At 57.8% G+C, this 56426-nt stretch carries 50 protein-coding genes and 2 tRNA genes (1 of these 52 running past the window's edge); 25 read left to right on the top strand and 27 right to left on the bottom strand.

The genetic code is table 11. The features are described from left to right. Positions 1–89 (top strand) — tRNA-Ser (locus BMX80_RS14125) (it extends 1 nt beyond the left edge of the window). A gap of 58 nt (positions 90–147) precedes the next feature. Here the strand turns inward: BMX80_RS14125 and BMX80_RS14120 are convergent. Further along, positions 148–327 (bottom strand): hypothetical protein, encoded by a 180-nt coding sequence (locus BMX80_RS14120; RefSeq protein ID WP_074869670.1) that lies wholly within the window; start codon positions 325–327, stop codon positions 148–150. Position 328: 1 nt separating this feature from the next. Beyond that, a complete protein-coding gene (locus tag BMX80_RS14115) occupies positions 329–1408 on the bottom strand; it encodes a GGDEF domain-containing protein (protein ID WP_074869667.1) in 1080 nt (359 codons plus the stop codon). Between the two features lie 252 nt (positions 1409–1660). Here BMX80_RS14115 and BMX80_RS14110 point away from each other — a divergent pair, with 252 nt between their 5' ends. From BMX80_RS14110 to BMX80_RS14100, 3 genes are all read left to right on the top strand, one after another. Next, positions 1661–2704, top strand: coding sequence for a methyl-accepting chemotaxis protein (locus BMX80_RS14110; protein WP_074869664.1), 1044 nt, complete (start codon positions 1661–1663; stop codon positions 2702–2704). Between the two features lie 10 nt (positions 2705–2714). Then, positions 2715–3533 (top strand): nitrate- and nitrite sensing domain-containing protein, encoded by an 819-nt coding sequence (locus tag BMX80_RS14105; protein ID WP_074869660.1) that lies wholly within the window; start codon positions 2715–2717, stop codon positions 3531–3533. A 93-nt stretch (positions 3534–3626) separates the two neighbouring features. Beyond that, positions 3627–4577, top strand: a complete 951-nt coding sequence (locus BMX80_RS14100) for a 1-phosphofructokinase family hexose kinase (RefSeq protein WP_074869657.1) — start codon at positions 3627–3629, stop codon at positions 4575–4577. Here the strand turns inward: BMX80_RS14100 and BMX80_RS14095 are convergent. The 5 genes from BMX80_RS14095 to BMX80_RS14075 form a co-directional block, all read right to left on the bottom strand. Further along, positions 4561–5487 (bottom strand): GGDEF domain-containing protein, encoded by a 927-nt coding sequence (locus tag BMX80_RS14095; RefSeq protein WP_071872378.1) that lies wholly within the window; start codon positions 5485–5487, stop codon positions 4561–4563. The two genes, BMX80_RS14100 and BMX80_RS14095, sit on opposite strands and share 17 nt — an antisense overlap. A gap of 202 nt (positions 5488–5689) precedes the next feature. Beyond that, positions 5690–6430 (bottom strand): YciK family oxidoreductase, encoded by a 741-nt coding sequence (locus BMX80_RS14090; protein WP_071872377.1) that lies wholly within the window; start codon positions 6428–6430, stop codon positions 5690–5692. A 47-nt stretch (positions 6431–6477) separates the two neighbouring features. Then, positions 6478–7149: an N-acetylmuramic acid 6-phosphate phosphatase MupP gene (gene mupP, locus BMX80_RS14085; protein WP_074869655.1), complete on the bottom strand. Its 672-nt coding sequence runs from the start codon at positions 7147–7149 to the stop codon at positions 6478–6480. Further along, complete coding sequence (ubiG, locus tag BMX80_RS14080; protein WP_071872375.1) at positions 7149–7847, bottom strand: bifunctional 2-polyprenyl-6-hydroxyphenol methylase/3-demethylubiquinol 3-O-methyltransferase UbiG; 699 nt, start codon at positions 7845–7847, stop codon at positions 7149–7151. Before ubiG ends, mupP begins: the two co-directional genes overlap by 1 nt. A gap of 9 nt (positions 7848–7856) precedes the next feature. Further along, positions 7857–9182 (bottom strand): TRZ/ATZ family hydrolase, encoded by a 1326-nt coding sequence (locus tag BMX80_RS14075; protein WP_074869652.1) that lies wholly within the window; start codon positions 9180–9182, stop codon positions 7857–7859. Between the two features lie 94 nt (positions 9183–9276). Here BMX80_RS14075 and mtnA point away from each other — a divergent pair, with 94 nt between their 5' ends. The 9 genes from mtnA to ihfB all read left to right on the top strand — a co-directional run bounded on the left by mtnA (position 9277) and on the right by ihfB (position 21840). After that, positions 9277–10350: an S-methyl-5-thioribose-1-phosphate isomerase gene (gene mtnA / locus BMX80_RS14070; protein ID WP_074869650.1), complete on the top strand. Its 1074-nt coding sequence runs from the start codon at positions 9277–9279 to the stop codon at positions 10348–10350. 205 nt (positions 10351–10555) lie between these two features. Then, positions 10556–13300: a DNA gyrase subunit A gene (gene gyrA, locus BMX80_RS14065; protein WP_074869645.1), complete on the top strand. Its 2745-nt coding sequence runs from the start codon at positions 10556–10558 to the stop codon at positions 13298–13300. A 76-nt stretch (positions 13301–13376) separates the two neighbouring features. After that, positions 13377–14453, top strand: coding sequence for a 3-phosphoserine/phosphohydroxythreonine transaminase (gene serC / locus BMX80_RS14060; RefSeq protein WP_074869642.1), 1077 nt, complete (start codon positions 13377–13379; stop codon positions 14451–14453). Then, complete coding sequence (gene pheA, locus BMX80_RS14055; RefSeq protein WP_071872370.1) at positions 14453–15556, top strand: prephenate dehydratase; 1104 nt, start codon at positions 14453–14455, stop codon at positions 15554–15556. The genes serC and pheA overlap by 1 nt, the downstream gene beginning before the upstream one ends. A 42-nt stretch (positions 15557–15598) precedes the next feature. Further along, positions 15599–16708 (top strand): histidinol-phosphate transaminase, encoded by a 1110-nt coding sequence (gene hisC, locus BMX80_RS14050; protein ID WP_074869641.1) that lies wholly within the window; start codon positions 15599–15601, stop codon positions 16706–16708. Then, on the top strand, positions 16705–18921 hold the full coding sequence (locus tag BMX80_RS14045; RefSeq protein WP_074869638.1) for a bifunctional prephenate dehydrogenase/3-phosphoshikimate 1-carboxyvinyltransferase: 2217 nt from the start codon (positions 16705–16707) through the stop codon (positions 18919–18921). Before hisC ends, BMX80_RS14045 begins: the two co-directional genes overlap by 4 nt. After that, complete coding sequence (gene cmk, locus BMX80_RS14040; RefSeq protein ID WP_074869635.1) at positions 18918–19601, top strand: (d)CMP kinase; 684 nt, start codon at positions 18918–18920, stop codon at positions 19599–19601. The genes BMX80_RS14045 and cmk overlap by 4 nt, the downstream gene beginning before the upstream one ends. Positions 19602–19728: 127 nt before the next feature. Then, positions 19729–21411: a 30S ribosomal protein S1 gene (gene rpsA, locus BMX80_RS14035; protein ID WP_074869634.1), complete on the top strand. Its 1683-nt coding sequence runs from the start codon at positions 19729–19731 to the stop codon at positions 21409–21411. 144 nt (positions 21412–21555) lie between these two features. Then, positions 21556–21840 carry an integration host factor subunit beta gene (gene ihfB, locus BMX80_RS14030; protein WP_071872365.1) on the top strand — a complete coding sequence of 95 codons (285 nt, stop codon included), beginning with the start codon at positions 21556–21558 and terminating at the stop codon, positions 21838–21840. On the opposite strand, the gene BMX80_RS14025 is transcribed toward ihfB, so the two are convergent. Further along, the gene (locus BMX80_RS14025; protein ID WP_071872364.1) at positions 21841–22446 is read right to left on the bottom strand and encodes a hypothetical protein; all 606 of its coding nucleotides are present in this window, start codon (positions 22444–22446) and stop codon (positions 21841–21843) included. 1 nt (position 22447) lies between these two features. Next, positions 22448–24082 (bottom strand): methyl-accepting chemotaxis protein, encoded by a 1635-nt coding sequence (locus BMX80_RS14020; protein ID WP_074869631.1) that lies wholly within the window; start codon positions 24080–24082, stop codon positions 22448–22450. Between the two features lie 146 nt (positions 24083–24228). On the opposite strand from BMX80_RS14020, the gene BMX80_RS14015 reads away from it, so the two are divergent. The 3 genes from BMX80_RS14015 (at position 24229) to BMX80_RS14005 (ending at position 26671) form a co-directional block, all read left to right on the top strand. Further along, entirely contained in the window at positions 24229–25068 is an 840-nt protein-coding gene (locus BMX80_RS14015) for an undecaprenyl-diphosphate phosphatase (RefSeq protein ID WP_074869628.1), read from the top strand. 83 nt (positions 25069–25151) lie between these two features. Further along, positions 25152–26294 carry a hypothetical protein gene (locus BMX80_RS14010; protein WP_074869626.1) on the top strand — a complete coding sequence of 381 codons (1143 nt, stop codon included), beginning with the start codon at positions 25152–25154 and terminating at the stop codon, positions 26292–26294. A 59-nt stretch (positions 26295–26353) separates the two neighbouring features. Continuing rightward, the gene (locus BMX80_RS14005) at positions 26354–26671 is read left to right on the top strand and encodes a hypothetical protein (RefSeq protein ID WP_074869623.1); all 318 of its coding nucleotides are present in this window, start codon (positions 26354–26356) and stop codon (positions 26669–26671) included. A 64-nt stretch (positions 26672–26735) separates the two neighbouring features. On the opposite strand, the gene aceK is transcribed toward BMX80_RS14005, so the two are convergent. From aceK to cysK, 3 genes are read right to left on the bottom strand one after another with little or no spacing between them, the layout of a single operon-like run. Then, positions 26736–28457, bottom strand: a complete 1722-nt coding sequence (gene aceK / locus BMX80_RS14000; RefSeq protein ID WP_071872359.1) for a bifunctional isocitrate dehydrogenase kinase/phosphatase — start codon at positions 28455–28457, stop codon at positions 26736–26738. Positions 28458–28496: 39 nt separating this feature from the next. Further along, the gene (locus BMX80_RS13995) at positions 28497–29096 is read right to left on the bottom strand and encodes a tetratricopeptide repeat protein (RefSeq protein WP_071872358.1); all 600 of its coding nucleotides are present in this window, start codon (positions 29094–29096) and stop codon (positions 28497–28499) included. Then, on the bottom strand, positions 29097–30071 hold the full coding sequence (cysK, locus tag BMX80_RS13990; RefSeq protein ID WP_074869620.1) for a cysteine synthase A: 975 nt from the start codon (positions 30069–30071) through the stop codon (positions 29097–29099). It abuts the gene before it with no gap. Between the two features lie 447 nt (positions 30072–30518). Here cysK and BMX80_RS13985 point away from each other — a divergent pair, with 447 nt between their 5' ends. After that, entirely contained in the window at positions 30519–31364 is an 846-nt protein-coding gene (locus BMX80_RS13985; RefSeq protein WP_071872356.1) for an AAA family ATPase, read from the top strand. A gap of 144 nt (positions 31365–31508) precedes the next feature. Continuing rightward, positions 31509–32687, top strand: coding sequence for a vWA domain-containing protein (locus BMX80_RS13980; RefSeq protein WP_071872355.1), 1179 nt, complete (start codon positions 31509–31511; stop codon positions 32685–32687). A gap of 61 nt (positions 32688–32748) precedes the next feature. On the opposite strand, the gene BMX80_RS13975 is transcribed toward BMX80_RS13980, so the two are convergent. After that, complete coding sequence (locus BMX80_RS13975) at positions 32749–33069, bottom strand: Mpo1-like protein (protein WP_071872354.1); 321 nt, start codon at positions 33067–33069, stop codon at positions 32749–32751. A gap of 117 nt (positions 33070–33186) precedes the next feature. Between BMX80_RS13975 and BMX80_RS13970 the strand changes: the two genes are divergently transcribed. Further along, positions 33187–34206, top strand: coding sequence for an AraC family transcriptional regulator (locus tag BMX80_RS13970; RefSeq protein WP_074869617.1), 1020 nt, complete (start codon positions 33187–33189; stop codon positions 34204–34206). Here BMX80_RS13970 and BMX80_RS13965 read toward each other — a convergent pair. From BMX80_RS13965 to BMX80_RS13955, 3 genes are all read right to left on the bottom strand, one after another. Further along, positions 34200–35654, bottom strand: a complete 1455-nt coding sequence (locus BMX80_RS13965) for a TrkH family potassium uptake protein (RefSeq protein ID WP_074869614.1) — start codon at positions 35652–35654, stop codon at positions 34200–34202. The genes BMX80_RS13970 and BMX80_RS13965 overlap by 7 nt on opposite strands. A 21-nt stretch (positions 35655–35675) precedes the next feature. After that, positions 35676–37127 (bottom strand): TrkH family potassium uptake protein, encoded by a 1452-nt coding sequence (locus tag BMX80_RS13960; protein ID WP_071872351.1) that lies wholly within the window; start codon positions 37125–37127, stop codon positions 35676–35678. Positions 37128–37292: 165 nt separating this feature from the next. Then, positions 37293–38069: an endo alpha-1,4 polygalactosaminidase gene (locus BMX80_RS13955; RefSeq protein WP_139214147.1), complete on the bottom strand. Its 777-nt coding sequence runs from the start codon at positions 38067–38069 to the stop codon at positions 37293–37295. A 217-nt stretch (positions 38070–38286) separates the two neighbouring features. Between BMX80_RS13955 and BMX80_RS13950 the strand changes: the two genes are divergently transcribed. Continuing rightward, positions 38287–38655 carry a YkgJ family cysteine cluster protein gene (locus BMX80_RS13950; protein ID WP_071872350.1) on the top strand — a complete coding sequence of 123 codons (369 nt, stop codon included), beginning with the start codon at positions 38287–38289 and terminating at the stop codon, positions 38653–38655. A gap of 208 nt (positions 38656–38863) precedes the next feature. Here BMX80_RS13950 and BMX80_RS13945 read toward each other — a convergent pair whose 3' ends face one another. The 8 genes from BMX80_RS13945 to BMX80_RS13910 form a co-directional block, all read right to left on the bottom strand. Continuing rightward, the gene (locus BMX80_RS13945; protein WP_074869612.1) at positions 38864–40708 is read right to left on the bottom strand and encodes a long-chain-acyl-CoA synthetase; all 1845 of its coding nucleotides are present in this window, start codon (positions 40706–40708) and stop codon (positions 38864–38866) included. A 127-nt stretch (positions 40709–40835) separates the two neighbouring features. Then, positions 40836–41654, bottom strand: coding sequence for an SDR family oxidoreductase (locus tag BMX80_RS13940; protein WP_074869609.1), 819 nt, complete (start codon positions 41652–41654; stop codon positions 40836–40838). 180 nt (positions 41655–41834) lie between these two features. Then, positions 41835–43820 carry an acetyl/propionyl/methylcrotonyl-CoA carboxylase subunit alpha gene (locus BMX80_RS13935; protein WP_074869605.1) on the bottom strand — a complete coding sequence of 662 codons (1986 nt, stop codon included), beginning with the start codon at positions 43818–43820 and terminating at the stop codon, positions 41835–41837. A 121-nt stretch (positions 43821–43941) separates the two neighbouring features. After that, complete coding sequence (locus BMX80_RS13930) at positions 43942–44730, bottom strand: enoyl-CoA hydratase/isomerase family protein (protein WP_074869602.1); 789 nt, start codon at positions 44728–44730, stop codon at positions 43942–43944. Between the two features lie 9 nt (positions 44731–44739). Beyond that, positions 44740–45897 carry a citronellyl-CoA dehydrogenase gene (gene atuD, locus BMX80_RS13925; protein WP_074869599.1) on the bottom strand — a complete coding sequence of 386 codons (1158 nt, stop codon included), beginning with the start codon at positions 45895–45897 and terminating at the stop codon, positions 44740–44742. 104 nt (positions 45898–46001) lie between these two features. After that, complete coding sequence (atuC, locus tag BMX80_RS13920; RefSeq protein ID WP_074869596.1) at positions 46002–47618, bottom strand: geranyl-CoA carboxylase subunit beta; 1617 nt, start codon at positions 47616–47618, stop codon at positions 46002–46004. Between the two features lie 2 nt (positions 47619–47620). Then, positions 47621–48487, bottom strand: coding sequence for an SDR family oxidoreductase (locus BMX80_RS13915; protein ID WP_074869591.1), 867 nt, complete (start codon positions 48485–48487; stop codon positions 47621–47623). 9 nt (positions 48488–48496) lie between these two features. Next, positions 48497–50284 carry an acyclic terpene utilization AtuA family protein gene (locus BMX80_RS13910; protein WP_074869587.1) on the bottom strand — a complete coding sequence of 596 codons (1788 nt, stop codon included), beginning with the start codon at positions 50282–50284 and terminating at the stop codon, positions 48497–48499. Positions 50285–50470: 186 nt separating this feature from the next. Here BMX80_RS13910 and BMX80_RS13905 point away from each other — a divergent pair, with 186 nt between their 5' ends. From BMX80_RS13905 to BMX80_RS13885, 5 genes are all read left to right on the top strand, one after another. Further along, complete coding sequence (locus tag BMX80_RS13905; RefSeq protein ID WP_071872341.1) at positions 50471–51097, top strand: TetR/AcrR family transcriptional regulator; 627 nt, start codon at positions 50471–50473, stop codon at positions 51095–51097. Positions 51098–51176: 79 nt separating this feature from the next. After that, complete coding sequence (locus BMX80_RS13900; protein ID WP_074869584.1) at positions 51177–51962, top strand: substrate-binding periplasmic protein; 786 nt, start codon at positions 51177–51179, stop codon at positions 51960–51962. Between the two features lie 64 nt (positions 51963–52026). Next, a tRNA-Val gene (locus BMX80_RS13895) sits at positions 52027–52103 on the top strand. Between the two features lie 159 nt (positions 52104–52262). Further along, the gene (locus BMX80_RS13890; RefSeq protein ID WP_074869582.1) at positions 52263–53099 is read left to right on the top strand and encodes a CAP domain-containing protein; all 837 of its coding nucleotides are present in this window, start codon (positions 52263–52265) and stop codon (positions 53097–53099) included. 127 nt (positions 53100–53226) lie between these two features. Next, positions 53227–54252 carry a sterol desaturase family protein gene (locus BMX80_RS13885; protein WP_074869579.1) on the top strand — a complete coding sequence of 342 codons (1026 nt, stop codon included), beginning with the start codon at positions 53227–53229 and terminating at the stop codon, positions 54250–54252. 253 nt (positions 54253–54505) lie between these two features. Here BMX80_RS13885 and BMX80_RS13880 read toward each other — a convergent pair whose 3' ends face one another. The 3 genes from BMX80_RS13880 to BMX80_RS13870 form a co-directional block, all read right to left on the bottom strand. Next, a complete protein-coding gene (locus tag BMX80_RS13880; protein WP_074869576.1) occupies positions 54506–55081 on the bottom strand; it encodes a hypothetical protein in 576 nt (191 codons plus the stop codon). A gap of 14 nt (positions 55082–55095) precedes the next feature. Continuing rightward, positions 55096–55701, bottom strand: a complete 606-nt coding sequence (locus BMX80_RS13875; RefSeq protein WP_074869573.1) for a hypothetical protein — start codon at positions 55699–55701, stop codon at positions 55096–55098. A 498-nt stretch (positions 55702–56199) separates the two neighbouring features. Further along, a partial coding sequence (locus BMX80_RS13870) for a transposase (RefSeq protein ID WP_139214106.1) occupies positions 56200–56426 on the bottom strand: 227 nt, incomplete at its 5' end.

Below are 56426 nucleotides of genomic sequence, written 5' to 3'. Positions count from 1 at the left end.
GAGGTGTGGCTGAGCGGTTGAAAGCAACGGTCTTGAAAACCGTCGAAGGGGAAACTCTTCCGTGAGTTCGAATCTCACCGCCTCCGCCAAAATCAAAAAGAAGCCCTGAGCAATCAGGGCTTCTTTTTTTGTGCCGCAAAAAAGCTTTTAGCCCTGCATCAGCGCCTGCAGGGCACGGCGAATGGCACGGGCATGTTGCTGTGATGGGCAGGCAAACAGCTGCGCTGCGACCCAATCGAGCCAAGCGGGGCCTAGTTCAGCGCGCTTGGCGAGGAGTTCGCGGGCCTGTTGTTGGGCTTGTGCTGGGGTTATGGGTGTAGCGCTCATCTTAGTCTTGCGAAGTGCTGGTGTGATTTGCCGACAGGCTGCTGTGATCGTCGCAAACCAAACGATTGCGGCCTCCTTGTTTGCCGCGATACAGGCGCATGTCCGCCTTGCGAAACAGCTCATTCATGCTGCGACCATCGGCTGGCCACTGCGCCAAGCCGAAGGTGGCCGACAGGGTTAAGGTGTCCTCGCCCAGTTGCAGGGGCGTGTTGGCGATTTGTTCGCGTAACGCCTGAATCATAGGTTCTGCGGCGTGTAGCTCGGTGTTGTGTAGCAGAATGGCGAATTCTTCGCCGCCGATTCGGCCAACGCTGTCGCTCAAGCGCACCCGCTCACGCAGGCACTTACTAACCTGCTGCAACGCTTGATCACCGGCTTGGTGGCCGTATTGGTCGTTGATGCGTTTGAAGTGGTCGATATCCATGATGACCAACACCTGCGGCAACCCTGAGCGTTCGGCAGCGGCGAGGCCGTGTTGCAGGGTTTGCTGAAAATGAGCGCGATTGGCTAAGCCGGTGAGCGAGTCAACCCGCGCTTGCAAGGCCAGCGCGGCATAGGCTTCTTGGCGGCGGCTCTCGTATAAATGCACAAACACCAAGATCGCCAAAGCGCAGAGCACGGCATTGCCGAGGTCAATCATTTGGTGGGCATTACTTGGCCAACCAAACTGGCTGAGGTAAGCGGCAAAGCCGAGCATTAAGAACGGCACGCTGATCAGCAAGCCGCGCATTTTGCCTAATAACAAGTAAGCCAGCGGCGGAATGCTGTAGAGCCAGACAAAGGCCGTTTTAGAGGCGTCGGGCATGACGATGATGTAGAGCAAAAAAGCGCTGGTGGGCAGCAAGTAGGCATAGATCAGCCATGTAATGCGCGACATACGGCGCACCCGCAGGGCAGAGAACGCCAGCAACAGGCTGCAGGCTACTTCTAGCCCGGCAAACAGCCAGTTGCCGTCCTGCCATTGCAGACCGGCGAATAGCAGCAGCACGGCGGCAGTCCAGAGCAGTAGGTACAGCATCATGCTGCGTTGCCCGGTTTCGAAAAGCCCTACGGTGGTGTCGAAGGCGTGCGGTTTGCTCATGGCGGCTCCTGCGCGGTGACTTGCAGGGTAACGCACCGCGTTACGGTAGGGTCAAGAATGCTTTGTCGATCGAATGCGCTGTTTTGGTGCGTTCAGGGGTGTGCCGTGTGGCGTTTTAGTGGCCATGCGGAGCAGGATGGCGAAGGTTAAAGCACATTTGACGCCCAAATTATGGCGCTGCGTAAAGCTGGAACGCCTCTTGCTCAGCGGAGGAGTCTTTATTGGTTTGGCGCAATGCCAGGGAGGCACGTCATGTTGCTGCAACCCGCAGGAGTGCTGTTACGTCGACTTGGGCCGCTGGCGACGGTTGCTTTGCTGCTGTCTATCTCGGTGAGCTTGTTATGGCAGTTGCGCCAACAGCCGGCCTTGGTGATTTTGACGGCGCTGCTGTTGGCTTATTTTGCCTTGGCGTTATTGCTGCAGCGGGTTCGCCAATTACCGCCGGGGCAGGCTTGGTTGCCCCTCGAAGAGCGGCGCTTGGGCGAGCGGCAGCGCCAAGTGCTGGCGCAAGTCGAGCATGCGGCCAGCGAACTCAACACGACCAGTGAACAGCTAGCCTGCGATATCTCTGAGCAAAGTCTGGCGACCAGCTCGATTGCCGCAGCGGTAGAGCAATTTGACGCCACGTTGCAGGCCGGCGCCGATCTTGGTCGGCATTGCCAGCACACTGGGCGCAAGATGCGTGAGCAATCCGCGCAGGCCACAGAGTTAGTGCAGCGCATGCACAGCCAAATGCAGAGCGTGGCACAGCAGGTTTGCCAAACCCGTGAGCAATTACAGATGTTGCAAGCTCACAGCGCGCAGATTGCCGATGTCAGCAAGATCATTGCGATGATCGCTCAGCAAACCAACCTGTTAGCCCTGAATGCGGCTATTGAGGCAGCGCGCGCCGGCAAATATGGCCGTGGTTTTGCGGTTGTCGCCGACGAGGTAAGGGCATTGTCGCAACGCAGCCAAGCCTCGGCCGGTGAAATTGCGCAAAGTATCGAAGCCATGCAGGCGCAAATTGATGCGCTGCAAGGCTGCGTACAAGGGGTCGATGATGCCGCGGAACAAACTCAGCAATGCGCCGAGCAAGCGCAAGCGGCGACGTTAAATATCGATCAGTGCAGCCAAGTGCTGAATGATCAAATGCACGAATTGGAACACGCGCGAATGGAACAAACCCAAGCCGTCACCACCATTAACAGCAGTTTGCAGCAGCTTGGCTTGCTGGCACAGCGTAATCGCGAACATGCACAACAAGGGGCACAAGTGGCCGAATACGTGTTAACGGTTTGTCAGGGCAACGTTTAAGGAGCGAACAATGCACGCATGGTTATGGGCTGGTGCAGCCTTTGTCGGTGTGGTGTTGTCGTTGGCATTGGTCAGCTGGCTGGTTCACCTGCAAACCGCGCGACGCTTACGCCGCACGCAGCAGCAAGGTCTGATGTGGTTGGGCCGCCTGCGCGAGATTTTGGCGCAAATGCAGCGTCATCGCGGGGTGAGTTACGCCTGGCATCACGGCAGCAAGTCCATGGCGCAAGAGCGTGAGCAGCTGCAGCGTCAGCTTGATCAGCGCTTAACTGTTTTGAGCGCCGAGCTGCCTTGGCTGGCCAGCAATGAGCGTTGGCTCGGCATCACCGATCACTGGCAGCGCTTGGGCAGTAGCAGCTTGCAGCTGCATGCCGAAGACTGCTTGGCGCAGCACAATAATCTGATTCAGAACGTGCTGTACCTGATTGAAGACTTGGCTTTGCAGTTTCGCTTATCGCGCCTGCGCTTAGCCAATGGCTTGCACGTGCGCATTCTGTGGCGTGAATTACTCGCAGTGGCTGAATGCGTGGGGCAAGTACGTGCGCTCGGCAGTGGTGCCTGTGCCGATGGCTATTGCGACAGCGTGACACGCATTCGCCTGAACTACCTGCGCGAACAAGTCGAGCACGCCAGTCAGGCGATCTGGCAGCAGCTGCCGCCCAGTCGTGAGCAGAAGAATGCCTTACAGGCCTTGCTGGGGTGCTTGGACAGGGTGCTGTTACGCGGCCAAGTCGACTTGGGCGCAACGGAATTCTTCCAGCTAGCCAGTCATTCGCTGGATGCTTTGCACGCGCAATACGACGACGCCATGCTGGCGTTGCAACGCTAACGGCTCGGCAAGAGGGGGCAGTGAGCTGTTTCGGTGCAGCTTGTATCAAAAGCACAACAAACCCTAGGCTTACCCTATGCCTAGGAGAGTGCCATGCCTGCCGTCGTAACCCTGACGCTAAACCCCTCGCTTGATAAAGCCAGCAGCCTAGAAGCGCTCAGGCCCGAGAGTAAATTACGCCTCAGCGCGCCGACGTTAAGTGCCGGAGGTGGCGGGCTCAACGTAGCGCGTGCATTGGTGAGCTTGGGCTGCCCAGCGCAGGCGGTGTATCCCGCTGGCGGCCCGGCAGCCGCGTTATTGCAGCAGGCGCTAGAAGAAGCTGGCGTAAGCGCGCATGCCGTGGCCGTGGCGGCGCCGCTGCGCGAATGTTTGAACGTGCACGAACGCAGCACAGGCCGAGAATATCGCTTGATCATGCCGGGGGCGACTTTGGCGCACAGCGAAATCGATACTGTTTTGCAAGCGCTCGCGGACTTGTCTGGCTATCGGTATCTGGTGATCAGCGGCAGCTTGCCGGCAGGATGTGATGCCGCAGTCGTGGTGCGTGCCATGCGTCTGGCCAAGCACGCTGGCGCGCGCTGCGTGCTGGATTTGCCGGGTAACGTCTTGGCCGCCGTGCTTGCTGAAGAATCGGCGTATTTGATCAAACCCAATGTGCATGAGCTGGCGGATTTGCTCGGCGTACCCAGCGTACCTATTGAGCAAGCGGGGCTGGCCGCGCAACAACTGGTGGCGCGTGGCTTGGCGCAGCTGGTGTTGGTGTCTTGTGGCGCGAGCGGCGCGGCGTGGGCAAGCCCTTGGGGCGTGGATAGCCAGCAGGCGCCAACGGTGGCGAGCATCAGCAGTGTGGGAGCGGGGGATAGTCTAGTGGCCGGCTTTATCGCCGCGGCATTAACCAAGCCGCCGAATGATGCCGTTAGTGTGCGTGCGGCCGTGCTGTATGGCATGGCTGCTGGAACAGCCGCCACCTTAACGCCGAGTGATCGGCTGTGTGAGGCGGCGACGGTCGAGCAGTTATTCCGCGAGCTTAAACAGCCAAGCTGACCTGATTGCGGCCATTACGTTTGGCTTGATAGAGCGCTTGGTCGGCGCGCTGGATCAAGTCGCTGCCGTTTTCGTCGCTGTGCAAACTGGCACAGCCAAGGCTGACTGACAGCGGAATGTTCTGGCTGTTGACGCGGAACTGCAGGCTGTCGATGTTTTGCCGAATGCGCTCGGCAATCATCAGCGCATCTTGGCGGCTGGTGTTGGTCAGCAGCACGAGAAACTCTTCGCCGCCGTAGCGAAACACCATGTCGATGTTGCGCAGCGAGCTTTTGATCGCATTAGCAACCGAGCGCAGGGCTTCGTCACCGGATTGATGGCCCCACTGATCATTGAGGTTTTTGAAGTGGTCGATGTCGATCAGCAAGGCCGACAGCGGCTGCTGATGACGCTTGGCCATGGCCACTTCGCGCTCCAAGGTTTTATCCATGGCGACGCGGTTGCCGGTGCCGGTCAGGCCGTCACGCAGCGCGCTGCGCAGGGCATCGCGGTACATCAGCGCATTGCGCATGGGGAACAACAGGGCGCCGATCAGGGTTTCGATACGCGCCAATTCAGCTTCTTCAAAACGCTGTTGGCGACGCAGAACCAGCTCGCCCAAGTATTGGCTTTCGTGGGTGAGGCGATAGCTGGCCGAGTGACTGCCACGCTGACCCAGCTCGATACGCAACTCAACCGGGGCGTTTTGATAGCTCAGGGCGTCAATCGGGCAGGCGTGTTGCAGTTCCTGAAAGAAAATTGCCAGCAGGCGCTCCATCTCCAAGCTGGTCTGCAGCATGCTCACCAACTGCTGGCGGATACTCTCCAAGCTGCGCGGGGTTTGGCTTTGCACGCGACGACGACGCGGCTGAGCGATTTGCAACCGGGCGGTGTCGAAGTCGATGGTGTTGCTTTGAACCGAGCCTGCCATGGAAACCTCTACTGGAGTAAACACTAATGGGCATGGTTGACAGGGTTAAAGCGCAAACTGTGCCAGAAGCGAAGCAGGCTAGCTGTGGAGCGGGTTTTGGCGTTTTTTGTGCTGCCGCTCAGTGGCGTAGTGCCAGCTAATTGGCAGGCTTTTGCCGTCTGCGGCAAGGTGCTTGCCGCAGACGTTGCCGTTTTATTGACGGTTATTGAGCGTCGAAACTTTGCCCGTTGATGCCTTGGCTATCGGCACCCATGAGGTACAGATACACCGGCATGATGTCTTCGGGGGCAGGGTTCTTGTCGGGGTTTTCCCCGGGGTAAGCCGCAGCGCGCATGCTGGTGCGGGTAGCGCCGGGGTTGATGCAGTTAGCGCGCACGTTGCCGGTGCCGTCCAACTCGTCGGCTAGCACTTGCATTAAGCCTTCGGTGGCAAACTTCGATACCGCATAGGCGCCCCAGAAAGCACGGCCCTTGCGGCCCACGCTGCTGGAGGTGAACACCACCGAGGCGTCGCTGGATAAACGCAGCAGCGGTAGCAGGGTGCGGGTCAGGTTGAACGCAGCGTTGACGTTCACCTGCATCACACGCTGCCAGTGGTCGGCAGCGTACTGATCAATCGGCGCCATCGGGCCGAGTTGCGCGGCGTTATGCAGCACGCCGTCGATATGGCCGAATTCGCGCTCTAAGGTGGCGGCTAGCTCGTCGTATTCGTGGGCTTGTGCGGTTTCTAAGTTCAGCGGGTAGATGGCTGGTTGTGGGTGGCCAGCGGCTTCAATCTGGTCGTAGATATGCTCCAGCGCTTCGATATTGCGGCCCAGCAAAATTACCGTGGCGCCGTGTGCGGCAAAGCTTCGCGCAGCAGCGGCACCGATGCCTTTGCCGGCACCAGTGACCAAAATCGTGCGACCTTTAAGCAGCTCGGCGGGGGCACTGTAGTCGAACATGAAGGGCTCCTTGGGTGGCGCGCTGCGCCAAATAAATCAGTCAGTTATTAGCAGCCGCACAGGGCTTGTTCGAGCACGCGGCGCAGGTCTAGCGGCTGGTCGATCACCACGTCGGCGCCCCAGTTGCCGGGGTTGTCCTCGGGGTGAATGTAGCCGTAGCGCACCGCGCAGGTGCGCATACCAGCGGCGCGGCCTGCTTCGATATCGCGCACGTGGTCGCCCACATACAGCACTTCGCTGGGCTCGATATTCAGTTGCGTGCAGGCTAAATGCAGTGGCTCTGGGTCAGGCTTGCTGCGGGCTACGTGGTCTGGGCAAATCAGCACCGCACTGCGTTCATGCAGGTTAAGCGCACGCATCAGTGGCTCGGCAAAACGCACCGGCTTATTGGTGACCACGCCCCAGTGCAGGCGGGCTTGCTCAAGGCTGGCGAGCAGTTCTTCGATGCCGGCATAGGGGCGCGAATACACAGCGCAGTGATCCAAATAACGCTCAAGAAAATCTTGTCTAAGCGGCTCAAACGCGTCGCTGTCGGGGTCGATGGCAAAGGCGGTGGCCACCATGGCGCGGGCGCCATCACTGACCACCGCACGCACGGCGTCTTCATCAGCCGGCGGCAAGCCGCGTGCGGCGCGCATGGCTTGGGTCACGGCGATAAAGTCGGGCGCGGTGTCCAGCAAGGTGCCATCGAGGTCGAACAGTACGGCTTTTAAGCGCATCAGGCGTCCTTATGGGTGTGGATCATGTAGTTCACGTCCACATCGGCTTCTAGCTTGTAGGTGCGGGTCAGCGGGTTGTAGGTCAGGCCGATGATTTCTTTCACGTCGAGGTCGGCGGCGCGGCACCAAGCGCCCAGCTCGGAGGGGCGAATAAACTTTTTAAAGTCGTGGGTGCCACGCGGCAGCATGCGCAGCACATATTCCGCACCGATGATGGCGAACAGATAGGCCTTGGGGTTGCGGTTGATGGTGGAGAAGAACACTTCGCCACCGGGCTTAACCAGCGTGTAGCAGGCGCGAATGACTGAGGCCGGGTCCGGCACGTGTTCGAGCATCTCTAGGCAGGTGACTACATCGAACTGGCCGGGCATTTCGGCAGCCAATTCTTCAGCGGTGCAGCGGCGGTAATTGACCTTGGCGCCGGACTCCAGCTGATGCAGCTGCGCCACTGCCAGCGGTGCTTCGCCCATGTCGATGCCGGTGACATCGGCGCCACGCAGCGCCATGGCTTCGCTCAAAATGCCGCCGCCACAACCGACGTCGAGCACAGTCTTGCCGGCAAGCCCGGCGCGCTGATCAATCCACTGCACGCGCAGCGGGTTGATGTCGTGCAGCGGTTTAAATTCGCTGTTGCGGTCCCACCAGCGGCTGGCGAGGGCTTCGAATTTGGCGACTTCACTACGGTCAACGTTGCTCATAAGCATTCCTTAACGAGGACGAATGCGCTCAGCCCACTGTTGAGCAGCAGCGCGCAGGGCGCTGCTATCGTGGCGTTGCAGTTGGCGGTTGCTCAGCAAAGGCTTGCCGGCTACCCAAACATGCTGCACGCAGTCACGTGAGCTGGCGTAAATCAGTTGTGATACCGGGTCGTACAGCGGTTGCTGGGTAAGCCCGGATAAATCAAAAGCGACCATGTCAGCCTGTTTGCCGACTTCCAGCGAGCCGATCTGTGCGTCTAGGCCTAAGGCGCGGGCGCCATTTAAGGTGGCCATGCGCAAGGCGCGGTGTGCATCTAAAGCAGTGGCATCACCGCTGACAGCTTTGGCTAACAGTGCGGCGGTGCGGGTTTCGCCGAGCAAATCCAAATCGTTATTGCTCGCCGCGCCGTCGGTGCCAATCGCCACATTCACCCCGGCTTGCCAGAGACGTTCGACGGGGCAAAAGCCGCTGGCGAGTTTCATGTTCGACTCTGGGCAGTGGATCACGCTGGTGTTGCTTTCTACCAAAAGGGCCAGATCGTCGTCGCTGATCTGCGTCATGTGCACCGCTTGCAGGCGCGGGCCGAGCAGGCCTAACTCAGCCAAGCGCGCCAAAGGGCGTTGGCCGGTATTGGCGAGCGCTTCTTGCACCTCGTGGGCGGTTTCATGAATGTGCATGTGAATGTTTAGGTCACATTCTTCAGCCAGCAGGCGCACTTGCTTAAGGTTGTCATCGTTAACCGTGTAGGGCGCGTGCGGGCCCAGCGCAACGCTAAGGCGCGGGTGGTTCTTCAGCTCGTCGTGCAAGCGCAAGCCTTGGCGCAGTGCGCTGGCGGTATCGCTGGCGCCGGGCACGGGGAAGTCGATCACTGGCACGCTGATCTGCGCACGTACGCCGGCAGCGTGATACACCTCGGCGGCAATGCCGGGGTAAAAGTACATATCGGCGCTGCTGGTGATGCCGCCGAGCACCTGCTCGGCAACCGCGAGTTCGGTGCCGCAGCGCACGAAGTCTTCATTCACCCATTGGCCTTCGGCGGGCCAGATGTGCTCTTGCAGCCAGGTCATCAGCGGCAGGTCATCGGCTAAACCGCGAAACAAACTCATCGCCGCATGGCCATGCGCATTGATCAGGCCGGGGGCCAGCAGCATGCCGGGTAACTCAAGGGTTTGTTTGGCGTTAAGCGTGCGTGCTTGCTCTGCGGGGCAGATAATAGTGATGACGCCGTCGCGAACGCCCAGTGCGTGATCACGCAGTACCACACCAGCAGGCTCAACCGGTACGAGGTAGCTGGGCAGGACGAGTAAATCGAGCGGGGCGGCGTGGTCTGGCATGGGGTGTCCGGCGATTTTAAGTCGCGCCAGTATACCCGAGCCAAGAAGCCACGGGGCGGCTATAATGCCGCGCTTTTTGAGGGTGGAGACTGTCATGCGCGAGCGTTTGCTAGCGGCCGAGAAGGTGGTACCGATTCGTTGGCACGATGGCAGCTTGTACCTGCTTGATCAACGTCAGCTGCCGCTTAAAGAGCATTGGCAGCGGTTTGAACGCAGCAGCGATGTGGCGACGGCGATTCGCGACATGCTGGTGCGCGGCGCACCGGCAATCGGCATTGCCGCGGCCTTTGCTGTGGTGTTGGCGGCACGTGCGCGTTACGCCGCCGGCGGTGATTGGCGTGGTGCGTTAGCCGCCGATTGCCAGCAGCTCGCTGAAGCTAGGCCCACAGCGGTCAACTTATTTTGGGCGCTGCGCCGAATGGCGGAATGTTTGGCGGCGCAAAGCGACGACACAGCCCTGCAAGCGTTGGAGCAAGAGGCGCTGGAGATTTACACCAGCGACCGCGAAGCTAACTTGGTGATGGCCCAGTTGGGCGCCGAAGTGATCGAGCGCGACAATCCGCATCCGCAACACATTTATACCCACTGCAATGCCGGCGCTTTGGCGACCGGTGGCTTTGGTACCGCGCTGGGTGTGGTGCGTGCGGCGCATTTGGCTGGGCTGGTGGAGCGCGTGTTCGTCAATGAAACCCGTCCATGGCTACAGGGCTCGCGTTTGACTGCGTGGGAGTTGCTGCAAGAGGGCGTGCCGATGCGCCTGAATGTGGATTCCGCCGCCGCGCATGTGATGCGTGAGCACGAAGTGCGCTGGGTGATTGTCGGCGCCGACCGAATTGCCGAAAACGGCGACGTGGCGAACAAGATTGGCACCTATCAGCTGGCGGTCACGGCCATGCACCACGGCGCCAAGCTGATGGTGGTGGCGCCTAGCTCCAGCATCGACATGGATTGCGAATGTGGCGACGACATTGAGATCGAAGAGCGCAATCCCGACGAGTTGCTGTCGGTGGCGGGGCAACGCATCACCGTGGATATGCCGGTGTTCAATCCCTCGTTCGATATCACCCCGGCGGATTTGATCGACGTGATCGTCACCGAAAAGGGCATTGTCGAGCGTCCCGATGAAGAAAAAATGCAGGCACTGATGTGTCGTAAGCGTCTGCATTAACCCGTCTCAAGATGGCCAGCGTGGTTTTTCGCCGGCCATCTTTAAGCTGCTGATTTAAATGGGTGATATTCGCGTGAGCGCACCGCGCGTGATGTGGTAGCATCAAGCGCATTTTTTCGCCTGCCGACCTACTTGGCAGGCCTTGGCCCAAGGCGCGCAAAGCGCGGCGGGCAGGACAGCTAGATAACAAGGAACCAGGCAGCATATGGGCGAACTGGCCAAAGAAATCCTCCCAGTCAATATCGAAGATGAGCTGAAGCAGTCCTACCTCGATTACGCCATGAGCGTGATCGTGGGGCGTGCACTCCCGGATGTGCGCGATGGCTTAAAGCCCGTGCACCGTCGCGTGCTCTACGCGATGAGCGAGCTGAAAAACGACTGGAACAAGCCCTACAAGAAGTCGGCGCGTGTGGTCGGTGACGTCATCGGTAAATACCACCCGCACGGCGACTCGGCGGTGTACGACACCATCGTGCGTATGGCGCAGCCTTTCTCGCTGCGTTACACCTTGGTCGATGGTCAAGGTAACTTCGGTTCCATCGACGGCGACTCTGCCGCGGCGATGCGTTACACCGAAGTGCGCATGGCCAAGCTGGCTCACGAAATTCTCGCTGACCTCGATAAAGAAACCGTCGACTGGGTGCCTAACTACGACGGCACCGAGCAAATTCCGGCGGTTATGCCTACTAAGGTGCCGAACCTGTTGGTCAATGGCTCCAGCGGTATTGCCGTGGGTATGGCGACCAATATTCCGCCGCATAACCTGCGCGAAGTGATCGACGGCTGCTTGGCGCTGATCCAAAACCCAGAGCTGGGTGTCGATGATCTGATGCAGTTCATCCCCGGCCCGGATTTCCCCACAGCCGCAATCATCAATGGCCGTGCTGGCATTATCGAGGCGTACCGCACCGGCCGTGGCCGTGTGTACATGCGTGCTCGCGCCGATTTCGAAGATATCGACAAGAGCGGCCGCCAGCAGATCGTGATTACCGAGCTGCCGTACCAGCTGAACAAAGCGCGCCTGATCGAAAAGATCGCTGAGCTGGTTAAAGAAAAGAAAATCGAAGGCATCAGCGAGCTGCGCGACGAGTCGGACAAAGACGGCTTGCGCGTGGTGATCGAGCTGCGCCGCGGCGAAGTGGCCGAGGTAGTGCTGAACAACCTCTACGCACAAACCCAGCTGCAGAGTGTGTTCGGTATCAACATGGTGGCGCTGGTCGATGGTCAGCCGCGCACCTTAAACCTCAAGGAAATGCTTGAGGCGTTTATCCGCCACCGCCGCGAAGTGGTCACCCGCCGTACTGTGTACGAGCTACGTAAAGCCCGTGAGCGTGGCCATATTCTGGAAGGCCAAGCGGTTGCCCTGTCGAATATCGACCCGGTGATTGAGCTGATCAAGAAGTCGCCAACCCCGGCCGAGGCCAAAGAAGCCTTGATCGCCACCGGTTGGGAAGCCGGTGCCGTGGTGCACATGGTCGAGCGTGCTGGCGCGGAAAGCTGCCGCCCGGAAGATCTGCCCGAGCATTACGGCATGCGCGACGGCAAGTACTACCTGTCGCCCGAGCAAGCGCAAGCCATTCTGGAGCTGCGTCTGCACCGTTTGACCGGCCTTGAGCACGAAAAACTGCTCGCCGAGTATCAAGAGATTCTGGTCCAGATCGGCGAGTTGCTGCGCATCCTCAACAGCGCTGAGCGCCTGATGGAAGTGATCACCGAAGAGCTGGAGCAAGTAAAAGCCGAGTTCGGCGACGATCGTCGCAGCGAAATCGTCGCTTCGCAGATGGACTTGTCCATGGCCGACCTGATTCCGCAGGAAGAGCGCGTGGTGACCATCTCCCACGGCGGCTATGCCAAGACCCAGCCGCTGTCGGTCTATCAAGCGCAGCGTCGCGGCGGTCGAGGTAAGTCGGCCACCGGCGTGAAGGATGAAGACTACATCGAGCACCTGCTAGTCGCTAACAGCCACGCCACGCTGCTGCTGTTCTCCAGCAAGGGCAAGGTGTACTGGCTGCGCACCTTTGAAATTCCTGAGGCTTCGCGTACCGCGCGTGGCCGCCCGCTGGTTAACTTGCTGCCGCTGGATGAAGGCGAGCGCATCACCGCGATGCTTGAGATCGATCTCGAAGCGCTGCAAGCCAAAGCCGCTAACGAAGAAGAGCTGGACGATAACGACAGCAACGTGATCGAGGGCGAACTGGTCGAAGCGGATGACGCCGACGACAACGCCGATGACAGCGACGACACCTTGGATGAGCCCACTGGCGAATACATCTTCATGGCCACCGCTTTCGGTACCGTGAAGAAAACCCCGTTGGTGCAGTTCAGCAAGCCACGCAGCTCGGGCCTGATTGCCCTGAAGCTGGAGGAGGGCGACACCCTGATCGCCGCCGCCATCACCGATGGCAGCAAAGAGGTCATGCTGTTCTCCGACGGCGGCAAAGTAATCCGCTTTAAAGAAAGCCACGTGCGTACCATGGGTCGTACCGCTCGCGGTGTGCGCGGTATGCGCTTGGCCGATGAGCAGCGGCTGATTTCTATGCTGATCCCCGAGGCTGGCGCGGAAATCCTCACCGCTTCGGTGCGTGGCTACGGTAAGCGTACTGAGCTGGCCGAGTTCCCGCGTCGCGGTCGTGGCGGTCAGGGCGTGATTGCCATGGTCAGCAACGAGCGTAATGGTCAGCTGGTCGGTGCCATTCAGGTGCAATGTGGCGAAGAGATCATGCTGATCTCTGACCAAGGCACCCTGGTGCGTACCCGTGTGGATGAGGTGTCGAGCTTGGGGCGTAATACCCAAGGGGTGACCCTGATCAAACTGGCCAGCGATGAGTCGTTGGTTGGCTTGGAGCGAGTTCAAGAGCCCTCTGTCGAGGATGACGAACTGCTCGAAGACGGTGAGGACGCCGTTGCCCAGGTAACAGAAGCCGCCAGCGCGGACTCTGTCGAAGAGTAAGTAAAACCAATGGAAAGCCACCAGCGCCTTACCTAAGGCGCTGGTTTGTTTAAGCGTTGAGATAGAAGAGTTCAGCATGCGCGCGTTTAATTTCTGTGCCGGTCCAGCTGCGTTACCCGAAGCTGTTTTGCAACAAGCTCAGGCCGAATTGGCCGATTGGCAGGGCAAAGGCCTGTCCGTGATGGAAATGAGCCATCGCAGTGAAGAGTTTGTTGGTATCGCCCAGAAAGCCGAACAAGACCTGCGCGACCTGCTGGCGATTCCCGCTAATTACAAAGTGCTGTTCTTGCAGGGCGGCGCGAGCAGCCAGTTTGCGATGATCCCGCTGAACCTGCTCGGTGCAGGCCAAGTGGCCGATTACATCGACACCGGCATCTGGTCGAAAAAAGCCATTGAAGAAGGCCAGCGTTACGGCCAACTGAACGTGGCGGCTAGCGCCAAAGCTGACAAGTATTTCGCCATCCCCGAGCAAGCTAGCTGGCAGTTGAGCAAAGACGCCGCCTACCTGCACTACACGCCGAACGAGACCATCGGCGGTCTGGAGTTTGGCTGGATTCCCGAAGTGGATGCGCCGCTGGTGGCGGATATGTCGTCGACCATTTTGTCGCGTCCGCTGGATGTTTCGCGTTTCGGCATGATCTACGCCGGTGCGCAGAAGAACATCGGCCCAGCCGGCCTGACCATCGTGATCATCCGTGAAGACTTGCTCGGCAAGGCGCAAGCCGCTTGCCCGACCATGTTCAACTACCAAGTCGCGGCCGATAACGAGTCGATGTTTAACACCCCGCCGACCTTCGCTTGGTATTTGTCGGGCCTAGTGTTCAGCTGGCTGAAAGCGCAGGGCGGCCTGACCGCTATCGAGCAGCTCAACCGCCGTAAGCAAGAAAAACTCTATGCCGCGATTGATAACAGCAGCCTGTATGCCAACCCGATTGCCGTGGCGGATCGTTCGTGGATGAACGTGCCGTTCACCTTGGCCGATGAGCGCTTAGAAAAGCCTTTCTTGGCCGGCGCCGAAGCGCGCGGTTTGCTGAACCTCAAGGGACACCGTTCGGTGGGCGGCATGCGCGCCAGCATCTATAACGCGGTGCCCGAGGCAGCCGTGGATGCCTTGGTGGCGTACATGCAGGAATTCGAAAAGGAGCAGGGCTAATGTCGAGCACCGAAGAAAGCCAGCTCAAGGCGCTGCGTAAGCGCATCGACAGCATCGACGAGAAAATCCTCGAGCTGATCAGTGACCGCGCGCGCTGCGCCCAAGAAGTGGCGCGGGTGAAGATGCAGTCGCTGCCCGAAGGCGAAAGCCCGGTGTATTACCGCCCCGAGCGGGAAGCGTGGGTGCTCAATCACATCATGGAACTGAACAAAGGCCCGCTCGATAACGAAGAGATGGCGCGTTTGTTCCGCGAAATTATGTCCACTTGCTTGGCACTCGAGCAGCCGCTGAAAGTGGCCTTCTTGGGCCCGGAAGGCACCTTCACGCAAGCCGCCGCGCTGAAACACTTCGGCAATGCGGTGATCAGCGTGCCGATGGCCGCGATCGACGAAGTGTTCCGCGAAGTCGCCGCCGGTGCGGTCAACTTTGGCGTGGTGCCAGTGGAGAACTCCACCGAGGGTGCGATCAATCACACCCTCGATAGCTTTATGGAGCACGACCTGCACATCTGTGGCGAGGTTGAGCTGCGCATTCACCACCACTTGCTGGTGGGTGAAAACACCAAGACTGACCGCATCACACGTATTTATTCGCACGCGCAGTCGCTGGCGCAGTGCCGCAAGTGGCTGGACTCGCACTACCCGAATGTCGAACGTGTGGCCGTATCGAGCAACGCCGATGCCGCCAAGCGCATTAAAGGCGAGTGGAACAGCGCGGCGATTGCCGGCGACATGGCCTCCGATCTGTATGGCTTGACCAAGCTGCACGAAAAAATCGAAGACCGCCCGGATAACTCCACGCGCTTCTTGATCATCGGTAACCAAGAAGTACCGCCGACCGGTGAGGACAAGACTTCGATCATCGTCTCGTGCCGCAATAAGCCCGGCGCGCTGCACGATTTGCTAGCGCCGTTCCACACCAATGGCATCGATCTGACCCGCATCGAAACCCGTCCTTCACGCAGCGGTGTGTGGAGCTACGTGTTCTTTATCGACTTCCGTGGTCATCGCCACGACCCGCTGATCAAAGATGTGCTTGAGCGCATCAATGACAGCCAAGTCGGCGTCAAGGTGCTGGGTTCCTACCCCAAAGCGGTTCTGTAATTGGCTTGGCGCGCAAAGTGTGCCAGCGCTGTGAGGTAACGCATGTCGTGTGATTTTCTCGCTCAAGCCGTAGCGGGCGTGCAAAAGCTGTCGCCCTATGTGCCCGGTAAGCCGGTGGATGAGCTGGCGCGTGAGCTGGGTTTGGCGGTGGATTCCATCGTTAAGCTGGCCAGCAACGAAAACCCGCTGGGGCCAAGTCAGAAGGCTTTGGCAGCAATTCAGGCTGAACTGCCAGAGCTAACCCGCTACCCCGATGGCAATGGTTTTGTGCTCAAGCAGGCGCTGGCCAATAAGTTTGCCCTCGCGCTGGAGCAAATCACCTTAGGCAATGGCTCTAACGACATTCTCGAGCTGGTCGCTCGGGCCTTTTTGGCGCCCGGCTTAAATGCTGTGTTTAGCCAGCATGCGTTTGCCGTGTATCCGCTAGCCACCCAAGCGGTGGGTGCCGAAGGCCGCAGCGTACCGGCTAAAGACTGGGGGCATGATCTGCCAGCGATGCTCGCCGCATGCGATGCCAATACCCGGGTCATTTTTATCGCCAACCCTAACAACCCGACCGGCACTTGGTTTGATCAGGCAGCGCTTGAGGCTTTCCTCGATCAAGTGCCTGAGCACATTCTGGTGGTGTTGGATGAGGCCTATACCGAATACAGCGCAGCGGGCGAGTTGCCTAATGGCTTGGATTATTTATCGCGTTACCCGAACTTGCTGGTCTCGCGCACTTTCTCTAAGGCTTACGGTTTAGCTGCGTTGCGTATTGGCTATGCGGCTTCAAGCCCCGTGGTGGCCGATGTGCTTAACCGCGTGCGCCAACCGTTTAACGCCAATAGCCTCGCGCTGGCTGCGGCTGCTGCGGCACTCACAGATGATGCCTACCTAGAGCGCAGCCGTGTGCTGAATGACCAAGGCATGCAGCAGCTAACAGCAGGCTTTGCCGAGCATGGCCTTAACTGGATTGCTTCGCGCGGCAACTTTATTGCCGTGGACGTACAGCGCGATGCCGGGCCGGTTTATCAAGCACTGCTGCGTGAAGGGGTGATCGTGCGTCCGGTGGCGGGTTACGGTATGCCACAGCATTTGCGCGTATCGATCGGTTTGCCGGAAGAAAATCAGCGCTTCCTTGAGGCCTTGCGTAAGGTGCTGGCGGCGTGAGCGTGCAGCTCAAACGACTGACAGTCGTTGGCTTAGGCCTGATTGGCGGCTCGTTTGCCAAAGGCCTGCGCGAAACCGGCCTGTTTGCTGAAGTGGTTGGGGTCGACAAAGACCCACGCAGTCGCGCCCGTGCCGTTGAGTTGGGCGTGGCTGATCGCTGTGAAGCAACCTTAGCCGCTGGCTGCGCAGGCGCCGATGTGATCATGCTCGCCGTGCCAATTCTGGCGATGGAGAAGGTACTGGCTGAGCTGGCCACGGTTGAGCTGGGGCAGGCAGTGATTACCGATGTCGGTAGTGCCAAAGGTAACGTGGTGCGCGCTGCTGAGCAGGCGTTTGGCGCATTCCCCGCTGCGTTTGTGCCGGGCCACCCGATTGCCGGCTCCGAGCAGAGCGGCGTTGAAGCCGCCAACGCTAGCTTGTTTCAGCGCCATAAAGTCATCCTCACCCCGCACGAGCGTACCGATCAGCAGGCGCTGCGTTTAGTGCGCAAGCTGTGGGTAGCACTGGGCGCGCAAGTCGAGTTTATGGACATAAGCCATCACGACGAAGTGTTGGCCGCCACCAGTCACTTGCCGCACTTGTTGGCGTTTGGTTTGGTCGACTCCTTGGCCAAACAAAGCGAAAATCTCGAGATTTTCCGTTATGCCGCGGGTGGTTTTCGCGACTTTACCCGTATCGCCGGCAGTGATCCGGTGATGTGGCATGACATCTTCCGCGCTAACCGTGAGGCGGTGCTGCGGATTTTAGACATTTATCGTGCCGATCTAGACAGCCTGCGCGCTGCCATCGACACCGGGGACGGCGTCAGCTTGCTGGGGATTTTTACCCGCGCCCAAGCGGCCCGTGAACACTTCACTAAGATGCTGGCCCGCAGGGCCTACATGGACACTATGCACAGTCAAGACGTCAGCTACCTGGCCAAGCCAGGCGGTCGCCTGAGTGGTCGCGTTCGCGTACCGGGTGACAAATCCATTTCACACCGTTCGATCATGCTCGGCTCGTTAGCCGAAGGCACCACCGAAGTGGAAGGTTTCCTTGAAGGTGAAGACGCGCTGGCGACCTTGCAGGCCTTCCGCGACATGGGCGTGGTGATTGAAGGCCCGCATAACGGTCGCGTGGTGGTGCATGGCGTAGGCTTGCATGGCCTCAAGCAGCCGCCGGGCCCGCTGTATTTGGGTAACTCGGGCACTTCAATGCGCTTGCTCTCAGGCCTGTTGGCGGGGCAGTCGTTTGACACGGTGCTGACCGGCGATGAGTCGCTGTCCAAGCGCCCGATGGGCCGTGTGGCTAAGCCGCTGCGTGAAATGGGTGCGTTGATTGAGACTGGTCCAGAAGGCCGTCCGCCGCTGACTATTCGTGGCGGTCAGCGCCTGTCTGGCATGCATTACGACATGCCTATGGCTAGTGCGCAGGTGAAGTCCTGTTTGTTGCTGGCTGGCCTGTACGCGGCTGGCGAAACCTCAGTGAGCGAGCCCGCGCCGACGCGTGACCATACCGAGCGTATGCTGCAAGGCTTTGGCTATGCGGTAGACGTGCAGGGCAATAAAGCCGCGGTTAAGAGTGGCGGCAAGCTGTCTGCTGGCAAAATTGAAGTACCGGCGGATATTTCATCGGCGGCTTTCTTCTTGGTGGCGGCGAGCATCGCTGAAGGTTCTGAATTGCTGTTGGAGCACGTGGGCATCAACCCAACCCGTACTGGCGTGATCGATATCCTGCGCTTGATGGGCGGCGATATTCAGGTTGAAAACCAGCGTGTGGTGGGTGGTGAGCCAGTAGCTGATCTGCGTGTGCGTGCTGCCAAGCTTAAGGGCATCGAAATTCCTGAAGAGCTGGTGCCGCTGGCGATTGACGAATTTCCTGTGCTGTTTGTGGCTGCCGCCTGTGCCGAAGGCACCACCATTCTGCGTGGTGCAGAAGAACTGCGCGTGAAAGAGTCCGACCGTATTCAAGTGATGGCCGATGGCTTGAAAGTGCTGGGCATTAAAGCCGAGCCGACGCCGGACGGTATCGTGATCGAAGGTGGGCAAATGCTCGGCGGCGAAATTGACAGCCACGGCGATCATCGTATTGCTATGGCCTTCTCGGTGGCCTCGCTGCGTGCGCATGATGACATCGTGATCCGTGACTGCGCCAACGTAGCCACCTCATTCCCCAACTTCTTAGGCATTGCGCAAGGCGCCGGTATTCAAGTGGCGATGGAGAGCAAGGCATGAGTGAGCAGCCGCTAGTCATCGCTATTGACGGCCCCAGCGGCTCCGGCAAAGGCACGGTGGCTGGGCGTTTGGCGCGCAAATTAGGCTTTCATCTGCTGGATTCCGGCGCCCTGTACCGCTTGCTGGCGTTTGCTGCGCGCAACCATGGCGTGGCGCTGGATAACGAAGAGGCCCTGAAAGTGCTGGCTGCGCACTTGGATGTGCAGTTCCTAGATGATGGCGCAGGGCAGAAGATTATTCTCGAAGGCGAAGAAGTCACTCAGCTGATCCGTACTGAAGAAGCTGGTGCTGGCGCATCGCAAGTGGCGGCTTTGCCTGCCGTGCGCGAGGCGCTGTTGCAGCGTCAGCGGGCGTTTTGTGAAGCGCCGGGGCTGATTGCCGATGGTCGTGACATGGGCACTGTGGTGTTTCCTGAGGCGCCATTGAAGATTTTCCTGACCGCTAGCGCCGAAGAACGTGCCCGCCGCCGTTACCTGCAGTTGAAGGGGCAGGGGCTGGATGTTAACCTTGAGAGTCTTTTGTTGGAGATTCAGGCTCGAGACGAGCGAGACATGAATCGTGCAGTGGCGCCATTACGGCCGGCCGCAGATGCGATCTTGATGGACTCCACGGAAATGAGCATCGATCAGGTGCTCGAAGCAATCGACGATGAGCTTGCAGCGCGAAGCCTCGGCGATTGAATTTTTGAGGCGGTAACAGGTACCAGTCGAGCATTTCTGCTGTCACCAAGACCTCATTAAAACTAACCGACCCACGTCAACTGGTGATGTGGTGTGTAGGGCATAAGCCCGTTAAACAGGAATAACCATGAGCGAAAGCTTTGCAGAACTATTTGAAGAAAGCCTGAAATCCCTAGACATGCAGCCGGGTTCGATCATCTCCGGCATCGTGGTCGACATCGATGGTGACTGGGTTACCGTCCATGCTGGCCTGAAGTCTGAGGGCGTTATCCCAGTCGAACAGTTCTTCGACGAGCAGGGTGAACTGACCATTAAGGTTGGTGACGAAGTTCAGGTGGCTCTGGACGCGGTTGAAGATGGCTTCGGTGAAACCAAGCTGTCCCGCGAAAAAGCCAAGCGCGCCGAATCCTGGATCGTTCTGGAAGCAGCTTTCGCTGCCGAGGAAGTCGTCAAGGGTGTTATCAATGGCAAGGTCAAGGGTGGCTTCACCGTTGACATCAATGGCATCCGCGCCTTCCTGCCGGGTTCTTTGGTTGACGTTCGTCCGGTGCGCGACACTGCCCACCTGGAAAACAAAGAACTCGAATTCAAGGTCATCAAGCTGGACCAGAAGCGCAACAACGTTGTCGTTTCCCGCCGCAGCGTACTGGAAGCCGAGAACAGCGCCGAGCGCGAAGCTCTGCTCGAGTCTCTGCAAGAAGGTCAGCAAGTTAAAGGTATCGTCAAGAACCTCACCGACTACGGTGCGTTCGTTGACTTGGGCGGCGTAGACGGCCTGCTGCACATCACTGACATGGCTTGGAAGCGCATCAAGCATCCGTCAGAGATCGTGAATGTTGGCGACGAAATCGACGTTAAAGTGCTGAAGTTCGATCGCGAGCGTAACCGTGTATCGCTGGGTCTGAAGCAACTGGGCGAAGATCCATGGGTAGCTATCACCGGTCGTTACCCGGAAGGCACCCGTGTTCAGGCTCGCGTTACCAACCTGACCGACTACGGCTGCTTCGCTGAGCTGGAAGAAGGCGTTGAAGGTCTGGTGCACGTGTCTGAAATGGACTGGACCAACAAGAACATCCACCCGTCGAAAGTCGTTAATGTTGGCGACGAAGTGGAAGTTATGGTTCTGGACATCGACGAAGAGCGTCGTCGTATCTCCCTGGGTATCAAGCAGTGCAAGAGCAACCCGTGGGAAGACTTCTCCAGCAACTTCAACAAGGGCGACAAGATCTCCGGCACCATCAAGTCGATCACCGATTTCGGTATCTTCATCGGCTTGGACGGCGGCATCGACGGTCTGGTTCACCTGTCCGATATTTCTTGGAACGAAGTGGGCGAAGAAGCCGTACGTCGCTTCAAGAAGGGCGACGAGCTGGAAACCGTCATCCTGTCTGTTGATCCAGAGCGTGAGCGCATCTCCCTGGGCATCAAGCAGCTGGAAGACGATCCGTTCAGCAACTTCGTATCTCTGAACGACAAAGGCGCCATCGTTAACGGTACCGTTAAGGAAGTTGACGCTAAAGGTGCTGTGATCGTTCTGGCTCCGGAAGTTGAAGGCGTGCTGAAGGCCTCTGAGCTGAGCCGTGACCGCGTTGAAGACGCGCGTAACGTGCTGAAAGAAGGCGAAGCTGTTGAAGCTAAGATCATCAGCGTTGACCGCAAGTCTCGCGCCATCATCCTGTCCATCAAGGCCAAGGATTTTGACGACGAGAAAGATGCTATGAAAGAACTGCGTAACAAGCAGGACGTCGAAGCATCGGGTCCGACCACCATTGGTGATCTGATCAAGGCTCAGATGGAAGGCAAGAACTAATACGTTCTTACATTCTGTCGAAAAAAGGGCGACTTAGGTCGCCCTTTTTTATTGACAGTGCGTTTTGCTTAGTTGTAAGTGATGTGCGGCGCGTGATAAAACAGTGCTGGAGTTACCTAGTCGCTTGAAAACTAAGGGAAAAGCATGACCAAGTCAGAGCTGATTGACCGCATTGTTCAGCATCAGGGGCAACTGTCTTCTAAAGACGTCGAGCTGGCCATTAAGACCATGCTGGAGCAAATGTCACAAGCGCTCGCCACCGGCGAACGGATTGAGATACGCGGCTTTGGGAGCTTTTCTTTGCACTACCGTGCACCTCGCTTAGGGCGTAATCCTAAGACCGGCGATTCAGTAACGCTGGATGGCAAGTACGTGCCGCACTTCAAGCCCGGCAAAGAACTGCGCGATCGGGTTAACGAAGACGAATAACTAACCGACCTTTAAGGTATCTGCCATGCGGTACAGCATGAGCAGTTTCTTGGTTAGCGTCTGCTGAATATCCTGCCGCTCGAAAACAGAGAGATGAGGCAGGTTTTCTAGTTGTAAGCGATGCATGTGCAGATAGGGCATCTGCTCATCGAATTCGCGTAAATCACCTTTCATAAGAATGGGCAAAAACGCATCGCCGATCTTGCGTTGATCGCTGATGATGCGCGCAATCGCCTGCTTAAACGGCATGAACTTAGGTGCCGGTTGCCCTTTGCCAAGGTGCGCAGCGAGCACTAAACCCTGCTTGCCGAGTAACTCACCGGGCATGATGCACAGGCCTGTTTTGCGAATTGCGGCAGTGCGAATGCTGTGTAGGGTGTCGTGAAAGGCATACGGATTAGGCAGCACAACCATCTTGCGGCCTTGCTCGGTAGGGAAGTGCAGGTTGTAGTTGGTATAAATCTGCTCTACCGATTCGGAGTAGACGCACAAACGGTTTTCAAACAGCCGAATAAAGCGCTCGGCAAAGTCCCTTTTGCTGATGTGATCCATGTCCCAAACAAGATCAGAGTTGTCCTGTTGTTTGAGCACTTCGCTGTTGGTCATATTACGCCTTGAACTGTTGAGCTAACGCACTGACCTGATCGGCAAGCTGCTTGAGGCTGTCGCCTGCACGGGTAGTCTTCTCTGCAGAGTTTAAACTCTGGTGTGAGTATTGTGCAGCTTCGGTGACATTGCGATTAATGTCCTCCACTACATGCGACTGCTGCAAAATGGCGCTGGCAATTGAGGCATTCAGCCCAGACAGATTGCGCAGCACTTGGGTGATCGTTTCTAGGCTATCGCCGGCCTTGCTGGCTTGCTCAACCGTGACGCTAGATACGCGGCTGCTTTCGGTAATCACATTCACCGCAGCATCGGAGTTGCTTTGCAGTTTTTCGATCATGCTTTGGATTTCTTGCGTCGATTGTTGCGTGCGCTGGGCTAAAAGGCGCACCTCGTCAGCAACCACAGCAAAGCCGCGGCCCATCTCGCCGGCGCGAGCTGCTTCAATCGCCGCGTTAAGCGCGAGTAGATTGGTTTGCTCGGCAATGGTGCGTATCACCTCAAGCACCTTGTTGATTTCGTTGCTCTCGCTGGCCAAGCGCTGAATAACATCCACCGCATTGCCGATGGTGTTGGAAAGCTCGTTGATTTGCGTGATGCCGCTTTGGATGCTGGTCTGCCCTTGTTCGGCGGCTTTTTCTGCTTGGCGAACCTCATTGGCGGCTTGCTCGGCATTTTTTGCCACGTCTTGTACGCCGTAAGACACTTCGTTAACTGCCGTGGCGACCATTTCCATGCGTTGCGCTTGCTCTTGGCTTTGTACTTGGCCGTCGCGGCTAATCTGCGCCAGATCGCCGGCAGATACTTCAAGATCGCCGGCATTACCTGCCAGTTTACGCACGATGGTTTGCAGTTTTTCGGCAAATTGATTGAAGTGCCCAGCCAAGGCGGAAATTTCATCGCGGCCCTCTTGATTCAAGCGCCGAGTCAGGTCGCCGCGGCCGCTGGCGATGTCTTGCAGGGCATCTACCACGGTATCCAGCGGACGGGTAATGCTGCGACTTATCAACACGATTAATCCGGCGATCACCAGCAGTAACAGGCCTGTGGCTAAGCCTAAGCTCACCGCTTGCTGGGCAAATTGCGTCTCGACATCATCCACATACACGCCAGTGCCAATAATCCACCCCCAAGGCTGGAAGTGCTGGATGTAAGACACCTTAGCCACGGGGGCGTCTGCACCGGGTTTTGGCCAGTAGTAATCCACCACGCCATCATCAGACTTTTTCGCCAGCGCAACCATTTCGTTGAAGAGGAACTTGCCGTTGGGGTCTTTCACGGCCGAGAGGTCTTTACCGACTAAGTCTGCCTTAAACGGATGCATGACCATTTTGGGGCTTAAGTCGTTAATCCAGAAATAATCGTTGTCGCCGTAGCGAATGCTGCCGACGGCGCTTTTGGCAAGGTTCTGCGCTTCATCCTCGCTGAGTTTGCCGGCTTTAACCTGTGCGTGGTAATGCGCCACCAAGGTTAACGCCGATTCGGCAATGTGCTTGGTTTTCTCTACCTTGCTTTCGTAGAGGGTGCTTTTCAGGTTGCTCAGGCTAAAGGCACTCAAGCCCAGTAAGCCGACGACCACTAAAAGCAAAATCGAGAGCAGACGGCGGCGGATGGGTAGTTGGCGCAGGTTGTTCATTATTGTTCTCCCGGCATAAAAAGAGCGGCACTTATTTGCAATCGTGATGTCACAGCGCCTAAGTAAAATGTCGGCGCCGCCCCGGTGAACTTAATGGCGGTGTTTCCTTTAGCGTAGTCGTCCTTTGGTCGTAAGGAGAGGGCACAGTGGATGTAGTGGGGTTGTTGCAGGCGTTACTGCTGGGTGTGGTGGAGGGGTTGACGGAATTTCTGCCGGTTTCCAGCACAGGTCATCAAATTATCGTCGCCGACCTGATTGGTTTTTCCGGCGAGAAAGCCAAAGCCTTCAATGTGATCATCCAGCTCGGCGCTATTTTGGCGGTTATTTGGGAATACCGCCGCAAGGTATGGGCAGTGACGACAGGCGTGACGCACCAACCGGCGGCGCAAAAATTCACCATCAACCTGCTGATAGCCTTCTTACCAGCCGTGGTGCTTGGTTTGTTGTTTGCCGATGTGATTAAGGAGTATCTGTTCAACCCGCTGACTGTGGCTGCGGCCTTGGTGGTGGGTGGGGTGGTGATGATCTGGGCAGAGCGCCGCGAGCATCAGATCCGTGTCGAGTCGGTTGATGAATTACGCTGGCAGGATGCGTTGAAGATTGGCTTCGCCCAATGCTTGGCGATGATTCCCGGTACTTCACGTTCGGGGGCAACTATTATCGGCGGTTTGCTATTTGGCTTGTCACGCAAAACGGCCACTGAGTTTTCGTTCTTTTTGGCCATGCCCACCATCGCCGGTGCAGCGGTATACGACTTGTATAAACACCATGCGCTCTTTGCCGGCGATGACTTGCCGTTGCTGCTAACGGGCTTTGTCGCGGCGTTTATCAGCGCCTTGCTGGCCGTCAAAGCGTTGCTGAAGTTTATCGCCCACCACAGCTACGTGGTCTTTGGCTGGTATCGCATCGTTTTTGGCGGGCTGATTTTATTGACCTGGCAGTTCGGCTGGGTGGCCTGGAACGGCGCAGCCGCGCACGGCCCTTAAGGCTTCGTCGACACGCTTGCAACGCTCGCCCAGCTTTGAGCTAGGCTGATACTGTTGAGGAAGCCTCACGGGAGGGCGTTAGCGTGTCTGGGATTGACCTATGGGATGACGACGTCGGTGATGCCGCAAGCAGCGAGCCGAGTGCGCTAAGCGTTTTATTGTTGGCCAGCCCGCAATTGGCCAGCACATGGAGCAAAGACTTAGATGCTTATGGTATCGAGCTAACCGACGATGCCAGCCAGCCTTACGAGTTGGTGCTGGTTGAAGAGGCCTGGCCGCACGCCATGGCGCAATTGGGTGAGACCTTTACGGTAGCCAACGAAGACCGCCCACCGTTTTTGTTCTTGCTCAATGAAGCCGATGAAGCGCAGTGCTTACGCGCGTTTGCCGCCGGGGCCGACGAGTATGTGCACTTGCCGATCTCCGCGGCTGCATTTGCCGCACGTTTACGTCGTTCGGCGCAAACACTGCGCGAGCAAAAAACGCTTAAGGTGCAGCTGGACGAATCCTCGCGTATCGCTTTTCAGGCCATGAGCCTGAATGCCGAGCTCGGGCGCATCTTGCAGTTCATGGAGTCCAGCTTTGCTTGCCAAACCTTTGAAACCGTGGCCCAGCTGGCACTAAGCGCGTTGGCTGAGTTTGGCTTGCATTGCAGCTTAGGGATTTTCCATCCCGGTGGGCTTGAGTATTTCTATGACGATGGCCTAGAACGCACCATTGAGCGTGAAGTGGTGGAGATCGCCCGTAACCAAGGCCGCATTGCCGACTTTGGCCCGCGCACTATCGTTAATTACCCGCATGTGGGTTTGTTGGTGCGCAACATGCCGTTGCACGACCCCATTCGTTATGGGGTCATCAAAGATCATATTTGCTTTGTCGCTAACGCATTAGATGCGCGCGTCGCCGCTATGCTCACCGAGCGCGCGGCAAAAGACCGCGCGGTGCGCATTCAGGCCACAGCGGCGGTGCTACAGCAGATGATTGCCGAGATGGAAGACGCCAAGCTGCAACTCACGCGGGTGAGTACCCAAGAGCTTGAAGGCATGCTGGATAACCTGCATGTTGAGTTTTCCCAGTTGTGCTTAACCGCGCCGGAGGAAGATCGCCTGATGCACTTACTGACAGAATCCAGCGAGAGGATTAACCACTTATTTAAATCCACCGCTGAGCAAGACAAGGCCTTTCAGACCCTGCTCAAGCAGGTGGCCAGCACACTGGAGCGCTAACTGCTTGAACTTTAACGGCTTGCGAGCCTCAAACCCTGAAAGCGCAAGGGGGAGACTGCATGCGACTCACACCGCTGTTGTGTTTACTGGGGCTACTATCGACGTCGGCTTATGCTGAATCTGTGGCTAGCCCAGGTGGTTTTGGCTTGGGGCAGCCTTTGTATCAAGGCGACTTAGACCTAACCCCGCCTAAGGCTGAGCGTCATAGTGCTGAAGTGATAGAGGATGGCGCGTTATTGCCGGATATGTTCGCGCCACAAAGCGGGCGTAGCGTTAAGGTGGATGGCAGTTTAACCACGGGCGACAGTGGCGGTAGCTTCTTGCTAGACCCTAAAAGTATCGAAGGCGCCGAGTTGCGTATCAGCATCCCTAATTGATCGCCCTTGCTTAGACGATAGCAAATAGCACTAAGGCCAGCATCTGCTGGCCTTAGTGTTTGCCTCAACCGTTAGGGTGGTTGCGGCGGTATGGGAACACATCAATCACAGTACCGGCGCGAATTTGCTCCTGCAGGCCTTGCCAGTAACTGGCCTCAAACAAATCAGCGTGCATCTTGCTGAATAGGCGGCGCAGCTTAATGTCAGCAAACAGGAAAACCGGGAACTCTTCCGGGAACACATCGTTAGGCCCGACGCTGTACCAAGGTTCGCTGGCCATCTCGTCTTCGGGGTAGCGTGGCGGTGGAATCTTGCGGAAGTTTACTTCGGTCAGGTAGCAGATCTCGTCGTAGTCATAGAACACCACGCGGCCATGCCGGGTTACGCCGAAGTTCTTCAGCAGCATATCGCCGGGGAAGATATTCGCCGCGGCGAGTTGTTTGATCGCCATGCCGTAGTCATCAATGGCGGCGAGTGTTTGGTTCTCGCTGGCGGTTTCTAAGTACATGTTCAGCGGAATCATCCGCCGTTCCACCCACATGTGCTCAATCACTACGTGGTCGCCATCGAGACGAATAATCTCGCTGGCTACCTCAAGCAGCTCATCCAAGCACTCTTTTTCAAACTTGGCTTTAGGCACACGCACGTGGCTGAACTGTTGGGTGTCGGCCATGCGGCCCACGCGGTCGTGGCGTTTTACCAGATCGTATTTTTCCTTAACGATCTGTTTGTTCACCTCTTTAGGCGGGGCGAATTTGTCTTTGATGATCTTGAAGACGGTGTTAAAGCCCGGCAGGGTGAACACGCTCATCACCATGCCGCGTACGCCGGGGGCCATGATGAACTTGTCATCGGTATTGGCCAGGTGATTGAGCATGGCGCGGTAGAACTCGGTTTTGCCGTGCTTATAAAAGCCCAGCGAGCTGTACAGCTCGGCGGCTTGTTTGCCGGGCAAAATCTGCTTTAAGAAAGCCACAAACTCAGCGGGTACCGGCACTTCAACGAGGAAGTAAGAGCGGGTGAAGGAGAAGATAATCGACACTTCGGCTTCATCGGTGATCACGGTATCCAGCGCGATGCCTTTGCCTTCGCGATGCACCAGCGGAATCACCAGTGGCCACTGCTCGTCGCAGCTTTTAATCCGGCCGACCAAGTAAGCGCCTTTGTTGCGGTAAAACACTGGGCGCAAGAACTCGATGATCAGCTCTGGGTCTTTCTGCACCCAATCGGGCAGGGCAGTTTGTAAGTGATCGAGCAGCAATTTGGCGTCGCGCGCAACATCGTCGTAGGGCACGGCGAAACGGTAGTCATGCAGAATGCGTGCGGCGACGTCTTCTAGCTCGCCTTTCACCTCGTAGCGCCACGTTTGCGGCAGGCGATTGCGGCTGTGCATGGACGGGCGTGTGGTGTGCACGAACATGCAGCCATCGCTGATGTGATCGTGATGGAACACGCTGCAGAAGATCGAGTTAAACCAAGTTTCCGACAACTCGTCGTCTAAGCGTGGCTCGATCAGCTGGATGTAGGCGTTTTTCACCATCGGCCATTCGTCGAGGCTGTGCATGGCTTGATCGCCATAGCGGGCGCTAAAGCGCTTAACCACTTCGTCGACTTTGGCCTCGTATAAATTGATGCGCTCGGCCGAGGCTTGTTGTGCCTCTTGCCAGCGGGCCTGCTCAAAACGCTCGGCCGCGCCTTGAGTGATCTCGCGAAAACGCGCGCGGTAAGAATCAAAACCATCAAGAATCAGCTGCGCAATATCGCTGGCCTGGTTGGGGGTGAGCATCAAGGTGTCCTTCTGCGAGGCTTAAAGTCGATAAGTGGTTTATTCGCCGCAGGGCGGCTGGCCGGCAATGCCTGTCATCGCTGCCGGCAACTCGCGAGAGCGACGTTGCGCAGCATGCAGCTGTTCGGTTGTTAAGCGGCTTTCCAGCCCGTCACGCAGGGTGACGACCTCTGGGTCGCCGGCGCTAGCGGCTAAATTGAGCCAAGCATAAGCCTGCTCAATGTCTTTCGGCAGGCCGTAACCCACCACTTGCAGCGCGCCGAGGCGAGCCTGTGCTTGGCTGTTGCCGGCTTTTGCCGCAAGCAGCCAGCACTGCGCCGCGCGGCGGTAAGCAGCGCGGGCATAGTAGTGATCGGCCAACAGGCTCGCGGCGGGTAACGAGCCCGCGCGCACTGCTTTACGCAGCCAGGGCTCGGCCTCGTTAGCGGGCAACTGGCGCGCTAGCTTGAGTTGGGCTTCCGGCAGGCCACCGCGTGCGGCCATTTCTAGCTCGTGCAGCGCGGCGGCTTTATCGCCATGGCGGGCGGCTTGCTCGGCATTTAAGTAATGCTCTGCAGTGCCGGGTTTGAGCTCAGCGGCCACGCCCACCGCGCTGGTGCAAGCACACAGCGCGAGTATGCCGAAATGCAGGGCGCGCATTTACTGGGTGAGCTCCTGTTCGGTGAACAGGCCGTCAAACAGCATGCTCGACAGGTAGCGCTCGCCAGAGTCCGGCAGAATCACCACGATGGTTTTGCCTTGCATGGCCGGCTCTTGCGCCACTTTAACGGCCGCTGCCATCGCCGCACCGCACGAGATACCGCAGAGAATGCCTTCTTCACGCATCAGGCGCAGGGCCATGGCTTTGGCGTCGTCATCATTAACTTGCTCGACGCGGTCGACCATATCCAGATCCAAGTTCTTCGGCACAAAACCTGCGCCAATGCCTTGGATTTTGTGCGGCGCCGGTTTGACCTCGGCGCCGGCGATGGTCTGGCTGATGACTGGTGAGCTGACCGGCTCAACCGCAATCGAGGTGATCTTCTTGCCGCAGGCTTGCTTGATATAACGCGACACGCCGGTGATGGTGCCGCCAGTGCCGACGCCCGCGACCAGCACGTCGATAGCGCCGTCGGTGTCATTCCAGATTTCTGGGCCGGTGGTCTTTTCGTGAATCGCCGGGTTGGCTGGGTTTTCGAACTGCTGCAGCAGTAAGTATTTGCTGCTATCGGAGGCGGCAATTTCGGCGGCTTTTTCAATCGCGCCTTTCATGCCCTTGGCCGGTTCGGTGAGGATCAGCTCGGCACCCAAGGCTTTCAACACTTTGCGGCGCTCTAAGCTCATCGAGGCCGGCATGGTCAGAATCAGCGGATAGCCGCGCGAGGCGGCGACAAACGCCAAGCCAATGCCGGTGTTGCCGCTGGTGGGCTCGACGATGGTCATGCCGGGCTTTAAACGGCCGGCTTCTTCGGCATCCCACACCATGCTGGCGCCGATACGGCATTTAACGGAGTAGGCGGGGTTGCGGCCTTCGTTTTTCGCCAGAATGGTTACGCCTTCTGGGCCTAAACGGTTGATGCGGATCAGCGGCGTGTTACCAATGGCTTGCGAGTTGTCGTTGTAAATGCGGCTCATGGTCGTTCCTTGCCTTAAAAGCCCTAAGCCTAAGGCGCGGCGCCGATAGCGTCTAGGGCCTGAGCCCGTTTGTGCACGACCGCGACAAGGCTTGCTGAGCCTTTTGCTTCAGCCCTTTGACGGTGCTGCCTATAAGTAGAGTGTAGGCGGCGACAGGCTTGTCCCTCCGGGTTGCGCGGCAAATGGTGCCATACGTCGTTACCCAGCTTGATCAGGGAATAACCATTACCTGCGCTGTGTGCCTAGTCCTGGCGCCATTTGCCGCAGCAACGCGGTGCATGCACAAACGGGATCAGGCCCTAGCATCTATAGAGCTAAATCAGCGTGCTGGATAAGGCTCTGTTGTGCCGACTACCGGCGTTTTGATTGGCTGGCAAACGCTTGTTTGAAATTTGCTCGGGGCATACCATGAAAGTCTTTCGCAAGCTCATGCCCAGGATCAAAACGATGAAGTTCGAAGGTACTAAGTCTTACGTTGCCACCGACGACCTGAAGCTGGCCGTCAATGCCTCCATCACGCTGCAGCGTCCGCTGCTGGTTAAAGGTGAGCCGGGCACCGGCAAGACCATGCTGGCTGAGCAGCTGGCCGAGGCCTTCGGCGCCAAGCTGATTACCTGGCACATTAAGTCGACCACCAAGGCGCATCAGGGTCTGTACGAATACGACGCGGTGAGCCGTCTGCGTGACTCGCAGCTGAACTCCGACAAAGTTCACGATGTGCGCAACTACATCAAGAAGGGCAAGTTGTGGGAGGCCTTCGAGTCTGAGGAGCGGGTGATTCTGCTGATCGACGAAATCGATAAGGCCGATATCGAGTTCCCCAACGACTTGCTGCAAGAACTCGACAAGATGGAGTTCTACGTTTACGAGACCGATGAAACCATTAAGGCTGCGCAGCGCCCGATCATCATCATCACCTCGAACAACGAAAAAGAGCTGCCGGATGCCTTCCTGCGTCGCTGTTTCTTCCATTACATCGCCTTCCCCGATCGCGACACGCTGAAGAAGATCGTCGATGTGCATTACCCGAAAATCAGTGCTGACTTAGTCAACGAAGCGCTGGAAGTGTTCTTCGACGTGCGCAAAGTGCCGGGCCTGAAGAAGAAACCGTCGACCAGCGAGTTGGTGGATTGGTTGAAGCTGCTGATGGCCGACAACATTGGCGAAGCCGTGCTGCGTGAGCGTGATCCGACTAAAGCCATTCCGCCGTTGGCCGGTGCTTTGGTGAAGAACGAACAAGATGTGCAGCTGCTGGAGCGTTTGGCTTTCATGAGCCGTCGCGCAGGCCGCTGATCGCGCACTTGTAGGGTGGGTTAGGCTCGGCCGTAACCCACCAACCAGCCGCAAGGCTGGCCATGCCGATGCCGATGGCATCCCATGGTGGGTTACGCCGCTACGCGACTAACCCACCCTACGGATATTCGTGAGGCCGCTGTTATGCTGCTTAACCTGTTCAATGAAATGCGCTCGGCCAAAGTGCCGGTGTCGGTACGCGAGCTGCTCGACTTGATCAATGCGCTCAAGCACAACGTCGTGTTCGCTGACATGGACGAGTTTTACTACCTCGCCCGCGCCATCTTGGTGAAGGACGAGCGCCATTTCGATAAGTTCGACCGTGCCTTCGGCGCGTACTTTAAGGGCCTAGAAAACCTTAACGAGCATATCGAAGCGCTGATCCCCGATGAGTGGCTGCGCAAAGAATTCGAACGCACGCTAACGGATGAAGAGCGCGCCAAAATCGAATCGCTCGGCGGCTTGGATAAGCTGATCGAGGAGTTTAAAAAGCGCCTCGAAGAGCAGAAAGAACGCCACGCCGGCGGTAACAAGTGGGTCGGGACCGGCGGCACCAGCCCGTTTGGTTCGGGCGGCTTTAACCCCGAAGGCATTCGCGTCGGCGATGCCGGCAAGCGCCAAGGTAAAGCCGTTAAGGTGTGGGATCAGCGCGAGTACAAAAACCTAGACGATCAGGTTGAGCTAGGCACGCGCAACATTAAAGTGGCGCTGCGCCGTTTGCGTAAATTCGCCCGTGAAGGTGCCGCCGATGAGTTCGATTTGAACGGCACCATCGACCACACCGCCAAAGACGGCGGCTTGCTGAACATTCAAATGCGCCCCGAGCGCCGCAACACGGTAAAACTGTTGCTGCTGCTGGATATCGGCGGCTCGATGGACGCGCACGTCAAAGTCTGCGAAGAGCTGTTCTCGGCCTGTAAAACCGAGTTTAAGCACTTGGAGTACTTCTACTTTCACAACTTCATTTACGAAAGCGTGTGGAAGAACAACCTGCGCCGTACCAGCGAACGCACCAGCACCTTCGATTTGCTGCACAAATACGGCTCGGACTACAAAGTGGTGTTTGTCGGCGATGCAGCGATGGCGCCGTATGAAATCACCCAAGCCGGCGGCAGCGTTGAGCACTGGAACGAAGAAGCCGGCTACGTGTGGATGCGCCGCTTTATGGACAAGTTCAAGAAGGTGATTTGGATTAACCCGTACCCAAAACACACCTGGGACTACACTGCATCCACCCAGCTGGTGCGTGAGTTAACCCACGAGCAAATGTACCCGCTGACTTTGCAAGGCCTTGAAGAAGGCATGCGCTTCTTAGCCAAGTAAGTGCTGCTGTTAACAAAAAGCCCGCGACAATTTCGCGGGCTTTTTGTTGATGGGGTAGGGGTTAGAAGCGAATCCGCCCGGTAAAGGCATCTTTGAGCATCACCCAGTCACCCATGAAGCTCCACAGTGGGTATTTGAAAGTGGCAGGTTTGTTCTTCTCAAACACGAAATGCCCAACCCAAGCAAAGCCGTAACCGGCCACCGGTAATGCCAACAGCCACAACCACGCTTGGTTGATGACGGCGTAGGCCAAAATGCTCAGCACCAGCAAGCTGCCAACATAGTGCAGGCGACGGCACACGTCGTTGCTGTGCTCTTGCAGGTAGTAGGGGTAGAACTCGGCAAAGCTGTGGAATTCGCTTTGTTTCACGGTGTTGTCCATGGGGCGCCTCCGGTAGACATCTTCTTATGCACTTACCTTAGGCCGAGCGACTGGGGCTGGCACTGACTTTGGCGGCCAGATTAAGATGCGCGTATCGCATAAAAACACCACAAGACGATGGCGCAACGTACAACTTCTTCCAATTGGGCGCGCAGCATGGTGGCTGCGCTAGAGCTTGGCGGCGTGGACTGCCGAGCGATTTTTGCCGAGCTAGCGCTGGACTACGCCGCGCTGGATGACCCCGAGGCGCGCTTCGCCCAAGACGCCATGACCCAGCTCTGGCAAACCGCCGTAGAGCGCAGCGGCAACCCGGCGATTGGCCTAAATATGGCGCAGGTGATTCGCCCGTCGGCGTTTAACTTGGTGGGCTATGCGCTGATGTCTAGCCGCAATCTGCTCGAGGGCTTTCAGCGCATGGTGCGTTATCAGCGCATCATCGCCGAGGGCTCGGACTTATCACTGAAAGTGCAGCCCGATAGTGTCGATTTGTGCTTGGCCATTCATGGCGACCAGCTGCCGCCGGCGCGGCAGTCGGCCGAAGCGGCGTTGGCGTTTTCGCTAGCTTTTTGTCGGTGGTTGAGTGGTCGCGCCATCGAGCCCTTAGAGGTGCGTTTATGTGGGCCGGAACCGGACGACATCAGCCCCTATCAGAAGGTGTTTGCCATTCGTCCGCGCTTTGCTCAAGTCGACTATGCACTGCGGTTTTCCCGTGATGACCTGCAGTACCCGCTACCCAGTGCCAACGACAGTCTGGCGCAACTGCACGACCACTATGCCGGCGAGTATTTGGCGCGCTTTGGCGACAGCCGCGTAACCCATCAGGTGCGCCAGCTGTTGTGCCGTTTATTGCCGCAAGGCGAGCCGAAGCGCGATGAGGTGGCGCAGCAGCTAAATATGTCCAGCCGCACCTTGCAGCGCCGCTTGCAGGAAGAAGGCAGCGGCTTTCAGCAGTTGCTCGATGAGTGCCGGCAAGGCTTGGCGTTGCAGTACCTGCGCCAGCCCGAGATCTCGTTATTAGAAGTGGCGTTTTTACTCGGCTTTGCTGACCCGAGTAACTTCTTCCGCGCCTTCCGTCGCTGGTTTGCCATGACGCCCAACGAGTATCGCGAGCAGCACGCCGGCGATACCCATCAGTGACGCCAAAAGGCGCGGGTTAGCGGCACTAGCAAGGTCAGAATCTCCAAACGGCCTAGCAGCATGCCTAAGGTCAGCAGCCACTTAGCCGCATCCGGCAGGCTGGAGAAGTTACCCGCCGGGCCAATCACTGGGCCAAGTCCCGGGCCGACGTTACACACGGCCGTGGCAGCGCCGGTTAGTGCCGTCACCCAATCTAGCCCCAATAAACCAAGGCCCAAGGCAATGGCGCCGATGGTGATGGTGAAGAAGAACGAAAAGGTAATCAGCGAGCGGATGATGTCCTCATCCAGCGGATGGCGATTGTACTGCTGGGTAATCACCGCACGCGGATGGATCATTAACGTGAGGTTGGCCTTAAGCAGCACATAAGCCACCTGAAAGCGGAAGATTTTTAAACCGCCGGCGGTGGAGCCAGAACAGCCACCGACAAAGGTGAGATAGAAAAACACCAAAATCGCAAAGCCGCCCCAGGTGGTGTAGTCGCCCAAGGCAAAACCGGTGGTGGTGACGACTGAGGTGACATTCACCGCCACGATGCGCAGTGCATCCCACCAAGCATGCTCGGAGTGCAGGGTGAGCCACAGGGCGAGCAAAACCCAGGTGACCAGCAAGAAGGCACAGAAGCCGCGCACTTGTTGATCTTTAATCAGAGCGCGGTAATTGCCGCGCCCAGCAGCCACCAGCAGGGTGAAGGGTAGGCTGCCCAAAATCATAAAAACCACCGCCACCCAATGCACGGCAGGTTGCTGCCAGTTGGCCAGCGAGCTATCGGAGGTAGAAAACCCGCCGGTGGAGATAGTCGCCATAGCGTGGTTGATGGCATCGAACGGCTGCATGCCTGCTGCCCAGTAGGCGAGAAAAGCCAGCAAGGTGAGCAGGCTGTACAAGCCGAGAATGTATTTGGCGATCATGTGCGAGCGCGGCAGCACCTTATCGCCCCAGTCGGAGGATTCGGTTTGGAACAGGCGCATGCCACCAATGCGCAGCAACGGCAGAATCGCTACCGCCATGCCGATAAAGCCAATGCCGCCCAGCCAGTGCAGCATCGAGCGCCAGATCAGCAGGCCGGCAGGGGCATGATCGAGCCCCACCAATACCGTAGAGCCGGTGGTGGTGATGCCGGACATGGTTTCGAAGAAGGCGTCGGTGTAGCTGATTTCCTGAATGATCACCATCGGCAGGGCGGCAAAAATACACACCACGATCCAGCTGGTGCCGGTCAGCAGGTACATGTCGCGCGGGCGCAGTTCGCCGCGATCGCGATAGCCCATGCCGATCAACACAGAACCGGCAATAAAGGTGATACCGGCAGAATGAATAAAGGCTGATAAGTGCTCGGGGTGGTGATCGAGAATCACGATCAGCATGGGCACCAGCATGCTGCCAGCCAGTGCGAGCAAGAAAATGCCGAGGATGTAACTGACACTACGCAGCGATGCCAGAGGCATGTGAGTGCTCCGCAAGGGGGATTAGTGACGCCAGAATGCGCCCGTCAACAGCACCAGCAGGGTAACAATTTCTAAGCGGCCCAGTAGCATGCCCAGCGACAGCAGCCATTTGGCCGTGTCGGGCAGACTACCAAAGTTGCCCGCCGGGCCGATGGTTTCACCAAGGCCGGGGCCGACGTTACACACCGCAGTGGCGGCACCGGTCAATGCGGTAATCGGATCTAACCCTAATAGGCTTAGCGCCAAGGCCAGCAAGCCAATGGTGATGGTGAAGAAGAACGAGAAGGCCAAAATCGAGCGCACGATATCTTCATCGAGCACATGGCGGTTGTACTTTTGAATCAGCACCGCGCGTGGGTGCACCATCTGCTTTAAGTTGCCGCGCAGTAAGGTGAGGGCGACTTGAAAGCGGAAGATCTTTAAACCGCCGGTGGTCGAGCCTGAGCAGCCACCGATAAACGCGATGTAGAAAAAGATCATAAAGGCGAAGCTGCCCCACAGGCTGTAATCGCCTACGGCGTAGCCGGTGCCAGTGATGATGCTGGTGGAGTTAAACATCACCAAACGCAGCGAATCCATAAAGGCATGGTCGCCGCTGTGCCATTGCCACAGGGTAAAGACAAACCAGATGCCGCACAGAATCAGCAAAAAGCCGCGCACTTGTTCGTCTTTCCACAGAGGGCGCAAGTTGCCGCGAAACGCCGCGACATACAGGGTAAAGGGTAAGCTGGCGAGCAACATGAAGGGGATCGCCGCCCAGTGCGCCGCATCACTGAACTTGCCCATCGAGTTGTCGGAGGTGGAATAACCGCCGGTAGAAACCGTGGTTAAGGCGTGGTTGATGGCATCGAACCACCCCATGCCCGAAGCCAGATAAGCGCCGATGCAGGCAAAGGTGAAGGTGAAATACACCAACACAATGTACTTAGCCGCCACGTGCGAGCGCGGCATGATTTTGTCGCCCCAGTCGGACGACTCGGTCTGGAACAGTTTCATACCACCGACGCGCAGCAAGGGCAGAATCGCTACCGCCATGCCGATAAAGCCAATACCGCCAAGCCACTGCAGCAACGAGCGCCACAGCAACAAACCCGGTGAGAGGTTATCCAACCCGCTTAATACCGTAGAGCCGGTGGTGGTGATGCCCGACATGGTTTCGAAGAAGGCATCGGTGTAGCTCATGTGCTCAATCAGCACCATGGGCAGCGCACCGAAGGTGCACACCACAATCCAGCTGGCACTGGTGAGAAAGTACATATCGCGCGGACGCAGACTGGCGTTTTTTGGCCGACCTTGGCCGACTAAGAAGCAGCCGGTGACAGCGGTAATCAGGCTCGACCAAAGAAAGGCGTTCAAGTCTTGCGGTTGATTCATCACCAGCAGGCCAACCATAGGTACCAACATGGCAATGGCGAGGGTGATCAGAAAAATACCGAGAATGAAGCCAATAATGCGTAAGGTCGACAGAGACATTGCGTCAGCAGGCGGGGTCTGGCTAAGGGTGGCTCATTCTAACGGTGTGGCAGGGCGTGTAAAGAAAAAACACGGCGGGTGAGGGTGCGTTCTGGCGCTTGCTCGTGGCCTTGTCGGCCCCCGCTGCGCCTGTGTTGAGCACAGTGGCGCAGCGGGTGTTCAAGCTTACTGGCAGGGCTGGCCTACCGAGGTCAGCGCACGCTTAAAGAACTGCAGTTGGTAGCCCGAACTAGCCGCTTTGTTGCACAGCTTAGTGCTGTATTTGCGGTATTCGGCGATAAACACCGCTTTACCCTGTGCGGTAAAGGCGCTGTAGCCGCCACACTCGTTGTAGCGATAGCAGCTTTCGTTTAGCGCAAAGTCAAAGTGGTTAACCAGCTGCGGGATCAGCTCTACGGCGTTTTTCAGTGCAATGCCTAATTGGCGGGCATGCGCTTGGTCGGCCAGCCAGCGGTTGAAATCAACCTGATCCGCTTCGCTCAGGCCTAGGCCGTTATCGTTGCTGTAACCGTCTATGTTGTCCGGCTCGACTGCGTGGCAGCCTTTGCTGGCGGCCAAATCAAGGCGTTTGGCCAATAAGGTGCGCACTTGCGGGTTGCGGATGTCTAGCCAGCGCTCGCCCGGCCAGCCCGATAAGTTATTGCCCAAGGCACTCTGCGGGTACTGCGCGGCATCGTCGCGCCAGTCTTCCCAGCTCCCGGCGCTGAAATAGCACACCACAATGCGGCCTTGCGCTTTCAAGTTGGCGATGGTGCTGGCAGGGGTGTCGTACAAGTCGATGTCGTACACGTGGCGATTGGGGTACTGCAAGGTGCCACTGAGCTGCCAGTGCCAACTGGACGTCGGCGGAATGCTAACCGGTGAAGCGGTGCAGAGGCTGCCCATCAGGGAGCCAAACACGGCGCAGAAGAAACTGAGCATGGTTTTAGGGTTCGAGAACATGATGACCTCCGCAGATAGTGCCTGATTCCACAGGGAACGTGTTGAGGCTAGCGTTGGGGGCTTGGCACTGCTTGCAGTATCGCTAGAATCTGCGGGGCGGTTGGCAAAATTTGATGAATTTTTGGCGTCATTTATTTGTTGCTGGTTGTTTTGACCACTTCAGCGCCGCTGCAATCCTCTTTTCTCGGGCAATTTCGTTATTGGTGAGTGGTCTAACATGTCGGCTCAAAGTCCGTGTATGTCGTGTGGCGCCTGCTGCGCGTATTTTCGTGTGTCGTTTTATTGGGGGGAGTGTCAGTCGGCCGGTGGTACGGTGCCGGACTCACAGGTGATCGCCGTATCACCGCATTTGGTGGCCATGATCGGCACCGATCGCAAGCCGGCGCGTTGTGCCAACCTGCTTGGCGATGTTGGCAGCGAAGTGCGCTGCACTATGTATGAGCAGCGCTCGAGCACCTGCCGCGAGTTCGCGAGTTCCTGGGAAAACGGCGTACATAACCCCGATTGCGACAAAGCACGGGCAGCGCATGGTTTGCCGCCGCTGCCGCGCCCATTTGAGCCAGAACTAACGCCGGTAGTGGCTTAAACGCCGGGCAAAAAAAAGGCCGCCAGTGCGTGCTGGCGGCCTAGTGGCTCAATAGCAAAGATTTGGGGGCGCTGATTTAATCGGCGAACGGCTCAAGCACAAGGCGTACGGAGCGCAGTAAGCGAGACATACCGTCTGGTAGGCAAGCTTGCGAGCACCGCACAACGCAGTGATTGTGATGTGCAGCCATTAAAGCAGTGCCTCCTAGTTACCAGCGTAAATCCGCTTGCTGAATATGCTGATAAAGGCTGTCGTTAAGGGCTTGATAACCAGCCTCGCCGGGTAGCCATGCCCACAGCGGCTCGCCAGAGCACTCGGCAGGGTTAAAGCCGGCACGCTTTAAATCGGTTTTTTGATATTTGAAGGTGCCGGTGGTTTGCAGCTGCGTTTGAATGCGCAAGAACAGCGGAATGGCGTACACCGGCAGTTCATTTTGCAAATGTGCCAGCAAGGCTTGGCAGAAGGCGGCGTCTGCCTGCCTGCCCGCTGCCAAGCCAATGGCGGCCATACCGCAGCGACCGTTGGTGTTGGGAATCTCCACGCCGTAGACAATCGCATGCTCGACACCGGGGAAAGCCATCAGCGCGCTTTCCACTTCGGTGGTGGAGACGTTTTCGCCTTTCCAGCGGAAGGTGTCACCTAAACGGTCGACAAACTGCGCATGTTTGCAGCCAATGGCGCGCATCATGTCGCCGGTGTTAAACCACGCATCGCCCTGTTTAAACACGTCGCGCAGAATCACCGCTTCGCTTTTCGCGGGGTCGGTGTAGCCATCGAATGGCCATTTTTTGCTGATCTCGCTGATCAACAAACCCGGCTCGCCGTCGGCCACTTGCTCAAGACGTCCTTTGGCGCAGCGCACCGGGCGGTTGTTGTCCATGTCATAACGCACGATGGCAAAGGTGGCTGGCGAGTAACCCACGGTGTTGTCGAAGTTGAACACGTTGGTAAAGCCAATATTGCCTTCGCTGGCGGCGTAGAACTCGGTGACGCGCTCAATGCCAAAGCGGGTTTTGAACTCCTGCCAAATTGATGGGCGCAGGCCGTTGCCGATCATCGAGCGCAGGGTGTTGTGCTTTTCTTCCGGGCACTCCGGCTGGTTGAGCAAATAGCGGCACAGTTCGCCGATATAGCCAAAGCTGGTGGCTTGGTAGAAGGCCACGTCTTTCCAGAAGTTGCTCGCCGAGAATTTGCGCCGCAGGGCAATGGCCGCGCCACCGGCCAGTGCCGAGCTCCAGCACACAGTCACGGCGTTGTTGTGGTAGCAGGGCAGCGTCACATACAGCACATCGTCGCTGCTGAGGGCCAAGCCCGAATGGCCAAAACCGCCGTAGCACTTGATCCACTTGCCGTGGCTCATGATCGACGCTTTCGGAAGGCCCGTGGTGCCGGAGGTGTAGATATAGAAGCAGGCGTCTTTTAAGCGCACCTGCGCGGTTTCTGGCAGATTGCTGTCGGCGGCACTCAGCGCGCGCTCGCCGAGGTTTTGCCAACCTTGCGGGGCCTGAGCATTGCTCGTGAGGGTATCGGCGTCGGCGACAAAATAGCGCACGCCTTGCGCGGCGGCGCCGGCAATCTCGTCATGCACTTCGGCAAAGGCTTCTTGCATTTCTTCGCCGACCACAAAACGCTTGGGGCTGACCAAGTTCAAACTGTGGATCAGCACTTTGCCGCGCTGGGTTGTGTTGATCAGCGCGCCAATGGCACCGAGCTTAGTTAACGCAGCTAGCGTGGCTAGTAGCTCTAGGCGGTTTTCCAACATGATGGCCACGACATCGCCGTGCTGCACGCCATCGGCCTTAAATACATGCGCTAGGCGATTAGCCCACGCATTGAACTGGCGATAAGTCAGGCGGCGCTGTTCATCTAAAACGGCTAAACCATCCGGGTTGCGCTCGGTGGCTTTTTGCAGTGCCCAAGCCAGTGACAATGGCTTATCGCGGTTGCGAATGCCCGCGTAGTAGAGGCCTTTCAGTAGGCGGGGCAAGCGGGGCAGTTGACTGGGCAGTTGGCGAATAAAACGGGAAGGGGTGATCAGGTCGGCTTGGCTCATGAGCTGTCCTTGCGCTTATTGTTGTGAAGGGCCGGGCATCCGGCCTTAAGGCGAAGGTAAACCCGAATGCTAATCAGCTTCAAGGCAAGACCCCTTGGCCTTGCCGCCTGAAGGCTGGTCAGTTGAGTCAATCAACAAATAAATCGGTCATCAATTTGCCGGCCGGATCGTAGCGGTAATGCTCGAAATCGCTGACGCCGTGCTCACGCAGAATTTCTTCGTCGATCAACAGGCGGCCGCTGATTTGCCGCTCGCTGCTGGACAAAATCACCTGCGCGGCATCGGCCATAATCGCTGGCTTGCGCGCTGCTTTCATCACTGCGGGGCCGCCGGCTTCGAACTCGATAGCGGCGGTGGCGATCACGGTTTTTGGCCACAGTGCGTTCACGCTGATGCCGTACTTTTTGAACTCTTCGTGCATACCAATGGTGAGCATGCTCATGCCGTACTTGGTGGTGGTGTAGGGACCGTAGTTGGCGAACCACTTAGGGTCGAGGTTCAGCGGCGGGCACAGGCTTAAAATATGGCCCTTGGACTTTTTCAAGTACGGTAGCGCCGCTTGGCTGGCGACCATCACCGCGCGGGTGTTGATTTGGAACATCAGGTCGTAGCGCTTGGGCTCTAAGTGCTCGACGCCCATCAGGCGGATGGCTCCGGCGTTGTTGATCAGCGCGTCGATGCCACCGAATTTCTCTGCCGCTTCGGCCATGGCGGCTTTTACTGCGGCTTCGTCGCGCACATCCATTTGCAGCGGCAGCGCTTGGCCACCAGCGGCGACCACTTCTTCGGCCACGCTAAAAATGGTGCCCGGCAGCTTAGGATGCGGCTCGGCACTTTTCGCCGCGATGACGATATTGGCGCCTTCGGCGGCGGCTTTTAAGGCGATCTCGCGGCCAATGCCACGGCTGGCGCCGGTGATAAATAGGGTTTTACCGTTAAGGCTCATGAGTATTCTCTAGGGGTAAGGTTGCAATGGTTATATGTGGGGAGGCGCTGCTTTAATCGGCGAACGGCCCAAGCACAAGGCGCCCGGCGCACAGCAACTGAGACATACCGTCTGGTAGGCGAAGTTGCGCGCACCGTGTAACGCTGTGCTTGGGTTGTGCAGCCATTAAATCAGGGCCTCCTAGGCTTCGGCAGCTTCGACTTCGACCAGCAATTGGCGATTTTTAACTTGATCGCCTTTGCTGACCTGCACGCGGCGCACGATGCCGTCGACGGCAGCTTTCAGCGGGTGCTCCATCTTCATGGCTTCGAGCACCACCAGCAGTTGGCCTTTGCTGACGTGCGCGCCTTCGTCGATCAGTACATCGACAATCGCGCCATCCATGGGGGCTTTCACTGCGCCGCCGCTGGCGCTGTCTTGTGCACTGGCGGGCGCATGCGTGATGTCAGTGAGGCACAGGTTGCCACTGTGGCCGTGCAGCCATAGCTGCTCGCCTTGGGCGACGTAGGCTTGGCGGCGACGCACACCGTTTTCGATCAAGGTGAGTTGCTGGCCGTCATCGGCGAGCAGGGTTAGTTCAACCGTGCTTTCACCGACTTGTGCGCTCAGCTTGGGCTGCACGCCGCTTTGCAGCACGCTGAGGCTCACTGCATGACGCTGCTCGCCATGGGCGAAGATAAACTGCCACGGCGCATTGCCGGCGCTGCGCCAGCCGCTGAGCTGTGCTTGCGCCGCCACATTGCCGCCATGCCAGTAGCGCAGCGCGGCAGCAATCGCCAACTCGTTCGCGGTGAGCGAATGCGACTGCAGGCTGGGGTCGTTGCTGAAGTGCTCGCCAATAAACGCCGTGGTGGCATTGCCGGCAGCAAACTCGGGGTGCGCCAGCAGGTTGGCCAAAAAGCGCTGGTTGGCGTTAACGCCCAGCAGCACGCAGTTATCCAGTGCACGAATCAGCTTGCGGCGGGCATCTTCACGGGTGGCGCCGTAGGCGATGACTTTGGCCAGCATCGGATCGTAGAAGGGCGTCACCGCTTGGCCTTCTTGCAGGCCGTGGTCGATGCGAATGCCGTCTAACAGTTCCGGCGCCCAGCGCAGCACGTGGCCGGTTTGCGGCAGAAAGTTATTCGCCGCGTCTTCGGCATACAGGCGCACTTCGATGGCGTGGCCATTAAGCTGAATGTCGGCTTGCTGAAGCGGCAGTGGCTGGCCTTCGGCCACGCGGATTTGCCATGCGACTAAATCTTGCCCGGTGATCAGTTCGGTCACCGGATGCTCCACCTGCAGGCGGGTGTTCATCTCTAAGAAGTAAAAGCTGCCATCGGCGGCGAGCAGAAATTCTACGGTGCCCGCGCCAACATAATTGACCTGCTGTGCGGCTTTGACTGCGGCCTCGCCCATGGCTTGGCGCAGCTCAGGCGTCATGACCGGGCAGGGCGCTTCTTCGACCACTTTTTGGTGGCGGCGCTGTACCGAGCAATCACGTTCGCCCAAATAGACGATATTGCCGTGCTGGTCGCCAAATACTTGGATTTCCACATGGCGCGGCTGCAGCACGGCTTTTTCCACAATCAGCTCGCCAGAGCCAAAGGCGTTCAACGCCTCCGAGCGCGCGGTGCAAATTTGCGCGGCCAGCTCACTGGCCTCAGTCACTAAGCGCATGCCACGGCCACCGCCACCGGCGCTGGCTTTAATCATCAGCGGGTAGCCAATACGCTCGGCTTCGCGGGCGAGGGTGGCGTCGTCTTGCTCGGCACCTTCGTAGCCAGGGATGCACGGCACGCCGGCTTCGAGCATGGCGATTTTCGACAGGCGCTTGCTGCCCATCAGGTGAATGGCTTCCACGCTGGGGCCAATAAACACGATGCCGGCAGCTTCGCACGCACGGGCAAAGTCGGCGTTCTCGGAGAGAAAACCGTAGCCGGGGTGGATGGCGTTGGCGCCGGTTTGCTGCGCGGCTTGGATGATGTTGTCGATAACCAAGTACGACTGATTGACCTGTGCGGGGCCAATGCACACCGCTTCGTCGGCCATGTGCACATGGCGGCTGTCGGCGTCCGCCTCGGAATACACCGCCACGGTGCGGTAGCCCAGCGCTTGCGCAGTGCGCATTACCCGGCAGGCAATCTCGCCACGGTTGGCGATCAGAATCTTGTCAAAGGCGGGCATCGTGGTGCTCCTGCTGATTGTTTTCACCCTCACCCCAGCCCCTCTCCCATGCTGGGAGAGGGGCTAGAGCAGGGCGTAGCGTTAACTTAACTATCTAATTCCGCCGGCTTATTCGGCCCGCTTATTCGGCCCATTTGGGCGGGCGTTTTTGCATAAAGGCCATGGTGCCTTCGGCGCCTTCCGGGCCAGTCACAGCAGCGGCAAACTGCTCGGCAGCGCCGTCCAGTAGCGCCTCAAGCGGCTCTTCTTCGGTGGCCAGCAGCAGGGCTTTGGTCTGTGCGTTGGCATTTGGCGCGCACTGGCGTACTTGGCCGAGCACTTCAGAAAGACGCGTTTCAACCTCGGCTTCGCAGTAGTGCACTAGCCCTAAACGCAGCGCCTCGGCACCGTCAAAACGTGCCCCGGTAAGCGCCAAACGGCGCGCTTGGGTTAAGCCAATGCGCTTCACCACAAACGGCGCGATTTGCGCGGGGATTACCCCAAGGGTGGTTTCTGGCAGGCCGAACTTGCTGCTTTCGGCGGCGATGGCGATGTCGGAAATACACGCCAAGCCGAAGCCGCCGCCGAGCACAGCGCCTTCCAGCACGGCGATCACCACCTGCGGCACGTTCTGCGCTTGCTCCAGCAGGCTACCGAACGCGCGATTCAGCTCGCGGTAAGCCTTGCTGCCAGCGCTGCGCGCGCTGGCCATGTCTTTAATGTCGCCACCGGCGCAGAAATGCCCACCCGCGCCACGCAGCACTAAGGCGCGCACGCCGGTGTTTTGCTTAACGCTGGCGAGCACTTGGCGCAGCTCGTTAACCATCGCCAGACTCATCGCATTGCGACAGTCGGGGCGATTCAAGGTGACATGCAGCACGCCAGCTTCAAGGTTCAGTTGCAGGGTGTCGCAGTGCGGTAACTCGGCCATGGTGCCTCCTTACTTTTTCTTGCCCGGCAGAATGCCCATCAGCTTGCAGATAATGCCCAGCATGATTTCGTCGGCACCGCCGCCAATGCTCACCAAGCGCACGTCGCGGTAAGCACGGGCTACGGGGTTGTCCCACATGTAACCCATGCCGCCCCAATATTGCAGGCAGCTGTCGGTCACTTCGCGACCTAGGCGACCGGCTTTCAGCTTGGCCATCGAAGCGAGCTTAGTGACGTCTTTGCCCGCCACATACAGCTCGGTGGCTTGGTAGGTGAGGGCACGCAAGGCTTCGAGCTCGCTTTGCAGCTCGGCCATGCGGAAATGAATCACTTGGTTGTCGATCAGCGCTTGGCCAAAGGTTTTGCGCTCTTTGCAGTACTCGATAGTGCTGTCGATGCAGTATTCCAAGCCTTTAATAATGTTGGCCGCGGCGAACAGGCGCTCTTCTTGGAACTGCATCATTTGCATCATAAAGCCCGCGCCTTCATGGCCGACGCGGTTGCGCTGCGGCACACGCACGTTGTCGAAGAACACCTGCGCGGTTTCTGAACTGCGCATGCCGAGTTTGTCCAGATGCGGGCTGACGCTGACGCCTTTAGTGTTCATCGGCACCATGATCAGCGACTTGTTGCTGTGCGGCTTGCCGTCGCTGGTATTGGCTAACAGGCAGATAAAGTCGGCGCTGGGCGAGTTGGTGATCCACATCTTACTGCCGTTGATCACATAGTCGTCGCCGTCTTTTTGCGCGGTGGTTTTCAGCCCCGCCACGTCGGAACCAGCACCGACTTCCGACACACCGATACAGCCAACCATGTCGCCAGCAATCGCCGGCTTTAAGAACTCTTCGCGTAGCTCGTCGGAGCCAAAGCGTGCCAGTGCCGGGGTACACATGTCGGTCTGCACGCCGATGGACATCGGAATGCCGCCGCAGTGAATACGGCCCCATTCTTCGGCAGCGACGACCGAGAAGCTGTAATCCAAACCCATGCCGCCGAATTGCTCCGGCTTAGAGATGCCCAGAAGACCTAAGTCACCGGCTTTTTTGAAGATCTCGTGAATCGGGAAGCGGCCGTCTTTTTCCCACTGATCCACATGCGGGTTAATTTCGTTGTCGACGAAGTTCTTGATCGTGCGGCGAAGTTCTTCGTGTTCTTGGGTAAAAATCATTGCGGGTTCTCCTAATCTTTTCTCCCTCTCCCTGAGGGAGAGGGCCGGGGTGAGGGTGCACGGGAAATTCCCTCACCCTAACCCTCTCCCAATGGGAGAGGGACTTATAAACGGGCTACGCCAAAGGCATTGGGTTTTAAGGGGCGTGCTTCGGCTTCGCGGCAAATATCCAGCAGCAAGCCGAGCAGGGTGCGCGTGTCACGCGGGTCGATCAGGCCGTCGTCCCACAGGTTGGCGGTGCCGTACAGCGCGGTGGACTGGCTATCGAGCTTTTGCGCGGTGACGGTTTCCAGCATGTCGAGCATTTTCGGGTCGGGGGTCATGCCCTGCTTGAGCTGCTTCTCTTCGGTGACGATACGCAGCACCTTGCCGGCCTGCGCGCCCCCCATCACTGCCGTGCGGCTATTCGGCCAGGCGAAGATAAAACGCGGGTCTAGCCCACGACCGCACATGGCATAGTTGCCCGCACCGTACGAGCCGCCGACCACGATGGTGAGTTTGGGCACGCGGGCATTGGCTACCGCCTGGATTAGCTTAGAGCCGTGTTTGATCACGCCGTGCTGCTCGCTTTCGGTGCCGACCATAAAGCCGGTGGTGTTATGGAAGAACAGAATCGGCGTGTTGCTCTGGTCGCACAGCTGAATAAATTGCGCCGCTTTGGCCGCGCCTTGCGGGGTGATCGGCCCGTTGTTGCCGATAAAGCCGCAGGGCTGACCTTCGATGGCCAAGTGGCCACACACGGTTTGGTTGTCGAACTCGTTTTTAAAGTCGAGAAACTCCGAGCCATCAGCAATGCGGGCGATGATTTCGCGCACGTCGTAGGGCTTTTTCGCATCCGCCGGCAGAATACCGAGTAGTTCGTGGGCGGGGTACAGCGGCTCGGCGTAGCTGGGCTTCTGGCGCACTGGCAGCTGCGCATTCCACGGCAGCATGCTGATGATATTGCGCGCTAAGCGCACGCCGTCGGCGTCGTTCTCGGCCAGATATTCGGCGGTGCCAGCGATTTGCGCGTGCATTTCGGCGCCGCCAAGTTCTTCGTCCGTGGCGATTTCGCCGGTGGCGGCTTTCAGTAGTGGCGGGCCAGCGAGGAACATCTTGGCCTTGCCGCGCACCACCACCACATAGTCCGACAGCCCCGGCTGATAGGCGCCGCCAGCGGTGGACGAGCCGTGCACCACAGTAATCTGCGGAATACCGGCCGCCGACAGGCGCGCTTGGTTAGCGAATGCGCGCGCGCCTTCCACAAAGATATCCGCCGCATAGGTGAGGTTAGCGCCGCCGCTTTCGGCCAGCGTCACGATGGGCAGTTTGTTTTCCGCCGCCACTTGCTGCAAACGCAGCGATTTACGCAGGCCGGTGGGGGAAATGGTGCCGCCCTTGATGGCGCTGTTATTGGCAATCACCAAGCAGCGCACGCCCGCCACATAACCAATACCAGCGATGATGCCGCTGCCGGCTAAGGTGCCGTCTTTGTCATCGTGCAGCTTGTAGCCGGCCAGTGATGACAGCTCCAGAAACGGGCTGCCGGCATCCAACAGCAGATTTAAGCGTTCACGTGGCAGAATTTGCCCGCGCTTGTCGAACTTAGCCTTGGCCTCTTGGGCTTTATCGAGCACTTTCTGCTCGACGTCGCGGAAGCTGGCGATAGCGGCCAGCATGGCTTCGCGGTTGGCGGCGAACTCGCTGCCGTGCACGTCTAATTGCGATTCGATACGCGGCATGCTCAGTCCTCCTTAAACACATCGGGCAGGTAGGCGCGGTGGAAGCCGTCATACGGCTGGCTGGTGTCGCCTTTGCCCAGCGTCCACGCACGGGTCCCTTGGCTGGCCGCACCGTCGATACGGATGGTGTTGCCGCTGATAAAGTTCGCGCCGGGGCTGAGCAGGAAGACAATCGCAGAGGCGACTTCCGACTCGGTGCCAATGCGCTGTAGTGGCACGTGGTCTTTCAGGCCGCGAATCATGGCTTTCATCGACTCGGGGTAGGTGTCCATGCCGCTGGAGGCAATCCAGCCCGGCGCGACGGCATTCACTCGTACGCCGGCATGGCCCCATTCGTAGGCAGCTGTTTTGGTGAAGTTATCCATACCGGCACGCGCAGCACCGGAATGCCCCATGCCGGGCATGCCGCCCCACATATCAGCCAGCATGTTGACGATGGCGCCGCCGTGCTTGCTTAAGCTTTGCAGGTACACCTCTTTAGCCACCAGAAAACCGCCGACTAAGTTGGTGCGCACCACGGTTTCAAAGCCTTTCTGGTTAATGCCGATCAGCGGTGCGGGAAACTGCCCGCCGGCGTTATTCACCAAGTGATGAATGCGCCCGCGCTCGGCCAGCACGGCCTTGACCATGCCTTGTACCGAGACTTCGTCGCGAATGTCACAGACTTGCCAGCTGGCGCTGCCGCCGTCTTCAGCGATTTCGCCGCAGGTAGCTTCCAGCTTGTCTTGCTTGCGGCCCACCAGCACCACATGGGCGCCTAAGTGCGCTAATTCGTGCGCGACGCAGCGACCAATGCCGCTGCCGCCGCCGGTGACCAGAATGGTTTGCTCGGCGAACAGGCCGGGCTTGTACACGGAGTCGTAAGACATGCGGGCTCCTTAAGCCAGTCGCTCGGCCAGCGCACGCGGCACCGGCACAGGGAATTGCAATAACTGCTGGGCAAAGGCTTTACCTTGCGGGTCGATACGCAGGCTGGCTACACCGCCGCCGCCTAAGCTGTTTTCCAGCAGAAAATTCAGGCTGTGCGTGCCGGGCAGATACCAGCGGCTAACGCGGCCGTGCTCGGCATCCAGAACGTGCTGCATCCAGCCAGCTACGGCTTGTTCCGTTAACGCGGCGGCAATCCAAGGCAGGAATTCGGCCTCGCGGGCCATCACGCCAATGTTGCTGTGATTGCCCTTGTCGCCAGAGCGCGCCACGGCCAGCTTGATCAGCGGTACGCTAACTTCTGCTGCGCCATTGGCCGTTGGTATTTCTGCGGGCGCAGGCTCGCTGCTGGGGGCGGAAAGCTCTGGCAGGGTGACGGCGCTGCGGGTATCGCCGATCTCGACGCTCAGCTCGCAACGGGATTTGTCGGCTAGCAGGCTAAACAGACGAATCACTGGGTACACAGTAGGGCGGCCGCCGACGATGCCAGTCAGCCCCGGCGCCATGCCGGTGGCGGCTTGGGCAATCTCGCGGCTGAACAGAATCAGCGCTTCTTTTTTGGCGTGGTGCACGGCGATCTTCACCACCACTTCGCGGGTGTCGGCACGCTGGGCGTGTTCGCCGTAAGTGGCTTCGGAGCCTAATAGCTCGATGCTGACTTCTTGGTATTTGCCCCAGCCGCGCGCGGCGAATAGCTCTTCGGTCTTATTAATGATGGCTTGGCTGACGCGCTGCGCTTTGGCCACCGCATCGACACCGGCTAATAAACAGCTGGCGGTGCAGCGGAAACCATCGGGGTAGGTGGCGCTGACTTTGTATTGCTCAGTCGGCGCACGGCCCAGCGCGCCAGATACGGCTACGCGTGCATCGCCGGCTTGGCTGAGCTGCACGTGGCTGAAATCGCAGATCACATCCGGCAGGTAATAAGCCTGCGGATTGCCAATTTCATAGAGCATCTGCTCGCCAACGCTAAAGGGCGTCACGAGCCCGCCGGTGTTAGCCGGCTTAGTGACGATAAAGTCGCCATTGGCGCTGACTTCCACCACGGGAAAGCCGATGTGCTCGTAGTCCGGCACGCTCTGCCAGTCGGTAAAGTTACCGCCGGTGCACTGCGCGCCACATTCGATGATGTGCCCCGCCAACGCGGCTTGGGCGAGCTGGTCGTAATCGGTCCACTGCCAGCCAAACTCATGGACTAGCGCGGCGCTAACCACGGCGCTATCCACCACGCGGCCAGTGATCACGATATCGGCGTCTTGCGCCAAGGCTGCGACAATCCCCGGCGCGCCCAGGTAAGCATTCACCGACACGCAAAACGGCGGCAGCGGGGCATCAGTAAACATCTCGCGCGTGCCGGCTTTGGCTAACTCACCCAGCTTGGGTTGCAGGTTGTCACCGTGCAGCACGGCAATCTTCAGGTTAACCCCGGCGCGTTCACAGGCGGCTTGTAGGGCTTGCGCGCAGGCGCTGGGGTTAACCCCGCCGGCGTTGCTGATCACGCGGATGCGTTTTTCCGCCAAGGTGGGCAGCAAGGGCTCCAGCACCTCAACAAAGTCGCGGGCGTAGCCTTCGTCGGGCTTTTTCATCTTGGCGCCGGCCATGATCGACATGGTTACTTCGGCCAAGTAGTCGAACACTAAGTAATCCAGCTCGGCACCATTCACCAGCTGCGCGGCAGCGGTGCAGGTGTCACCCCAGAAGGCTGAAGCACAGCCGATGCGCACAATCTTGTCAGACATAATCAAGGTTTCTTGTTGATGTGACGTTGCATGCAATCTACCAAGCAAGCGCTTGGTTTGAAAAGGGCGATTGTGCTAATTTGCTCAGGCATTTCTGCCAAGCGCTTGCTTGGCTTGCAGGGCAAGGCTGAGCTGCATACAGTTCGCCTTCACCAAGGTGTCACCGTAATGAAAGGGTAGAGGTGTATGGCAAGTCACGACGAACAACAGGCCCAGCAGGTTTTGCACGCGCTGGTTAGCCGCGGCGAAATCACCGATCCGCACAGCGCCAAAGGCAAGCTGCTGCAATGCGCCGCACATTTGTTTCGTCATAAAGGGTACGAGCGCACCACTGTGCGTGACTTAGCCAGCTCGGTGGGCATTCAGTCCGGCAGCATCTTTCATCACTTCAAAAGTAAGGACGAAATCCTTAAAGCGGTGATGGAAGAGACCATCCTCTATAACACCGCGCTTATGCGCGAAGCCTTAAGCCATGCCCATGGCCCGCGCGAACGTTTGCTGGCGCTGATTCGCTGTGAATTACAGTCGATCATGGGTGGCACCGGCGAAGCCATGGGCGTGCTGGTGTACGAATGGCGCTCGCTGTCCGACAGTGGCCGTGCCGACATTCTTAAGCTGCGTGATGTGTATGAGCAGATGTGGCTGGCTGAGCTGCAAGCCGCGCGTGATGAGGGCTTAACCCCGAGCGACCCGTTTGTGCAGCGGCGTTTTTTAACCGGTGCGCTGTCGTGGACCACCACTTGGTTTAAAGCCGAAGGCAGCATGAGCTTGGATGAGCTGGCCGAAGCGGCATTGGCGTTAGTGCTGAAATAAGTAAAAAACCGCACCTTTCGTGCAAGTTCTGCAAAACCTGTTACTTTTTTAGCATGGCTTGTTGTTCGCAGGTTTGCGCATGGGAAGTGCTGTTCGCTGTTGGCTGTGCTGGTTGGCTGTGCTGCTCACGGCCGGCCAGGCCCAAGCCCATCAATCTGAAATCAAAGTCGGCGGTTATGATTTTCCGCCGTACGTGATGCTGTCTGAAAGCAACTCGCAAGTGCGCGGCTTAGTGCCAGATCTGCTCAATGCGCTTAACGCCTATCAACAGCGTTGGCACTTCAAGTTTGTGCCTACCTCTACCAAGCGCCGTTATCGCGATCTGATGGACGGGCGTTACGACATGATTTTGTTCGAGTCCCGCGAGTGGGGCTGGCAAAGCCATGACCTGGACAGCGCCTCGCTGGGCCTGAATGACGCCGAGGTGTACGTCGCCCAGCTCAGCCAAGCGCAAGACCAAAGCTACTTCGACAGCTTCGCCGATAAGAACATGGCGCTATTCAATGGCTATCACTACCAATTTGCTGGGTTTAACTCCAACCCCGAGTTTTTGCGCGAGCAGTTCAATGCCACGCTGACCTATTCGCACGAAAGTAACCTGCGCATGCTGGAGCGCGGCCGGGTGGATATGGTCGTCGTCACGGAATCGTTTTTGCGCCGCTTTCTGCAAGAAAACCCCGAGTTGGGCAAAGAGTTTCTCGTGTCGCAAAAGTACGACCAGGTCTATCGCCATGAGGTGCTAGCGCGGCGCGGCAGCGAACTATCGGCCGCCAAACTGATGAAATTGCTGCAAGGGCTTAATCGCGCAGGCCAGCTGTCACCGGTTCTAGAACGCCATGGCTTGCATAACAGCCTGCCAGAGTAATCATGAAAAATCGCCTTAAGTGGTTGACAGTGAACGCCTTTATCCTTAAATTTCGCACCACTTCAGGCACATAGCTCAGTTGGTTAGAGCACCACCTTGACATGGTGGGGGTCGTTGGTTCGAATCCAATTGTGCCTACCAAATTCGCTGCATCCGCAGCCCAAAAAAGCGACCTCTAACGGTCGCTTTTTTATTGCCTTTAAAACACTCACAGCGTTACCCGCAGGCCGTAGTCACAGGCTTGCCATGCCTGCGCGCGCGCCGCACACTGCGCGAAACCTTCTCTGCTGAGACTCCCCCATGCGCCACGTTAGCCACGCTGTTGCCGGGCTTGTTTTGATGACCGTTAGCTTGTGCAGCCAGGCCGACCCTGCGCTGATCGCCAGCCTTAACCAATACCGCAGTGAAGTGCAGCGCTGTGCGGGGCAGGGTAGCGAAGTGCTGCCGCCACTCAATGCGCAAACCCAGTTGCAACTGCCAGTGGCGGCCGGAGGTGATTTGCAGGCCGACCTCACCGCGCGCGGCTACCCCATGCAGCAAGCGCAAGCGGTGTATTTATCTGGCCCGCGCGATGGCTTGGCGGCGTTTGATGCGCTGCGTGAAGGGTTTTGCCAAGTGCTGTTAGACCCACAGTACGTGGATATCGGCATTGCCCGGCTCGACCGCGAATGGCGCATCGTGTTTGCTCGCCCGCTGCTTAGCGGCAAGCTGGGCGACTGGCAGCAAGAGGGTGAAAAGCTCTTGGCCGCCATCAATAACGCCCGCCAGCAGAGCCGCCAGTGCGGCACGCAAGCCTTTGCTGCGGCCCAGCCGCTCAGCTGGCAAGGCGCTTTAGCCGATGCCGCCCACTTGCATAGCCGCGCAATGGCCAACGGCAACTTCTTTGCTCATAAAGGGCAGGATGGCTCGACCCCTGGTGATCGCGCTGAGTTGGCCGGTTTTCTCGGTGGCGCGGTGGGCGAGAACATTGCCGCCAGCGTAGATAGCAGCGACAAGGTCGTTAAGGCCTGGCTGGCCAGCCCAAGCCACTGCGCCAACCTAATGAACCCCAGCTTTACATGGTTAGGCGCGGCTTATGCGGCCGACCCGAAAAGCGATGCCGGCATCTATTGGACAGCCGTGTTCGCCGCCCCTTAACCGGCGCGACTGCCCCTCGGCGCTGCAACCGTTTAGCGATTAAGGCTAAGAGGCGTTCTCATTGTCATTGGCGAACGATTGACGCTTACCTATAATGGCGGCCTTTTGCTAGTTAGGGGCAGTCGGCGTGGAGTGGTTGGAGCAGGTCTATCAAGCAGTGAACTGGCTGGCGACGCCGGTCATTAAGCAGCTCACAGGCCTGTTTGATTTGAACGGGCGCATCGGCGTGTTCTTTATCGGCCTTTCCTACACCGTGGCCTACGGCCTGTTTCGTTACCGCAAACACCACGGCCTAACCGAAGCGCGCAGTTTTTGGGCGTTTATCGGTGGTAACCGGGTGCATTTTCACCCCTCGGCGTTACTCGATTACCGCTATTACTTTGTCAGCGCCTTGCTCAAGGTGCTGGTGGTGGTGCCTTTCATTGCGCTGGTCGACCCCATCGTGTGGCGCGCCGCCGACTACGTGAGCTTCTTCAATAACCTATGGGGCGAGCGCCCGCAGCTGGGCTACAACCTTGGCATCAGCTTGCTGTATGGCTTGGGTGTGTTTTTGATTAACGACTTTGTTAGTTATTGGGTGCACCGCGCCTTTCACAGCCGCTGGTTGTGGGAGTTCCACAAAGTGCACCATGCGGCGCCTGTGCTGGTGCCGCTCACGGCCAGCCGCGCGCACTTTCTGGAAAAACTCGTCGATCGACTGCTGAGCATCATGCTGGTGGGGTTGTTTGCTGGAGTGTTCTGGTATTTGTGTGGCGACAAGGTGAGCCGCTACACCTTATTTGGCGTGACGTATCTGGTGTTTATCTTCAACAGCCTTGCGGCCAATTTGCGCCATAGCCATGTTTGGCTGTCGTTTGGTCCGCGTATCGAGCGCTTTATCAATAGCCCGGCGCAGCACCAGATTCACCACAGCGATGCGCCGCATCACTTCCACAAGAACTTTGGCACTAATTTGTCGATTTGGGATTGGATGTTCGGCACCTTGTACACCACCACGCCAACGCCGGAGAAGATTAACTTTGGCACTGCTGAGCGTGATCCGCATCGGTATTTGACGCTGTATAGCCTGATTGTTTTGCCGTTTGTGGATACCTATAAGAAGGTGGTTGAGCACGTCAACTCGGTTCGTGCTTCTTCTGTAGCTAAGGGCTAAAGACGTTCGAGCTGCTGGGTGCTTTGCCGCTTAACCTCTTACACAACGACTGCGTTCAGCCGGCTGAAAGGGGCGAGGGCGGCAAGCTCTGAAATCGACAGTAACATGTGGCTGATTACAGCGATGCGAGTCAAGTGACTCGGATAATGGCGAAAATGGGTGGGGCGGTTTATCCCGTTGGTTTAGATTTTTAACATAGATCCATATAAAAACACCGGCACATGGCCGGTGTTTTTATAGTTAACATTTTGTGTCAAATGATCTTTTCTTGAATTGCCTTTTCCAGGGCTCGCTTGGTTAGGATAGAAATTGTTTCGTCAATATCCGCACGAGCGAAGGGCGCAGCAGGTAATAAAATCAAGTGCATCCAGGTGGTAACGCGCTCTTGTGCACTGGTTTTTCCAATCACATTGCCTTCGGCATCACGGAAACGCATTTCAACACTGTAGGTATTGTCGAACGCTCCCGGAATCAAGAACAAGCTTAGCCCTGTAATAAAGGCCAGTCCCATGCTGCCTTCTTCGTGATTACGCAATGTGACTGTCGCGTAGACATCCGCGGCTTCTTTTTGGGTGGTGACTGCTGAAAAGTAACCACTTTCTTCAAGGTCTTTTTTAACCAGATTTTCGAGAGCAGTGATATTGGTGATGCTATTAGCTGCCGCATCATTAAGTTGGTACTCAGCATGCACACTGAGATAAGCTTTTGTTGGCTTTTCGCTACTCAGCGGCCACTGAGTAGGCTCGCTTTGTAAGTTGTGGGAATAGCTAGCGCAGCCCTGCAGCACCGCAAGAGACATGAGTAGTGCTAAAGAGATAAAACGTTTCATGGCGAACCTCCTTGTTAATTGCTTTGTAAGCGCTGAGTGCTTTCGGAAATAAGCTGATCAATGACCGTAGAAAGCTGTTTTGCTCCGTTGGGGAACATGTAGTCTTTATCCCAAAGGCCGGTATTTTTATCTTGTTTTAGCATTTTCGTTGATGCTGCTAACACCTTGCCATTGGTGTCTTTGATGGTTAGCTCGGCAGCAATATCATAGCTGTCAACATAGATAGGACCGTTAAACCAAATCCACATCGTTAACGTGGCTAAGGCGCCTGGAATGTACGCCGGGTGTGGCGTTCTACGCGCTCTTAGACTTGCAAAGTTAAAGTGCAGAGTTACATCGTTGCCTTGCAACTTGGCAGGGAAGGTTACAACTTTCTCAAAGTATTCGCCGCGCTGTAGATGCGGGACGAGCTGTACGCTGAGCTGATCAGCAATAGTGCGTTGTTGATCCTCATTGATTTTAGGGTCGCTCACTTCAACGCTGTCCAGCATGGCTGCGTAAGGAAGTGTTTTGCTAGCAAATTGCTGGGAGGGAGCCAGTGGTCCTGTTGGCGTGAAGGACACGCAGCCCGTTGCGCTGAGCGCCAATACAGCGAGTAATAGGTAGGTTTTTATCGACATGTAGACATCCTTGGCATACTGCTTTGCTTGACCCGAGCGGCTGTTCGGGCGGCGCATTGTAGCAGTTGGCCATCAGCTGCTGAACTACTGAGAAACGAAGTTTGCTAGAGCTCTCCAAAGCCAGATCGGTCAAGTGACGGGCTAAAGTCTTAGCGCTCTCCGAGCGAGCCGTATTCAACCTTAAAGCTGTTCGAACTGCTGGGTGTTCTGGTGTTTGCAGCTGATTATTTGTGGGGGGCTTAGGCATTTGTTCCGCCCTGCTGGGCGGCTCGCTTATGGCAGTCGTCCCCAAAGAAAGCAAGAGGTCTTGCCCCAGCAGCCGGCTGAAAGGGGCGGAGGGTGCAGACTTGAAGATTTGTTGTTAAGGAAACGCTGATTTATTAAGCCTCACACCAGCACCAGTGCCGATTCGCAGCGCAAAATCAGAAAACCAGCTCGATTCCCCGCATGACTAGCGCCTTTTGGCGTTAGCGCAGCCTCCGTAGAGGCCATTTCCCGTCAGCAAGACGGATTTATCCCGTGAGCACGCATCAAATGTCGCTTGGATAGCAGCAAATTCGCGAAGCCAAACAGGCTGAACAGCTGCGCCGTGTTTTTCGTCAGACCGCGATAGCGCGTTTTGCGGTAATGAAACAGATTTTTAACCACGTGAAAGGGATGCTCGACTTTGGCGCGCACTTTGGCTTTCAGGCGTTCTATTTGCTCTTGCAACTGGCCTTCTGGAG

This window comes from Atopomonas hussainii (genome assembly GCF_900109735.1).
In the GTDB taxonomy this organism is placed as follows: Bacteria; Pseudomonadota; Gammaproteobacteria; order Pseudomonadales; family Pseudomonadaceae; genus Atopomonas; species Atopomonas hussainii.
The sequence above is the reverse complement of the archived record's forward strand: the minus strand, read 5'-3'. Positions and strand labels throughout refer to the sequence as shown.

Excerpts from the sequence above, each read along its gene's own strand:
- pheA (WP_071872370.1), top strand. The coding sequence starts at position 14,453 with ATGTCGAGCACCGAAGAAAGCCAGCTCAAGGCGCTGCGTAAGCGCATC.
- BMX80_RS13995 (WP_071872358.1), bottom strand. The coding sequence starts at position 29,096 with ATGCGCGCCCTGCATTTCGGCATACTCGCGCTGTGTGCTTGCACCAGC.
- BMX80_RS13975 (WP_071872354.1), bottom strand. The coding sequence starts at position 33,069 with ATGGACAACACCGTGAAACAAAGCGAATTCCACAGCTTTGCCGAGTTC.
- BMX80_RS14115 (WP_074869667.1), bottom strand. The coding sequence starts at position 1,408 with ATGAGCAAACCGCACGCCTTCGACACCACCGTAGGGCTTTTCGAAACC.
- BMX80_RS13940 (WP_074869609.1), bottom strand. The coding sequence starts at position 41,654 with ATGAGCCTTAACGGTAAAACCCTATTTATCACCGGCGCCAGCCGTGGC.
- mtnA (WP_074869650.1), top strand. The coding sequence starts at position 9,277 with ATGCGCGAGCGTTTGCTAGCGGCCGAGAAGGTGGTACCGATTCGTTGG.
- atuD (WP_074869599.1), bottom strand. The coding sequence starts at position 45,897 with ATGATTTTTACCCAAGAACACGAAGAACTTCGCCGCACGATCAAGAAC.
- cmk (WP_074869635.1), top strand. The coding sequence starts at position 18,918 with ATGAGTGAGCAGCCGCTAGTCATCGCTATTGACGGCCCCAGCGGCTCC.
- BMX80_RS13960 (WP_071872351.1), bottom strand. The coding sequence starts at position 37,127 with ATGTCTCTGTCGACCTTACGCATTATTGGCTTCATTCTCGGTATTTTT.
- BMX80_RS13945 (WP_074869612.1), bottom strand. The coding sequence starts at position 40,708 with ATGAGCCAAGCCGACCTGATCACCCCTTCCCGTTTTATTCGCCAACTG.
- BMX80_RS14090 (WP_071872377.1), bottom strand. The coding sequence starts at position 6,430 with ATGTTCGACTACAGTGCCCCCGCCGAGCTGCTTAAAGGTCGCACGATT.
- atuC (WP_074869596.1), bottom strand. The coding sequence starts at position 47,618 with ATGCCGCGTATCGAATCGCAATTAGACGTGCACGGCAGCGAGTTCGCC.
- BMX80_RS14005 (WP_074869623.1), top strand. The coding sequence starts at position 26,354 with ATGCGACTCACACCGCTGTTGTGTTTACTGGGGCTACTATCGACGTCG.
- BMX80_RS13910 (WP_074869587.1), bottom strand. The coding sequence starts at position 50,284 with ATGTCTGACAAGATTGTGCGCATCGGCTGTGCTTCAGCCTTCTGGGGT.
- BMX80_RS14120 (WP_074869670.1), bottom strand. The coding sequence starts at position 327 with ATGAGCGCTACACCCATAACCCCAGCACAAGCCCAACAACAGGCCCGC.
- mupP (WP_074869655.1), bottom strand. The coding sequence starts at position 7,149 with ATGCGCTTAAAAGCCGTACTGTTCGACCTCGATGGCACCTTGCTGGAC.
- BMX80_RS13880 (WP_074869576.1), bottom strand. The coding sequence starts at position 55,081 with ATGAAACGTTTTATCTCTTTAGCACTACTCATGTCTCTTGCGGTGCTG.
- cysK (WP_074869620.1), bottom strand. The coding sequence starts at position 30,071 with ATGAGCCGCATTTACAACGACAACTCGCAAGCCATTGGTAACACGCCG.
- BMX80_RS13985 (WP_071872356.1), top strand. The coding sequence starts at position 30,519 with ATGAAGTTCGAAGGTACTAAGTCTTACGTTGCCACCGACGACCTGAAG.
- BMX80_RS13915 (WP_074869591.1), bottom strand. The coding sequence starts at position 48,487 with ATGTCTTACGACTCCGTGTACAAGCCCGGCCTGTTCGCCGAGCAAACC.
- BMX80_RS14025 (WP_071872364.1), bottom strand. The coding sequence starts at position 22,446 with ATGACCAACAGCGAAGTGCTCAAACAACAGGACAACTCTGATCTTGTT.
- BMX80_RS13955 (WP_139214147.1), bottom strand. The coding sequence starts at position 38,069 with ATGTTCTCGAACCCTAAAACCATGCTCAGTTTCTTCTGCGCCGTGTTT.
- ihfB (WP_071872365.1), top strand. The coding sequence starts at position 21,556 with ATGACCAAGTCAGAGCTGATTGACCGCATTGTTCAGCATCAGGGGCAA.
- BMX80_RS13900 (WP_074869584.1), top strand. The coding sequence starts at position 51,177 with ATGGGAAGTGCTGTTCGCTGTTGGCTGTGCTGGTTGGCTGTGCTGCTC.
- rpsA (WP_074869634.1), top strand. The coding sequence starts at position 19,729 with ATGAGCGAAAGCTTTGCAGAACTATTTGAAGAAAGCCTGAAATCCCTA.
- BMX80_RS13890 (WP_074869582.1), top strand. The coding sequence starts at position 52,263 with ATGCGCCACGTTAGCCACGCTGTTGCCGGGCTTGTTTTGATGACCGTT.
- BMX80_RS13980 (WP_071872355.1), top strand. The coding sequence starts at position 31,509 with ATGCTGCTTAACCTGTTCAATGAAATGCGCTCGGCCAAAGTGCCGGTG.
- BMX80_RS14095 (WP_071872378.1), bottom strand. The coding sequence starts at position 5,487 with ATGGCAGGCTCGGTTCAAAGCAACACCATCGACTTCGACACCGCCCGG.
- BMX80_RS13970 (WP_074869617.1), top strand. The coding sequence starts at position 33,187 with ATGGCGCAACGTACAACTTCTTCCAATTGGGCGCGCAGCATGGTGGCT.
- BMX80_RS13950 (WP_071872350.1), top strand. The coding sequence starts at position 38,287 with ATGTCGGCTCAAAGTCCGTGTATGTCGTGTGGCGCCTGCTGCGCGTAT.
- BMX80_RS13875 (WP_074869573.1), bottom strand. The coding sequence starts at position 55,701 with ATGTCGATAAAAACCTACCTATTACTCGCTGTATTGGCGCTCAGCGCA.
- BMX80_RS13905 (WP_071872341.1), top strand. The coding sequence starts at position 50,471 with ATGGCAAGTCACGACGAACAACAGGCCCAGCAGGTTTTGCACGCGCTG.
- BMX80_RS14100 (WP_074869657.1), top strand. The coding sequence starts at position 3,627 with ATGCCTGCCGTCGTAACCCTGACGCTAAACCCCTCGCTTGATAAAGCC.
- aceK (WP_071872359.1), bottom strand. The coding sequence starts at position 28,457 with ATGCTCACCCCCAACCAGGCCAGCGATATTGCGCAGCTGATTCTTGAT.
- ubiG (WP_071872375.1), bottom strand. The coding sequence starts at position 7,847 with ATGAGCAACGTTGACCGTAGTGAAGTCGCCAAATTCGAAGCCCTCGCC.
- BMX80_RS13965 (WP_074869614.1), bottom strand. The coding sequence starts at position 35,654 with ATGCCTCTGGCATCGCTGCGTAGTGTCAGTTACATCCTCGGCATTTTC.
- gyrA (WP_074869645.1), top strand. The coding sequence starts at position 10,556 with ATGGGCGAACTGGCCAAAGAAATCCTCCCAGTCAATATCGAAGATGAG.
- hisC (WP_074869641.1), top strand. The coding sequence starts at position 15,599 with ATGTCGTGTGATTTTCTCGCTCAAGCCGTAGCGGGCGTGCAAAAGCTG.
- BMX80_RS14110 (WP_074869664.1), top strand. The coding sequence starts at position 1,661 with ATGTTGCTGCAACCCGCAGGAGTGCTGTTACGTCGACTTGGGCCGCTG.
- BMX80_RS14020 (WP_074869631.1), bottom strand. The coding sequence starts at position 24,082 with ATGAACAACCTGCGCCAACTACCCATCCGCCGCCGTCTGCTCTCGATT.
- BMX80_RS14075 (WP_074869652.1), bottom strand. The coding sequence starts at position 9,182 with ATGCCAGACCACGCCGCCCCGCTCGATTTACTCGTCCTGCCCAGCTAC.
- serC (WP_074869642.1), top strand. The coding sequence starts at position 13,377 with ATGCGCGCGTTTAATTTCTGTGCCGGTCCAGCTGCGTTACCCGAAGCT.
- BMX80_RS13930 (WP_074869602.1), bottom strand. The coding sequence starts at position 44,730 with ATGGCCGAGTTACCGCACTGCGACACCCTGCAACTGAACCTTGAAGCT.
- BMX80_RS13935 (WP_074869605.1), bottom strand. The coding sequence starts at position 43,820 with ATGCCCGCCTTTGACAAGATTCTGATCGCCAACCGTGGCGAGATTGCC.
- BMX80_RS14105 (WP_074869660.1), top strand. The coding sequence starts at position 2,715 with ATGCACGCATGGTTATGGGCTGGTGCAGCCTTTGTCGGTGTGGTGTTG.